The sequence below is a fragment of the Flagellimonas algicola genome, from assembly GCF_005937185.1.
GTDB classification, from domain to species: Bacteria; Bacteroidota; Bacteroidia; order Flavobacteriales; family Flavobacteriaceae; genus Flagellimonas; species Flagellimonas algicola.
The window spans coordinates 1,845,119-1,902,789 of sequence record NZ_VCNI01000001.1 but is presented as its reverse complement, the minus strand read 5'-3'; the positions used below and the strand labels follow the sequence as shown (position 1 = coordinate 1,902,789).

The window sequence follows — 57,671 nt, the reverse complement described above, 5'->3', positions numbered from 1 at the left end:
CTGGAGATGACGCTTGGGTCTTCACTGGAGCCAATCCTGAGTTAACATACTACAATCTTCCCCCGGGGGATTATCAGTTGGTTTTGGATGGGAGCAATTCCGTAGGCAAATGGTCGGAGAGTCCCATAACCCTCGATTTTTCCATAGCCCCACCATTTTGGAGGTCTACATGGGCATATGTATTGTACGTGGTGCTTTTAGCTGGAATTTTGCGCTTCTTTTACCTCATGCGCATTGGAAAAAAAGAACGGGAGTTGGAACAAAAAGCGCAATTGGAACAAGCATTGATGGAAGAACGCGAACAGTTGCGAAAAGATAATGCAGCCGATTTTCATGATGAATTGGGTTCCATGATCACCAAGATTTCCCTCTTTTTGGAAATGGCACAGCGCCAGCTGGAAGAAAACAAAGATCCCTTACCCTTTTTCAACAAGATTAGGAACAATCTTAAAGGTCTTTCCGGAGGGTTCAGGGATTTACTTTGGGTAATTGATCCACAAAAGGACAGTCTTGAGGATACATTTATCCGTCTTAAAGATTTTGGCGAGGAGTTTTTTGATAAAAGCCAAGTAACCTTCACTTCCAGTCCCCTCATTCCAGGATTGGAGGCCAAACAACTCAGTCCCAAAAGCAAGAAACAGGCTATCATGATTTTCAAAGAAGCCATGACCAATAGCCTAAAATATGCCAAAGCCACACAGGCCCAGTTAAATCTCATTTGTCATAACGATTGGTCCACTTTGGAATTTAAGGACAATGGTGTCGGTTTTAATGTAGCCCAAAAGTCCAAGGGAAGGGGATTGAAGAACATGAGAGCCCGTGCTACCAAGATTGAGGCAGAACTGGAGATATTGTCTTCCACCAAGGGAACCATCATCCGATTGGATAGAATACCCCATACGGGGGATACAAATTCCTGACAAGTTGATTAACTTGTAGGAGTATCATGGACCAGACCATACATTTGGCGATTGTTGAGGACGATAATGAGATTCGTCAGGCCCTTTGCATGATTATTGACGGCTCACCGGGATTTACTTGTAAATATGCTTTTCCTGATGGTGAATCGGCCTTGGCTTCCATAGGAAACCTTCCCGTGGATATTGTGCTTATGGATATTGATCTTCCAGGAAAATCGGGTATCGAAGTAACCCGTAAGCTGAAATCGGAAAACCCGGAAATCGATTTTATCATGCTCACCGTACAATCCGACGATGATTCCATTTTCAAGTCTTTGTGCGCGGGTGCTTCGGGGTATCTACTTAAAGAAACCAGTCCATCAAATCTATTGGACCACATTCGGGAAGTGTATATGGGCGGGTCGCCCATGAGCAGTAAGATCGCAAGGAGGATCATCAATTCTTTTCGGGTGATACAAAACCCCCTTAGCAATCGTGAAATGGAAATTTTGGAGATGTTGGGTCAGGGTTTAAACTATAAGGATATTGCCAAAGACATCTTTTTAAGCCCACATACTGTTAAGACGCATATCAAAAACATCTATAGCAAACTTCACGTAAAAAACAGGGCAGAGGCCATCTATAAGGCCATAAAGCAGAACCTGATTTGATTATAAGCCATTTGGAAATACCTCTTTTGGGCGATTGATGCAAGTTGTTCTAAATCAGATATTTGGAATAATAACATAAATATTTTCAACATGGGAACATTAAAATCAATACAAATGGTCATACTGTCGGTACTATTCATGACCTGCTATGGTGTACAAGGGCAGAAACTTCTTAGGAAAGTCAAAAAGCAAGTGGAAGATAAAGCTGCGGAAGTGATGGATGAAGGACTTACTGGTAATAAGCAAAAATCCGAAAAAGAAGATGGGCGCACCGACGAATATATTACGGCTTCAGGCAAAAGCAAAATCAACCCACATTTTATAGATCGGAGCAACTTGCTCTTTTTCGACAATTTTGATAATGAGAAACCAGGGGAATTCCCCAGCAAATGGACTCAGGTGGATGGAACCGTTGAAAACGGACATTTTATTTCGGGAAATAGGAAAGATGGCGTAGTGCAAATGGTATCTACCAGAAGTGAGATCAAGCCAACTTTTGATAAGGACGATTATTTGGGGGAGTCTTTTAAAATAGAATTGGAACACCATTTTTGGCAGCAAGGCAACGAGGCCTATGTTATCCAATTGTTCGGCTCCAGAAGTAGCAGACCTGCCTATACCATTTACCTCAGGGGAACCAATGTGGCACCTGGATCGGAATCTTTGGCCTATATGGCAGGGAAGCAGTCACCTGGATGGTTTACTTCCCAAATCTCCTTTAACAGAGGAAACCTAAAGGTCTTTGTAAACGGGCAGCAATTGGTGAACAATCCGGATATAAACATTAGGGAATTCACCCATTTGAGCTTGTATACACTGTCTCCGGGATCTACAAGGGGTGATGGACATACCAAGGCTCGAATCAATTATTTTATGATTGCAAAGGAAGGACTGCCGCTTTATGATAGGATTGTGACCAACGGTCGTATCGTTGTTCGGGATATCTATTTTGATGTGGACAGATACGACATCAAACCGGAATCATATCCTTCTTTGGACAAGATTGTGAAGATGATGAAGGAGCATCCCAATATGGAGGTTACCATAGAAGGTCACACAGATTCCAATGGCAGCAACGAATCCAACTTAACCCTCTCTGAAAATCGGGCTGGGGCCGTAAAGAATTATATGGTTTCCAAAGGAATCAAAAGGTACCGACTTGCGAGCAAGGGCTTTGGGGAAGAAAAACCTGTAAGCCTCGGGAACGATGAAAGTGCTTGGGCCATGAACAGGAGGGTTGAGTTTGTTTTGCACAATTAAATGTACCTTTAAAGGAGCGTCAACTAATTAAACAAACTTCAAAATCAATAGGTTATGAAAAAAATAATAGCCATCCTGTCTTGTTTTCTGCTTATGGGACTTTCTTGCAAAAAGAAGACCGATTCCGAAGAAAGTAAGTCCGATACGATGGAAGTCGGGGATTCCCATTCGGATAGTTCAGATGCCACTGAGGCGATTAAGGATTGCGATGATTTCTTGGCGTCCTATGAAGAGTGGACGGATGATTATCTTGAATTTTTGGGGAAGTACAAGGACAATCCCGCTGCTGCGCTTTCCGATAAGCAATACAGCGAAATGCTGATGAGAGCCTCCTCCTGGTCCTCAGATTGGGTGGCCATCGCAACTTCCTGCGCGGGTAATCCTAGGTATGAAAGTCGATTCTCCGAGATTTCTGATAATATGGATGAGAAACTGAAGGATATGGGATTCAAATAGAATATATCCAAATCCAAACTAAGAGGCCTTAGCAATTGCTAAGGCTTTTTTATGCTTTTATTCCTTGTTCGTTTTCAGCATTGACCATTTGGTTTTCTTCCTCGTCAGGGGTCAAAAAATCCAAATCATTGTCACCTTCATCGTTGGTACAACTTGAAAGGGCCAGGGAAGAAAAAAGAAGCGTGATAAACAACAGAACAGTTTTCATAATTCACGATTTGGGCTCAAAAAATGCCTGTTCAACTTAAAATATAACGGATTGTCCCGGCCAATCTTATTTTTTCAGGCATTTATTCGATAAATTGTATCCAAATCAACTGAGATGTCTGGCACAACGAGAAACAAAATCGCATGGGTTGTATTTGCCTTTTTGGCCATAGGAGTAGGGTTTTATCCCGTTTTGTATTGGGTAACCCCTGAACCTTTTGGCATTTTACTGAGCAAGGCTTCGGCGCTTTTGGAAAGCCATCTTTGGAACATTGGTTTTTACGGCCATATCACCTTTGGTGGGATAGCGCTTTTGACCGGATGGTCGCAGTTCAGCAAAAAATTAAGATCTAGGAAATTAAGGCTTCATAGGAACTTGGGCAAAATCTATGTGCTTTCTGCGTTGCTCAGTGGGGTTTGTGCAGTTTATATTGGGTTTTACGCCACTGGGGGTTGGATTACCTCTTTGGGTTTTATTGGCTTGGGATTGGTCTGGTTGTATACAACCCTCAAAGCTTACCTGGCGATTAGGGCCAAAGATTTGGGGCTGCATCAGGGCATGATGATTTACAGCTACGCAGCCTGTTTTGCGGCTGTTACCCTGCGTATCTGGTTGCCACTCTTGACTCTGACTTTTGGAGAGTTTTTGATTGCCTATAAAATTGTGGCTTGGCTATGCTGGGTGCCCAACATGATTTTTGCCTATTTCTGGGTTCGGAAAAAGGGAATTTCCCTGGCTTAATGGATCAGTGCTCCAAAACTTTGAGCTTGATATTACGGAAATCTATAGGTTGACCTTCGCTTTGAAGTGCAATAAACCCTTCTTTTAAAGGCTTTCCGTCAATCTTTATACTTTCGTCATATCTATTGGCTACGCTGCCACCTATCTGTGGATGGGTATATTCCAAAACCTTTTCCCCATTAATGATGTGTGTGACCAAGGAATCCCCATGTACAATGAGCTCTGCCTTGACCCATTCATTGGGTTTATAGGTCTTACTGGTAGAGCTGATACAATGTCTTGGATCTATTTTACCTTCAAAAACAACATCTGTGCCAGGAGAACACATATTTCCAGTGGGCCTAGCTTCCCCTTCATTGACTTCCGCCAGAAATTGCATCTCTACCGATATGGGCCAATCCTGTTCCTTGGGCATGGTACGCGGATCTTGGGAATGGAACATGAGACCACTGTTGAGCACGGTATAGCTCGGGGCCGTATCGTACCATGGGCTGGCAAAACGATATTCCATGCTTAGGTGGTAATGGGAATATGGGGTATTGTAATACAAATGGCCGTAGCGTTCATTAAAGTCACCTTCGTAATTATCGTAGCGGACTCTGATCATGCCATTCTCTACCCGAAAAGTATCTCCAAAATTATCGCCCACCTCATAGTGATGGATTTTAACCGTCCAGTTCTCGATATCATTACCGTTGAACAAATGAACCCAGGGGTCTTCAATTTGCGTCTGGGTTTGCTCTTCAGGTTGAGATTTGTCTGCTTCCTTGGGTTTGCAATGCAGTAACAATAAGCAAACTACCAGGATGGATGCAGTAAGGGCATTATGTTTTAATCGGTTAGTCATGGAAATGGTTTTGGTTATTTTGCGAAAAGTTGTGACATATCCTTAAAGGCCTTGAACTCCAAGGCGTTTCCGGCCGGGTCTAAAAAAAACATGGTGGCTTGTTCGCCTACTTCCCCTTTAAATCGGATATAGGGCTCAATAATGAATTCCACTGCTTTTTGTTTCAATGCGCTAGAGAAGCTATCAAAAACTTCCCAGGGTAATACGACGCCATAATGCGGAACGGGTACATTTTTGCCATCTACGGGGTTGGTGTGTAAAGCTGACTCAGACTTTGGTTTGTAATGAATGACCAATTGGTGCCCAAAAAGATTAAAATCTACCCAATGGTCGCTGCTTCGGCCTTCTTCGCAACCTAAAACCTCTCTATAAAAGGTTCGGCATTCCGCCAGATTATGTACGGGAATGGCAACGTGAAATGGTGTGATGATTTGCATATGTACTAAAAGTAAAGTGCATTAGCCAACCGTGCAAATAGAATTGGAGTTTTGAAGCCTGTCAACAGCTAATTCCAAGAATCTATAACATTCATGGTTTATGATGTGTTGGTGGTATAAAAAAATTCGCACATCAGGCAATTGTGTTTACCTTTAGTAGCTGTCACTATAACCAATTGAATTACAAATTAAAATGAAGAAAATTGCCGTTCTGGTATCGTTACTTATCGTAGGCGCCTGTAAAGTGGGAAGTAAAGCTGTTGCTGAAAAAGCAGTTGTTAATGAAACAAGTCCAACAGCCAATGAATGGATCTATCTTTTTGATGGAACCAGCACCGAAGGCTGGCGTGCCTATAACGGGGATGCACTCCCTCCGGGTTGGACCATTAGGGACAGTACGCTGACATTTGACACCGAACTGGGTCTAGAACAAGATTATAAGGGGGGCAAAGACATTATTTATGGCGCTGAGGAGTTTGATAATTTTGAGCTCTATTTGGAATGGAAAATTCCCGAAGGTGGTAATAGTGGAATCTTTTATCACGTTAAGGAAGGTTATGACGGGCCACCGGTAGTTTCACCGGAATATCAGCTCATTGATGATGAGAATTATGCCAAAATACACGATTTAACTGGGTATAATTCCCAGTTTGGAGCGGAACACCCAGAGTTGTTACAGGACTGGCAGAAAACTGGAGCTGACTATGCCATGCATGTTGCGGATGAGTCCCAAAAAGTACTGAATCCAGTTGGCGAATGGAATTCTTCCAAAATTGTGTTCACCCCGGAAAAAGTGGAACATTGGCTCAATGGTAAAAAGCTGTTGGAGTTCCAACCATGGTCCGAGGATTGGAACAATAAGAAAAACTCAGGAAAGTGGGATAACGCCCCCGATTACGGAAAATACAAAAAAGGCTTTATAGCCTTACAGGACCATTCTAGTCCCATTTGGTTCAAGAATATCAAAATCAAAAAGCTATAATGGCTACATTGGGAAGAATAATCTCCTTAGGAATATTGTGCTGTTTTTTTGCACAATTTCCCTGCAATGCCCAAAAGCAAGCAACAAAAGATGAGGGTTTTGTAGAGCTTTTCAATGATAAAAATTTGGACGGATGGATTGGAAACAAGCAGTCCTATCGCGTTGAAAATGGTTATATTGTAGTTGACCCAAGTGGGGGAGGAAGTGGAGGCAACCTACTGACCGAAGACGAGTATGGGGATTTTGTTTTCAGATTCGAATTTCAATTGACTCCCGGAGCAAACAATGGATTGGGTATTCACGCACCTTTGGAAGGCGATGTGGCCTACCTTGGGAAGGAGCTCCAAATATTGGACAACACAGCCGAGAAATATGCCAATTTACAACCTTATCAATACCATGGGTCGGTTTATGGGCTTATCCCCGCCAAACGCGGTTTTCTAAAATCCGTGGGTGAATGGAATGTTCAGGAAGTAACCGTAAATGGGCCAAAAGTCAAGGTAGTCCTCAACGGAACCATTATTGTTGATGGCGATTTACAGGAAGCTACTAAAAATGGAACCATGGATAAAAAAGACCATCCTGGACTCAAAAGAAATGTTGGACATATCGGCTTTTTAGGGCATGGGGATGTTGTTCGTTTTAGAAATATTAAAATCAAAGAATTACCGTCAAAAAAATAATTTATAACAGAATAGTATGAGTAAGAAGACATCAAATCAGGATAGGAGGGATTTTCTGAAGAAAAGTGGTGTGGGGGCCCTCGGTTTATTGGCCGCACCTTCCGTTCTAAGTGCCCATGAAAAATTAAGAGCATTAAAGCCGGATGGCCGTATTAGGACAGCGCATATTGGCGTAAACAATATGGGAGCTGCGGATCTCAATGATATTTCATCGCACCCGCAAGTGGATGTCGTGGCACTTTGTGATGTGGATGCCATTAACTTAGCAATGGCACGAAAGAAACATCCTAAGGCACGCGTATTTTTTGACTACCGTGTGATGTTGGATGAGATGGCCGATGAAATTGACGCAGTAATCGTTTCTACCCCGGACCATACTCATGCCCCTGCCTCGTTGTTGGCCATGCAAAAGGACAAGCACGTGTATTGTCAAAAACCATTGACCCACTATGTTTCTGAATCCAGAGCGATGAAGAAAATGGCTGAGGACAAAGGTTTGGTCACCCAAATGGGCATACAAGTACATTCGTTCTACGATTATAAATTGGCCACCTTATTGATTCAGGATGGCATTATTGGAAAAGTACATACGGTTCATGCTTGGAGCCCAAAATCTTGGGGGTACAACGGTGCTGAGCCAGAAGGGGAAGATCCCGTACCAGCGCAGCTGGACTGGAACCTTTGGTTGGGTACTTCGGCAAAACGGCCTTACAAGGAAGGATACTATCATCCAGGAAACTGGCGAAAGCTAATGGATTATGGATGTGGTACTTTGGGCGATATGGGCGTTCATATTTTTGATACCCCTTATAATGCGCTTAATTTGGATGTGCCCATGACCATTAAAAATGAATGCCGTGAACCAAATGGATTCGGGTATCCTGAAAACAATACAGTTACCTATGAATTTCCAGGAACCGATTACACGGGTAAAACACTAAAGTGGATTTGGTACGATGGCCCTGGAATGCCTCCTGCCCATGAAGATTTGGTGCTTCCAGGAGCGAAGACCGTGGGCAAAAAGAAACAAACTGTAAAAAATAACAATTCCTTGGACGCTGGGGTTGCCGCTGAAGGTCAATTACCAGAGCAAGGTGCTATGTTCGTAGGAACCAAGGGTCGCTTGTTGTTGCCCCATTTCATGCAATTGCCTAGAAAAATTGTAAGGGGCAAATATGTTGATATTTCCAAAGAAATCGCCAAGCAAAATTTGGGAGCACCCGTTAGAAACTACACCAGTGAAGGACCCAAGCATTATCACCAATTTATTGATGCTTGTTTGGGCAAGGACAAATGCACCGCTCCTTTTGAGTATGCCGCCCGTTTGACTGAGACCATTCTATTGGGAGTGATTGCCGGTCGTTTCCCTAATCAAACCTTGCATTGGGACAGTGAAAAGGCAAAATTTGCAGAGGAAGAAGCCAATCAATATTTGGCAGGAGAGTACAGAGAGTTCTAGTTCAACCCTTTTCATGAATAAAATGAAAATCCCAAGTGCTGAAAAGTGTTTGGGATTTTTTTAGGATGAGCTAGGCCACAAGAAAGCTTATGATTTCATCATTGACCTCCTCCTGATGCATGGAATGCCCCAAACCTTCTGTGGTGACTAACTTGCTTCCTTTCCAGGATGCATGGACTTGTTTGGAGGCGTGGTATGGCGCTACCATATCCAGTTTATCATGAAAGAGCAATCCTTGTTTGGTGTTTGTCTTAGCAAACTTAGAGGTAGAAAAATCCTTGATTTGAAATCCGAAACGATTGAAGATATAGTTGTCCAAAAGCCCCATAAAGCGGTCGTTGAATTTCAAAATATCCTGGTACTGTTGCATAATTTCATGAAACTCCGAAGGGGCGCCGATTACCACCATTTTTTTAACCCCGGGGTTTGGGTTTTTATATTCGTTGTACATCAGGGTTAGGCCTCCCATTGAATGTCCAACAAGATATCTCGGGTCATGTTTTTTTACCATATAATGCAGGACTTCTTCATAAAGGGGGGCATAGAGCAATTTCCCGGTGGAATATCCATGGGAGGGGGCATCAAATGCGATGATATTATATTGGGCCTCCTGAAGCTTCTGGATAAGGTTACGCCACCTGAAGGTATTGCTTTCCCATCCATGGACCAAAAGCACGGTTTCCATGGTTCCCGGCCACTGATAGGTTTGTATTGCATGACCCGCCACATTCTCCACAGCCAATTTGGCCTGATCCAAATATGGCTTTTGCTGAGGCAATACCTTCCCTTTTCTTATGGTGCAAAAAACATTAAAAGCTTTATGGGCGGCATATTTGGGTGCAAAAATAGAAGACAGGTTGAAATATTGACCATAGGCTAGGGGAACTATTTTGGCAATCAGTTTTTTCATACCGGTTACTTTTTGTAACTTACTCTATAATAGATACTAAAATTACATATTCCTTTTGGAAGAAAAAAGAAGTCACCTCAACACAACTAAGTATGGAATCAGAAACTGTTGCTGATAATCAGAAGATTAGAACTGCAAAAAAATTACAAAAAATGTTTGGGCACATCGATTACAAGAACCCACCGGAACTCTGCCCTGTAAGGGATGTAATGTCCGTGGCCTCAGATCAGTGGAGTGCTCTCATCATTTTGTGGCTGGGGTATTTTCCTGTTTTGAGGTTCAATAAGCTTAAAAAGTTCGTATACGGCATTTCCAATAAAGTGCTTAGCCAACGACTAAAAGTGCTGGAAGCAGATGGTTATATACAGCGAAAAGCATACGCTGAGGTACCTATCCGAGTAGAATATAGCTTAACGGATTTTGGCCAGTCTTATGTGGAAAAATTACTGGAACTCACCGAATGGATGCAAACCAACAGCCCAAAAGTGTTGGCCAATAGGGAAAAGTATGGTTTGATTTAATCCTTGAGTCGATTCCAGATATCTAGGTACATCTTCCAGGTGCCCCCTTCTCTTTTCCAGACCACCAGATACTTGCCTTTCCACTGCATCACAGGATCATCTCCTTTTTGACTGGTTCCCTGATAATAGCCATAGTCATAGGCATAATTTCCCAAAACCTTGATCTCGGAGGCATCCATACTGTGGGTTAGAATCTTGGTGTCCTTGCCCAACATCCATCTGGATTTAATGGCTTCCCTGCCCTCAACAATGGGTGTTCCCAAGGGCATCAATTTGGCATCAAGAGTGTAGGAATTGGCCATGGTATCAAAATCTTGTGCAATGTACGCTTTAGAAAATCTCTTGGAAGCTTCCTTAATTTGTTGTTGTTCCTCAACAGTACCCCTATTGATTTTTCCATTGGTACAATCAATTTTCCAAGTGGGAAAGACAACAGATTCTGTTTTATCTACCCATTCTCCAATCCATTTGAAGCCTTTGTCATCAATATCGTAAAAGGAAAGCCGGTAAAACCCGTCCATCCCGTTGGGAGCTTTTTGTTCCCTATAAAGGACAATTTTTCCCTCCTGGGTTTTACGTCCTTCCCATACGGGAAGCACAGTGGACGGAGCTCTTGTGGAATAGTAGTGGACATACCATCGGGTACTATCGGGAATAAATTGGCGGATGCTTCCTGAGTAAGTCCCGTCCACTTTCAGGGTTTCGTCCTGAACTCCCATTCCGTTCATGATATATTTAAAACGCCAGACCATATCAACCGGTTCTGACCAAGTTTGGTCCGCATTTCTGGTTTCAGACTTACAATTACATTCCCCGATCATAGGAGCAAAATCCATTAGTTCTTTTGGAGCCTCCGGATTGGGAAGACCAAAAGGGTGATCGGCGGAAGGTTCAAAATCGTATTGGGCACAAACAAAAATGGGTAACAATAGGAGCGAAGCGAGTGCTGATAGTTTCATTGGGTTGGAGTTTCTCCAATCAAAATACCCAAATTGAAACAAGAGAAGGGTTTCATTAAGATTATATTAACAGCTTATTCCCATCCCAGCATCAAATATTTGATTTTGGCGGTATTCGGAATCTGAACAGCCTCGATGTTGGTGGTAGCATACCTTAAATTTTCCGGTAGCTCCTCTTTATCAATGGTAAAGTACAAATTACTGCTCTTTGGAAATACCACAATACTGTTGAGGGTTGTCACAATTTTTTTTATGCCATAGCCCTTTTGGATATCTTGAAAAGTACTGTTCAGTCCTATCCCTTTGTCCGAAACATATCTGGCATCAAAAACGCGCACATTTTCAATTGTGGAGATGCTATCTGCATTGGGTGTGAGCGTTAGCAGATGCTTTCCGCCTTTTTCAAAAATCTTGATTTTTTTTGCTTTGGCCCCCACTTGGAGCTTTGTGGTATCCTGAACTACGGAATCTTGGGCAAACATGGCCCTGATGTGCTCAACAGCCGTATCCTTGGTTAAAGGACCTACGCTGTTTTCTGAAATAAGGAAAGTGTTGTCCTTTGGTGTGCATCCAAAAACTATCAAACCCCAAATTCCAAAAATGAGAATTGTTTTTTTCATCTTTCTAACATCTAACATCTAACATCTAACATCTAACATCTAACATCTAACATCTAACATCTACCTAATTACCTTTTTCAAGACCCCAAGAACTCCTCGTATAAAGGTGGCGCTTGTAAGCACTTTCACCACAGGGTTCATTCGGGTGCTGCTGCGTCTGGAAGAACTTTTTCGGGAGCTTGACGCCTTTCGTTCCCTGGCCTCTTCCTTTTCCGCTTCCTTTTGGGCTTTTTCTATCTTTTCATTAAGGATTTCATAGGCACTTTCCCGATCTATTTCCTCATTATATTTCTTAACTAGTTTAGAATTGCCAATGGCTTCCTTTAGTTCGGCATCCGTCAGCACATCCATCCGACTCATGGGAGCTCTAAGCAGCGTTGCGGCCAAGGGAGTGGGCCTTCCTTTTTCATCAAGGGCCGAAATCAGGGCTTCCCCAATTCCCATAGAGGTCAATACTTCCTTTGTGTCATAAAACTCTGAAATGGGATAGTTCTCCGCCGTTAACTTTATGGCTTTTCTATCCTTTGCGGTAAAGGCGCGTAGTGCATGCTGTACTTTTAAACCTAATTGCCCTAACACATCATCAGGTACATCTGTCGGGTTCTGTGTTACAAAATACAGACCAATACCCTTGGAACGGATAAGTTTCACAATGCTTTCAATTTGATCCAGCAAGGCTTTGGAAGCCTCCTTAAAAATGAGATGGGCCTCATCAATAAAAAGAATCAATTCAGGTCTGTCACTATCACCCTGTTCCGGAAATGTGGCATAGATTTCGGCCAGTAGACTCAGCATAAAGGTCGAAAACAGCTTCGGGCGATCTTGGATATCCGTTAACCGAATAATATTGATATAGCCGCGGCCATTTTCATCAATCCTAACTAAATCCTCAACATCAAAGGACTTTTCCCCAAAAAAGAGATCGGCTCCTTGCTGCTCCAGTTCAATGATTTTCCTAAGAATAGTACCTGTGGAACTGGTTGAGATTCGGCCATATGCCGATTGAAATTCTTTTTTGCCCTCGCCTGTAGCATATTGCAGGACTTTCTTGAAATCTTTTAGATCCAATAGAGGAAGTTTGTTGTCGTCGCAATACTTAAAAACTACGGCAACAATACCTTCTTGGGTAACCGTCAAATCCAAAATTCGACTTAAGAGAACAGGGCCAAATTCAGAAACTGTGGCCCGCAATCGAACGCCATCCTGCTCGGAAAGAGACAAAATCTCTACGGGAAATGCATTGGGTTCAAAAGGAAGTCCAATCTGTTCGTGACGCTCATCAATCTTGGGATGCCCAGGACTGGGTTGGGCAATTCCGCTCAAATCCCCTTTAAGGTCCATAAGCAACACCGGTATTCCCTTGTCAGAAAGGTTTTCGGAAATCACTTGAAGGGTTTTTGTTTTACCTGTACCTGTGGCTCCTGCAATCAAACCATGGCGGTTCAGTGTTTTAAGTGGAATCTTAACGAAAGCGTTCTTGATAGCTTCCCCGTTCAACATTCCAGCCCCCATTGTAATGTAATCCCCTTTGGTGGTGTACCCCTTCTCAATGTGTTCAAAGAATTTTTCCTCGGTGCCCATGGACTTCTATTTCGGATAAAAATAGGGTAATTTTAAGCAATAATAAAAGAGGCTGGGGAAACAAAATTATTCGCTTTGTAAGGCCTCCTAGGCAGTCCGATTTTCACTTTTTCGCACTTTTAAGGTTAAAATATGTGCAGATTGGTGGTAAAACTTGCACCATAGGTTATGTTTTCATAGTTTTTATCCTTAGCCTGATCAGTTAGATGGAATTAAAACAAACCGCACCCAATTTTTAAACAACCGATGTTTTCCAATCATGCAATGCGAAGCTTCTTGTCATTTTGTGCGGTTTTGACCCATTTGATGGTCTGTGCACAAACCAATGACCCGCCAGTGGTCAGTGCAACTGGAGACCTGATCTATTGTCCACTTTCAACCACCCCTATCGTCTCAATCTTTAATGTTACGGATTCGGATGATACTGAAATCGAAGCCTTTTTTGTTCAGATTTCCGTGGGATATGAACGCAACTTGGATATACTGAATCTAACGGGCAATCATCCCAACATAACCACCACATGGGATGCCGTGCAAGGAAAACTTACCATTCGTGGTCCTGGTGGCAGTCCGGTACAATATGCTGACCTGATTCCAGCTGTAATGGATTTAGAATTTACAAGTACATCGCCTAATCCTAACGCATTAAAGCAGTTCTCCTTTACCATAGGATCGCCCAACTATTTGCCTCAAACAGGCCATTATTATGAATATGTACCTAGTTTGGGGATAACATGGCAAGATGCTCGAGCTCAAGCGGCAAATAGGACTTTCTTTGGACTACAGGGCTATCTGGCAACTATAACAAGTATTGAAGAAGCCAGATTGGCTGGCGAGCAAGCTTCGGGAGCGGGATGGCTAGGAGGTAGCGATGCAGATCAAGAAGGCGTCTGGAAATGGATTACAGGTCCAGAAGCCGGTACAGTCTTTTGGAACGGAGGTATAAATGGGAGTACCCCAAATTTCGCTTTTTGGAACGCCAACGAACCCAACAATGTGCTTTTTGATGGTGCGGGAGAAGATTATGTCCACGTGACCAGCCCAAATATAGGAGTGTCCGGATCTTGGAACGATCTACCCAACGTGGGGTCAACGGGAGATTATCTACCCAGAGGATATGTGGTGGAATATGGAGGCCTTCCGGGTGATCCAGTCCTTCAACTATCAGCAAGTACAAGTTTGGTAACACCCCAGATTGTGGATGTTGAATCCGCGTTTATTTGTGGAACGGGTACGGTGACACTTGAGGCCACAGCCTCTGAAGGTGATGTGCTATGGTTTGATGAGGAAATTGGAGGGAATTTGGTGTTTACGGGTCCTTCCTATACCACGCCAGTGCTTACCCAATCCACAGCTTTTTACGTTTTGGCTTCGGAAAGCGGTTGCCAAACCGGGGAAAGGACTGCAGTTGAAGCCACGGTACACCCATTACCTGTCATAGACCCCAATATTGTTTTCAGAAATTGTGACGAAGATGGGATAGCTGATGGGTTTGTGGATTTCAATTTGCATGAAATCTCGCCATTTGTTACCCTTGGTGATACAAGTTTATCGGTTTCCTATCACCCAAGTCAAGTGGATGCAGAGAACAACACGAATCGCATAAACGAAGTTCCTTATAACAATAGTTCCGGGAGCACATTGTATGCCCGTGCTGCCAACGCATTTGGATGTGCATTGGTCTCGGAGGTTACTCTGGAGGTTTCCACAACATCTTTTCCTGCAAACTTTTTAGCCACCTTGGAAATCTGTGATGAGGATGATCAAGATGGTTATTACAGTTTTAACTTGGAAGACGCTGTACCTGAGCTTTTGGCCCAGTTTCCTTCTGGCCAGAACTTGGAAGTGGACTTCTACACTAATTCGGATGACGCCTTGTTGGAACAAAATCGCATTGTGAATGTAACCAACTTTGTTAACGAAACGGCTTTTTCGCAACAATTGTTCGTGCGGGTCGAGAATAGGGACAATGGGGATTGTTTTGGGATAGGACCACATGTACAACTGCAAGTATTGCCTTTGGTGGCATTCGATTTGACCGAATCTGAACTCATACTTTGTGAAGGATCTACCATAATGGCAGGAACCACCAACGCTGAGGGAATTTACCAATACCAATGGACTGATTCGGCTGGGGTAGTGGTAAGCAATGAGGCATTTGCTTCGATATCCCATCCCGGGAGGTATTCCGTGGTGGCTATATCAGAATTGGGTTGTGTTTCACCGCCGAGATATTTGGAAGTCGAGCTTTCCGGGCCTCCCAACTTAACCAGGGATGCAGTTGTGATAGATGATGCCAATGATGTCAATTCCATTACCGTACTTGAGGAAAATGACAACCTGGGCCCAGGAAATTACGAGTATGCCCTAGATAACGCTTATGGGCCTTTTCAGGATTCCCCTGTTTTTGAAAACGTGGACCCTGGTTTGCATACCTTATATGCAAGGGATAAAAATGGCTGTGGATCAGACCAATTGGTCATAGGGGTGGTGGGGATTTCCAAATTTATCACACCCAACAACGATGAAGTCAACGATACCTTGGAAATTTTAGGAATTACGCCGGATGCTTATCGCAGTGCCTCCTTGTTCATTATGGATAGATATGGCAAACTCTTGGCACAAATTAATGCCCTGGACTCGGGATGGAATGGGAATTATAGAGGGAAACAACTACCAGCTTCGGATTATTGGTATGTTTTAAATCTGGTGGATTCCGAAGGAATTGCCCATCGAAGAACCGGCCATTTTAGCTTGAAACGATAGATAAACACACGATTTATAAGGACTTTTTTGAAGAGGGAAACACTATCTTTGCGCCATGATTTCAGAAGAAGTGATGCAATTGGTGGATAAGGGTGAAATGCTTCCCCTAATGGAGGAATTCTATACCATTCAGGGTGAAGGATACCACAAAGGAACTGCAGCGTATTTTATCCGGATTGGGGGATGCGATGTGGGTTGCCACTGGTGCGATGTGAAGGAAAGCTGGAATGCAGGTACCCATCCGCCTACTGATATTGAAAGTATTGCGATTAATGCTGCCAAATATTCGGATACTATTGTGGTTACGGGAGGAGAACCCCTTACTTGGGACATGGGTCCATTGACCAATAGTTTAAAAGCCAAAAATTTACAGACCCATATCGAAACTTCGGGAGCTTATCCCTTATCAGGTGATTGGGATTGGATTTGTCTTAGTCCAAAAAAAAATAAGTTGCCCGTACCTGAAATCTATCCGCAAGCTGATGAGCTTAAGGTTATTGTTTACAATAAGCATGATTTTGTTTTCGCGGAGGAACAAGTGGCTAAGGTAGGGCCAAATTGTATTCTGTATTTGCAGCCAGAATGGAGTGTTAGGGACAAAATGGTTCCTTTGATTGTGGATTTTGTCATGCAAAACCCAAAATGGAAAGTATCGCTACAGACCCATAAGTACTTGAATATCCCGTAGTAGGTAGATACTGCTACTGCAAATTATCTACCCCCGTTATTCTGTAGGTCCAAAATACATTCGGCATCCAAACCGGGTACTGGGGCAGCGCCTTTTGCTGCATTACTTTCCAGAACTTTCATGGTAGGAACACCAAATTCCAAAGCGGCCCGCATAAGACAGCCCGAAACGTTGCAGTGATTGGCAGCTTCTGGATCTTCATGGTCATTAATCGCATCGGTGCCTAAATTTACCAGTCCCATTAAATGGGCAAACTCATGGTTTAAAGTCGAAGTCTCTACATCACTTATTGTAATAAAATTGCTTTGTGAAGCCAATTGCCTAATGGTGGATTCGTAGATTACCATAGATGTATTTCTATAGACAGCACCAAGGGTAAACAAACCTTCACCTTCTTCATCCCCATCAGAAGGGGCATCGGCAAAATAGATGTACATGGCCAAAGTAGTACCATCGTTATATACGGTTCGATTTTCCTCTTCCAAATCGGCCACCTGCTGAGTGGTCAATGTCTCTTCGCCTGAAGAGGGCAAGCTTAGGTAAGTAAACTCAATGTCTGTTTTAAAGGTTCTTTCTTGGATGAAGTTCTCAAAATTGGTTATGGCGGTCGTAGTGGGCCTAAATCCCTCTACATAGGCAATTTCTATGATCAAGGCATCAAAATTGGTGTTGGCCAAAATATCATTGGCAGACGAACCTGTGGCTTGAAGATTGGCGGTTTTATCTACATTATTGTCCGGTGGGGTTGAATCATCCGAGTCTTTGGAGCAGCTAAGGATGATTCCTAAGCAAATTAGGGAGTAAATTGCAATTTTCTTAATCATGGCATAAGTGTATTTAAATAGAACGCCGCAAAGCAACATCTATTATTATTGCAGCAAAAGTTTTGCCAAATAGTCGTAATGATTCCCTTCGCTTACAAGTTCACACTTCAGATTATTGGCAGAGCATGCATTCTGCAAGGTATTGAAATCCAAATAAAGCCATGGAAATGGACTGCTTTTTTCTTTTTTATATTCCATGGTAAAGGTCACTTCGCCATAATAATTTCCGCTATCCGGAATCCAATATCCTCCATCATCGTCTTGATCAAACATGTAAATGATATCACTTGAATCCAATAAGATTTGTCCGTTAGGGCTAAGCAAAGACTTGAGATGTGACAAAAAATTGCTCAAATTGTTCAATTTCCCAGCTAGGCCAATTCCATTCATAAGCAACAAAAGCGTATCAAATTGCTTTCCGGAAAAATCCAACAACTTGGTATGCACTGTTGAACTAAGCCCCCTGGATTTACATGCGTTGATTGCTCCTTCGGATGCATCCAAACCTGTCACCTCAAAACCATTATTTTGAAGGTGCAATGCATGGTTTCCGGCACCACAACCTATGTCCAATACAGTTCCTGTGGCCAACTCCAAAGCCTTTTGTTCCAGTATGGGCATCTTATCAAAATCCCGAAACAAATAGGGCAGAGGGATATAATCTTCCTCATCCAAGGAGGAGTAGGTTTTTATGTCCTCGGAATAGTTTCCAAAGTGATAATCCAACAAAGCTTTTCCAAAAATGTCTGCCATAAAAACAGTAACTGTGGCAAAAGTGGGACTTTATTTGTAAACAAAGGTTTAATGGATTGGGTTTTCTAAGTTTGTGATATGCAAGAAGAATTGGAAGGGCTGCCCAAAAAGGCCCAGGAAAAACATAGTGCCAACAAAAAGTTTTTTTCAAAACTTAAAAAGAGACCTCCCAAAAACTTGGATTACATTATGTTGGAACTCCATGAGGAAGAATTTCAACGAACGGATTGCCTGGACTGTGCCAACTGCTGTAAAACAACGGGCCCCTTGTTCACCAATGCGGATATTGAGCGTATCGCAAAGCATTTCAGGCTTAAACCTTCCCAGTTTATATCAGAATTTCTCCGGGTTGATGAAGAGAACGATTATGTACTGCAGCAGGTGCCCTGTACTTTTTTGGATGCGGATAACTACTGCTCCATTTATGATGTACGCCCCAAAGCGTGCAGGGAGTTTCCACATACGGATCGGAAGAAATTTCACCAAATCAGCAATCTTACCTTGAAAAATGTGGCCATTTGTCCTGCGGCTTTCAATATTGTCGAGGAAATGAAGAAAAAAATAAAGCTCTAGCTATTTTTTATATTTGAAGGTATGGAGCAGATTATCACCTATTTTGAAAACATTCCTGCCCTTCACCGCAGTTTGATTTTGGTTGGGGGCATCACCTTTTTTTGGATTCTGGAGGGAATAGTTCCCTTGTTTAACATCCCGTATAAAAAATGGAGGCACTCCGTCCCCAATTTCTTTTTTACCTTAACTACAATCTTGGTGAATTTTCCCTTGGCCTTCCTTTTTCTAATGACTTCGGATTGGGCGGTGGCCAACGACTTTGGTATCATCAATTGGTTGCCGGAGATGCCATTATGGCTCTATGTAATTCTCGGAGTGCTGTTTTTGGACTTGATCGGGGCCTACGCAGCCCATTGGGTAGAGCACAAGATAAAACCTTTATGGATGGTACATTTGGTACACCACTCCGATCATAATGTGGATACCACCACGGCAAACAGACATCATCCTTTGGAGAGCTTGATTCGTTACTCCTTTACCTTGTTAGGGATTTTTCTTGTAGGAGCGCCCATTGGAGTTATTATGCTTTATCAAAGTATGTCTGTGGTGCTGTCGCAATTCAACCATGCCAATATCCAATTGCCCAAAAAATTGGACAAGGCCATTAGTTGGGTCATCGTCAGCCCAGATATGCACAAGGTGCACCACCATTACAAGTTGCCGTATACGGATTCCAATTATGGCAACATCTTTGCCATTTGGGACAGGCTTTTTGGAACGTATATGTATTTGGATACCGAAAAAATTGTGTACGGCGTAGACACCTTTCCAGATGAAAAGGAAAACAGCAGCATTATCGGTCTGCTAAAACAGCCTTTCCACAAATACCGAAGACCAACTACGGAAAACTAGTTATACATCAAGTATTTCTTCCGAATTTTCTTAAAGCTTTCCAGCTTAGCTGACCAAGTGGCTTTAATTTCAGCCTCTGACAATCCGGCTTCAATTTGCTGTTGAAGTAATGGGGTGCCAGCATGTTTGGTAAAGGAATTGGTCCTAAAGAATTTGGACTTATCCGGACAATTTTTGTAGGCATCTAGAATCCATTCCAGGGAAACAGCATTCATCCTTTCGGATTTTGCCAAATCCTTGCCAAAGCACTTTTTGCCTTCTTCTTTGGGGTGTTTGGACCCAAAATTGGGTTGCGGAATATAATCGAAGTTGTATTGGGTGCTATCCAAAAATGAAGCGCCATAACGCTGAAACTGAAATTCCGTCCCCCTTCCCGCATTGATATGGGTGCCTTCAAAAAGCCCTAGACTGGGATATAGCGTTATAGAGGTGTCATTGGGCAAGTTGGGTGATGGACGTATGGGTAAATGATAATCTGAGGCATGCGTATAGTTTTCCAAGGGAATTACAGTCAAATCCGCCTTGCCATCGCCTTCCAACCACTTTTCTTCATTGATCATCTGTGCATATTCGCCAATGGTTAAACCATAGACCAAGGGTATCTGGGTCATTCCTAGAAAACCGGTATGTTCCTTCAGCATGGTAGGGCCATCAACATAATGTCCATTGGGATTGGGGCGATCTAATACTATAACGGGCACCCCTACTTCGGCACAGGCCTCCATTACCAGCTGCAGCGTAGCAATATAGGTGTAGAACCTAACCCCAACATCCTGGATGTCAAACAGGACAACATCAACATCCGATAACTGTTCTTGGGAGGGCTTTCTATTTTTGCCATAAAGGGAAACAATGGGTAGGGAGGTTTTGGTATCCACCCCATCCTTGACCAGTTCTCCTGCATCTGCCTTACCTCTAAAACCGTGTTCTGGGGCAAAGACTGTCTTAATATTCACTTGTCGGTTCAGCAAAGAATCCACGAGATGGGTATATCCATCCGCTTGGAAAATAACGCTGGTCTGATTGGCCACTACGGCCACTCTTTTATCTTGAAGTAGCGGAAGGTAGTTCTGGATTCTATTGGCGGCAACGGTAATTTCCGGAACCAAGACCTGTTCTTCATTTTCTGATGCGGCAGCTTTTTTGTCTTCCTGCCCTTTACAGGAAGAAAGCAGCAAAACCAACAATAAAACTGTACTTTTGAAAGGAGATAAAATGGGCATTCGTTGAATTTAGAATTGTTTATTGCCAAACGCCTGATAACAGGGAAGGAGCATAAAATTAGCATTTCCGCTCCTATAATAAAAATTGCCATTGCTGCCATTGCCATTGGTATTGTGATGATGCTTATAGCCATTGCCACGGGTGTTGGCCTTAAGCACAAGATTCGGGAAAAGGTATCCGCATTCAACGGGCATATCCAAATTTCCAATTACGATAACAATACCTCAGAAGTTTCCGTGATTCCAGTTTCCCTGGAACAAGATTTTTACCCCATGTTCAAGGATGTGGATGGTGTACGACACGTCCAGGCTGTTGCCACCAAAGGTGGAATTATCCGCACTGAGGAAACCTTTGAGGGGATGTTGGCCAAAGGAGTGGGCACAGATTATGACTGGAATGTCTTTGAGGAATACCTTGTAGAGGGTCGGATTCCTGATTATACAGGAAGGTTGAATGATGAGGTGTTGATTTCAAGGCTTATGGCCAATCGTCTTCAATTGGGAGTCAATGACACTTTTTTCTCCTTTTTCCTTAAGGATGGTGATGCTTCCAGGGTGCCCAACAATAGACGTTTTGAAATCGTGGGCGTTTATGACAGCGGTTTCGAGGAATTTGATGCCAATTACATTTTTGTGGATATCCGTCACATCCAGCGAATAAACAAATGGTCGGAAAATGAAATTGGGAACTTTGAGGTCTTTTTGGACGTTTTTGACCATTTGGAGGAAAAAAGCAATGAAATTTATGGCAAAACCCCATCCAATTTGGATGCCATTAATATCAAATCCAAATACTTCAGAATTTTTGAATGGATCGGCCTGTTCGATTTTAACATAGCTCTCATCATTGGGATTATGATAATTGTTGGTGGGATCAATATGATTACGGCACTTCTGGTATTGATTTTGGAACGTACCCAAATGATTGGGGTGCTAAAAGCTTTAGGCTCCGAAAATTGGAGCATTCGCAAGGTGTTTTTGTACAATGCCGCTTATTTGATTGGTATTGGGTTGTTGTGGGGCAATGGACTTGGTTTGGGATTACTTTATCTTCAGGACAAATACCGGTGGTTTAAATTTCCAAATCCGGAGGAATACTATATTGAATATATTCCTGTGCATATGGATATCCCAACGGTAATTCTCTTAAATTTTGGCGTAATGTTGTTGTGTTTACTCATGTTACTGGTTCCATCATACATCATCACCAAAATAAGTCCGGTCAAGGCCATTAAGTTTGAGTAAGGTTCGGTAGCGACACATCAACGACGGTGAGATTTCCGATCAGCTAATTTTCCACTTTCCATTTTCCGTTTTCAATTCCAACCGTCCAACCATCCAACCATCCAAGATTGTCGGAATCAAAATTTAGTTTCAGTATAGAACTCCGACAACCTTATGGCTATCTTTGCAGCGACTATGAAATATGCAAACAATATACTGGAGACTATTGGGAACACCCCTTTGGTAAAACTCAACAAACTCACAGCAGAACTACCGTGCTTGGTACTGGCAAAATATGAAACTTTTAATCCTGGAAATTCCGTCAAAGATCGCATGGCTCTGCAAATGGTGGAGGATGCGGAGAAACAAGGTCTGCTAAAACCTGGCGGAACCATCATTGAAGGCACGTCGGGTAATACGGGCATGGGGTTGGCCTTGGCCGCAGTGGTCAAGGGGTATCGAATGATTTGTGTGATCAGCGATAAACAATCCAAGGAAAAGGTGGATATTTTAAAGGCAATGGGAAGTGAGGTTTATGTCTGTCCAACGGATGTAGCACCTGATGATCCCCAAAGTTACTACTCAACGGCAAGGCGATTGTCTACTGAAATTCCCAACTCTTGGTATGTGAATCAATATGACAACCCAAGCAATACCAAAGCCCATTATTTGAGCACGGGCCCGGAAATTTGGGAGCAAACCAAAGGAAAAGTCACCCATTTTGTGGTGGGAGTTGGAACTGGGGGAACCGTTTCAGGGGTAGGAGGCTATCTCAAAGAACAAAATCCCAATGTAAAGGTATGGGGAGTTGATACCTATGGCTCTGTTTTCAAAAAATATCACGAGACAGGAATTTTCGATGAGAACGAGATTTACCCATATATCACAGAAGGAATAGGAGAAGATATTCTACCCAAAAATGTCAACTTTGATCTCATAGAAGGTTTTACCAAAGTAACGGACAAGGATGCGGCGGTGTATACACAACGTTTGGCCAAAGAGGAAGGGATGTTCTTGGGGAACTCTGCTGGAGCTGCAATAAAAGGCGTGTTGCAATTGAAGGAGCATTTTACCAAGGATGATGTGGTGGTGGTACTGTTCCATGACCACGGCAGCCGATATGTGGGCAAAATGTTTAATGACGACTGGATGCGGGAAAAAGGATTTATTGATTAAAAATTGATAAATTCACCCAAAGTCACAAACCATGCATTTCAAAATCTTTATTTGCGTTTTAAGCCTGTTTATGGTAGGAACGCTTACTGCCCAAAAACTGTCCCGAACGGAGAAAAAAATTGTCAAAACCATTGCCCAGAACAATGCTGACGCCATCGCTTTTTTGGAGAAAGTGGTAAATATCAATAGCGGTACTCTTAATGCCAAAGGCGTGAAGGAAGTAGGGATGGTCTTCAAAGATGCCTTTGAGAATATCAATTTTGACTCCCGATGGATTGAAATGCCACCAGAAATGGGTAGAGCAGGCCACTTTTTCGCGGAAACCAATGGAAATAAAGGGAGAAAACTTTTACTGATTGGTCATTTGGACACTGTTTTTGAGGAAGACAGTCCGTTTCAAAAATTTAAGATGGTCAACGATAGCATTGCGCACGCACCAGGTGGAAACGACATGAAAGGTGGAGATGTCATTGTATTGTATGCACTTAAGGCTCTACGCGAGAACGGTCTTCTGGATGATGCACAGATCATCGTGGCTTTCACCGGAGATGAAGAGAGTACTGGGAAACCACTTACTATAAGTAGAAAGGATTTGGTGGAGGCAGCAAAGCGTAGTGACATTGCCCTGGGTTTTGAAAATTCAACAGGCTTCAACTATGCAACCGTGGCCCGAAGGGGAGCTTCGGGTTGGGCTGTGGAGGTAGATGGAAAGCGAGCACATTCTTCCGGGGTTTTCAGTGAGCGTACTGGAGCTGGAGCCATTTTTGAGATGTCCAGAATCCTGCATCAATTTTATACGGATGTGAAGGGCGAGGATTTATTGACCTTCAATCCCGGTACGGTCTTGGGCGGAACCTTTGTCAATTTTGATGCCTCAACCAGTAAAGGTGATGTCTTTGGAAAAAGCAATGTGGTGGCCCAAAAAGCTATTGCCAAAGGGGGACTTCGCTTTATTTCCGAAGAGCAGAAAGAAAGGGCAAGAAGCAAAATGCGCGAAATAGTAGGCAATAACCTTCCAATGACTTCCGCCAGTATTTCATTTACGGATAGCTATCCCGCGATGGGACCCACTGAAGGAAACCATGCCCTGCTCGGGATTTTGAACCAGGTGAGTTTGGATTTGGACCAGGGAGAGGTTTTGGCATATGATCCTGGAAAAAGGGGTGCAGCTGATGTATCCTTTGTAGCTGAATATGTAGATTGTCTGGACGGATTGGGGACCATGGGAACCGGGGCGCATACGCCCCAGGAAACCGTGAATTTGAATACCATTGAAGCATTGACCCAGCGAACGGCCATACTGATTTATCGACTAATCAATTCCGAGAAATGATAGCATTACAACAAGGGAATACCTCCGTTACCATTGAAGCGGGAGAACTTGTGTGTTTAAAAAATCAAGGACACGAGTTCATCCACCAAAAAGGAAGTCCCGGATGGCGAAGTTCGGATACGGAAATGTTCCCGATTATTGGCCCGGTAAATGAGGCGGATTTTAGGGTACAGGTCCCCAAAGGGAATGCCATTCAAGATCAGCATGGATTGCTACGCGAATTGGATTATTTCTTGGAATCGAATACCGAGACGACCGCATCCTTTGTCAAGCATTATAAAGCGGATACGCCTGTAAAAAATTCGAAATTTCCCGAAAAGTCTTCCGAAGAATGGTTGGTTTGGCCATACGATTTCCGATTTGAAAAGACCTTTCAGTTAAGTGGCAATCAATTGGAGATTGGTTTTAAGATTTCTGGCGAAGAAAACATGCCCTTTATGCTCGGGTATCATCCCGCATTTAAATTGCATACGGAAAAGCCATTGATTATTGCGGGACAAGGCGAAATCCAATTGGATGATGTCTTGGAAGTGGGCAGCCGTGCCTTTCAGGTGCAAGACACCACTTCAATCCTGCTTCGGGATAAAAGGGATATTACTATTTCAACGGAAGGTTTTGGGCATTTTATGTGCTGGACCGAGGTTCGGAATATGATCTGCATTGAGCCCATTTCATTTTACCCGTATACCGTGGCGCAAGATCAACTTCATCAGGGGTTTCAACAGCTCAAGGGGGAAGTGGCCGTGTTCAAGGTGGTACTTTCGGTCTAATTTTCGATGAATTGCAGCTTTCCTAACAATTTCGGAGCGGCGCGTATTCTTTTTCTTACTAATTTAGACTGATGTCGGAAATGCATTCGCTTGGCTAGATGCTTTTCCGTTAGAAATATTAAGAATTCCACTTGAGGAATTCCGGTATTGGGGCAACTATCAAATTTTATTTTGTTTATGGATATCCTCTTTCCCTATATCGTATTTGTTGCCATTATCTTGGTCGTTTGGATTGCTTTCATGGTAAAAATGTACCGGAGGATAAACAAATAACCATGGATTTAGATTACATAGGATTCCAATCGCGGTAGTAGGGATTCTACGATGCGCTGTGTCTCCAAAGTGTTTTTTTGTGGAATTATAAAGGCCTCAATGTCTTCCATGGAGGTAATCTCCACTTGGTGATCAATGAATCCGTATCCCTTATAAACTCCTTCCGAAAGCAATACCACAGCATTTTCATTGGGTTCTCTTCCCTTTTCTTTTATGATGCGCACCTCATTTTGGGCCTGTTTTACACTGGAAATGGCATACCCCACTTTTTCGTTATAAGTAGATACGCTTTCCTCACCTGAGCAAATACCCTCACAAGTGGTAATCTCATGATGGGAGCAAACGGTGTTGGTTTGTTGCAGATGGCAGTATTTTGGGCAAAGCGAGAAGGTTTTACACAATTGCTCTAGAAAAGCCCGGCAATCGGTTTGGTTGTAAAAAACCTTAATGGGGTTAGGCGCACCTTTAAGGGTGTTACAGGCCAAATGGAGAATACCTTTGCGGTCTTCGTAGGCAAACAGCGCATATTGTTTGCCAATACGCTTTTGGGCGCTGTTATAGGGAGGAAAAAGGCGCTTGATTTCAGCAGATTCCATAAGCAAGGCCACAAGTTCACTACCGGATAGCTTGAAATCTATGGAAGCCGTTTCATTGCACATTCGGGTTTCCTTGGTGCTTTTATCATAGAAATGCCCCAAGACCCGTTTTTTAAGGTTGATGGCCTTGCCCACATAAATGATTTCTCCCTTTTGGTTTTTGAAATAATAAATCCCCGGTTTTTGTGGGATTCCATCAAAAATGGATTTGGGCAAATGCGGAGGAAGGGTGGCCTCCTGGCTTCGGGCATTCAAAAACTTTTGGATGATTCCTTCAGCGGCCGGAAGATTCACCAATTTATGGAACAACAGGGTAGTGGCGTGCGCGTCCCCCCGGGCACGGTGACGGTCGGTCAACGGAATCTGAACCGCCGAGCACAGTTTTCCCAAGCTATAGGACTGCAGCCCGGGAATTAATTTTCGTGATAGTCTCACCGTACAGAGTTTTTTACGAACAAAATCAACCCCCAATAGCCTAAATTCTTCCTTGATTACCCCATAGTCAAAATTAACGGCATGGGCCACAAAAATGCAATCCTTCGTCATTTGTTGCACGCGCTCCGCTATCTCGGAAAAAACTGGAGCGTCCTGTACCATTTGATCATCAATTCCTGTAAGTCCCGTTATAAAGCTTGGGATTGGACTTTGCGGATTTACCAAGGTGGAATACTCCTCAACAATTTCAACGCCATCAAATTTAAAAATGGCAATTTCGGTAATCTTGTTGCCTTTGATGCCGTTTCCGGTGGTCTCTATGTCTATTATGGTATACAAAGCCTGTAAACAAATGGGCATTGAAGTTAGGAATTATGGAAAAAGATGGCAAATATAAAGGGTAAGTAAGAAGTTGCAATTAGTCATTGGAGGAAGATTCCCTAACCACCAACCTGTGCCTAAGGCTAATGGAATTGGCAGGAAGCAAATCAATATTTCCGTTTAGATGACCGATTACTCCTTGGGCCGCCAAAACTCCCATTTGGTATCCGGGATAATCAATGGTGCTTAAGGTAGGTGTCATTAACTCGCAAATGGAATCGTTATTGAAACCAATCACCTTGATATCCTCTGGGATTTTATAGTGTAGTTTTTGAAGTTCCTTAATGCAGCTCGCGGCAAATCGATCGTTGGATACAAAAATACCGTCAATAGCCCCATTGATTTGTTGCAAGTGATTGATGAGTTCGCCCACGCTATTGGGGTCCAGGTCGCTCTCCAGCAGATTGGCATCCGTGAATTCCATGTGATGCTTCGCCATGGCATTTTTAAATCCCTGAAGTCGCTCGGCATAAATGCTCCGATTGAGATGCCCAGAAACATGCAATAGATTTTTGCACCCCTGTTGTATAAGGTGTTCCGTTGCGTCATGACCAGCTTGTTGGTTGTCAATTACAATGGTGGAGCAATTTTCCATGGGATACACCCGATCTACAAACAGCACTGGAATGCCAACTTTAGTAAAATTACTAAAGTGGTCATAGGTTGAGGTATCGTAGGCTAGAGAAACGATGAGGGCATCCACCCCGCTTTGAAACAGGGCATGGGCATTCATCTTTTCCTTTTCCATGGATTCCAAAGATTGACTGATGATAAGATTGTATCCTGCCTCATTCGCAATTTTTTCCACCCCGGCAAGGATGGTGGACATGAAAGCGGAATTGAGTTTTGGAACGATTACCCCAATGGTATTGGACTTTTGTTTGCTGAGATTTGCTGCGAATTTATTCACCTTATATCCAGCTTCCTGCGCCGCCCTGACCACTTTGGTTTTGGTTTCCGTGCTAATGGACGGATGATTGTTCAAGGACCGGCTAACCGTTGCCGGAGAAACATGAAGCTGTTCCGCTAGATCGTAAATCGTTATTTTTTTACCCATGGTAAATAGTGCAGCACTAACCGCTGACAATAGTACTTAAATAAATTAAAGAGTCGCTCCTGTAACCTTTGTTTTAGCGGGAGCTTTTGGCTGTTTTTGACCCAACGTGGTTTCGCTCAATGGGAGAGTCGTCACATTCCAAACTTCCCGTGATATACTGTAACCCATTTAAATAAAACTGAAGCAAGGCGGGATTTTCCAAACTCTGGGCATTGTGCGAAGGGGAGGAGTAAAACACCTTACCCTTGCCATATTTCTTGATCCAAGAAACATATTTGATGGTGTCTGGAACTTCGTTCTTAAGCCCATCAAGCTTGTCGGCTTCCAGATACAATAGCGGTCTAAAATTGTAATCGAAATAGGCGTTTTTGAAAAAATACGGTTCATCTATATGTGCAAACCCGGAGGGGTCAAAACACTTGACCATGGGGTGCTCGGCATCCACCAGATTAATTTGTATGGCTTGTTGTTTGGGATGATAGTCAAAACTGCCTCCCACCATTTCACTGAAAGCGTTTGAGTTGTTCTGCATGACAATACCGCCGTGGACAACCATAAGACCATGCCCTTTTTTTACATAATTGAGCAAGTTGGTTTCCAGCTGTTTCGCTTTTTTGTTCCTCGCTTTTTCGCTTAAAGAGTTATCTTTTTCCAACGCATCCCAGAAAAGATCCCGTTTGGGTCCAATAGAGCAATTGTTGTTCAAGATAACCGCGTCATACTTTTTTAGGTTACTTTTCTCGAATACCGAAATGTCCTTGCTGGTAGTTACCTTAAACCCTCCTGACTTTTCAGCTATTATTTGGACAACGGCTTCGATATGCGGAATGGTCCAATGTTCAAAACCGGTATGCAAGGAAAATATGAGCAAATTTTTAACCTCTGAGTCATTGGTGCCGGAAGGGTCAGGAGCCAGAGATTGGATTTTGGAAAGCCAATCTTCTGTTATTACAAAGGGCTCTGCTTCTTGAGCCTTGATTTGGGCGACCAAAAGGAGGGCAAATAGAATAAGCGTCTTCTTCATCGGTGGTTTTGTGGTTTGAAAATCAATTTTGCGCAATTTACGCAACAAATTGATTGATTCAACATTTTATGTATAATTTTTCTTCCAAAAAATTACAATTTCAAACAATTTTATCGCAATTAAGAGAATTGAATTCTATTTTTTCATCAAAAATTTAATGCAATCGGTTGCGTAATAAATTGCAATTACATAGATTTGTCCCGTAACCCCAAATCGGGTCAAGACCCACCTAACATTATAACTTACTTATTTTATGAGAGATCAACGAATGTTCTATTTTAATTATAGGACCTTCCTAGCATCACTTTTATTGATGCTGTGCGTTGCTTCCTCCTTCGCTCAGGACGGTCTTATTATTACTGGAAATGTTAGCGATGAGCAAGGAAATCCCTTGCCTGGAGCTTCCATTGTGGAAAAGGGTACTACAAACGGTACCCAAACGGATTTTGATGGCAATTTTACCTTGGCGGTAGCAGATGGAAACTCCAGTTTACTTGTTTCCTACATTGGTTTTTTGGCCAAGGAAATTGTTGTAGCCGGTCAAACTAATTTTAGTATTACACTTGTAGAAACAGCAGCAGGACTGGATGAGGTTGTTGTTATTGGTTACGGAACCAAACAACGAAGGGATTTGACTGGCGCAATTTCAAGTATTGACACTGAAGAGTTGCAGCAAAGGCCTGTTGTCAATATCGCTCAAGCGGTTCGGGGACGTGTCCCTGGTCTTATTGCACCTATAGGCAATAGCCCTGATGGCGCTGCCAGCCTTCAAGTAAGAGGTCAAAATTCTTTTGGTACAGCAGGGGCTTCCAATGCGCCATTGATTGTTTTGGATGGACAAATTTTCTATGGTAGTCTGTCAGACATTAACCCTGTGGATGTTCAGAGTATTGATGTGTTAAAAGATGCAAGCTCTGCTGCCATATTTGGCGCCCGTTCCTCGGCTGGGGTAATTATGGTGACCACCAAGAAGGGGTTAAAAGGAAAGACTACAATTAGTATAAATTCCAGCGTGGGCATGGTTAAATTGGCAAGCCATCCAAATTTTAGAAATCCTGACCAATATTTGGAGTATCGGGTAGATGCGTTTGAAGGGTTAAGTCCTAATGAAAATGCGGAGTTTTATCGGAATCCAACACGTCTTCAGAATGTAGATTTGACAACATGGAGAAACTATAGTCCGGATCCCGCTGGGTTCACGGATAACGAGTTGTGGTTTCAACGCCTTAATTTAAATTCGGTTGAGCTCGAAAATTATGAGGAGGGGAATACCATCAACTGGTTTGATGAGACAACTCAAATTGGCTACCGAACGGAGAATTCAATTAGCGTTTCAGGATCAAGTGAAAAAAGCTCACACTATTTTTCAATAGGTCATACTAACAATGAGGGTTTTATTGTTGGAGAAAATTTTGAAGCCATAAGAACCCGATTCAATTTGGAAAGTCAAGTCCAGAGTTTTCTTAAAATGGGGGCTAACATTCAATTTTCACAGGATAACAATGCTCCTTTGGATAATGGTCCTGACTATTTGACCGCAGCTTTTAACAGCGCAAGGTTGGTAAGTCCATACGGGAACAAGTATAATGAGGATGGCACCATCAAACGGGAACCGCATAACGATGCCCTCGCTCTCAATCCATTCTTATTTAAGAATAGAATTAAGAATAGCAAGGACTCAAACTTGGTGGGGAACATTTTCGCTGAGTTAACATTGCCATGGGGTTTTAAGTATCGGGTCAACTGGATCAACAGTATGCGTTGGTACCATAATCTGGACTTTGCCTTTACAACCCCAGATGCCCAAGGTGCAGGCGGGGAAAGGAGAAATTCTACCTCTTATACCTGGAATGTGGATAACATTTTGACCTGGAACAGAACAATTGCAGAGGATCATGCTGTGGATCTTACCTTTTTGCTCAATGCAGAATCCCAAGAGAATTATAGACAAACAGTAAGTAGTTCCAATTTTGTGCCTAGCGAAATACTGGGATACCATCAGTTGAATTTTGGTGCGAACCCGGTCATCATAAATGATGACTCCCAATACACAGCAGATGCCCAAATGGCACGACTAAATTATGTTTATAAGGGGAAGTATTTACTAACAGGTTCCATCCGTCGTGATGGATATTCTGCTTTTGGGGCGAACAACCGCCGGGCCACTTTTAAGGCCGGCGCTTTGGCCTGGAATGCTTCTGAAGAAAACTTCCTTGAAAGTGCGGATTGGCTTGATTTATTGAAGCTTCGGGTTTCTTGGGGAGAGAATGGCAACCGGTCTATTCCCTTGTACCAATCCTTGGCTGGCCTGGGTACTGTGGAGTACATTTTTTCTGATGATGGCTCACTCACAGGAGTGACGGGCCTGTCAGGTCAAAGATTATCCAACCCTAATTTAAGATGGGAAAGCACGGAATCCTTAAATGTAGGTTTCGATTTTTCAGCTTTCGCGGGAAAATTATCTGGATCCGTAGAATACTACAATTCCACCACTACAGATTTACTAGTTGAAAGAGCCCTACCCGATGTCACTGGATTTGACAGCATTTTATCAAACTTAGGGGAACTGGGAAATCAAGGGATTGAACTTTCCATCAATGCCCAGATTATGGATAATACCAACTTCTCATGGAACAGCAACCTAGTTTATTTTACCAATAAAAATGAGATAAAAGCCCTTTACGGAGATGTGGAAGATGTACTCGATGATCAGGGTAATGTCATTGGAACCAAGTTGGCAGATGATTTGGCCAACAGAAGGTTTTTAGGGCAATCCATAGATGCCATTTATGATTTTGAACTTGGCCCGGTATACCAAACAAATGAGGAAGCGCAAGCTGCCGAATTTGGACTGGTACCCGGCGATTTTAGGGTGATTGATCAAGATGGGGATGGTAGCATCAGTTCGGTGGATGACCAGATTTTTCTGGGGCAAACTTCCCCAAAGCACAATATAACATTTATCAATGATTTTTCCTTGTTCCAAAATTTCCAGCTTTCCGTGGGGATCAACGGGCAATTTGGACATAAGGATGTTTGGAATGGACGCTTTGGAGGCGGACTGGGGTCAAGTGAAAGCTGGCAACCCCAGCGAATGAATGGATACAACTATCCTTATTGGACTCCGGATAATCCCTTGAGCGATTGGGCCAGGATTGGATCAAGCAATATTTATGCTGCCAGTTCTTATGACAGTAAATCGTTTGTACGAATACAGAATATAACCTTTGGATATGACTTTCCTGCCAAGGTAGTCGGCTTAATTGGCGCGCAGGCCCTAAAGTTATCCGCGGACTTAAGTAACGTAGCCATTTTTACCAATTGGGAATATTTTGATCCTGAGCTTTACAATGTCTACAGTAATCCTGACAATTTTGGGAGTAGGTTTCATACCCCTCCAGCCAGCATGGTTCCCTTTCTAGCTACCGCTCGCTTATCCATAATACTTTAAAAAAAAGACGATGAAAATATATAGATTTCCAACTTTGCTTTGCTGCTTTCTACTTATGTTGCTTTCAGCATGCAGTGAAGAGTTTCTAGATAAAACGGCCAATCCAATCTCAGAGTTTTCACCAGAAAATGCATTCGGAACCCCGGAAGGACTTGATGCGGCTTTGATACCGGCCAGACGACGGCTAAGAGATGGAGACTGGGGTTTCAGTCCACCCATTCGTTCTGAATATTTTTGGACAGATATCTCCTATTCCAGTTTACAAAATCCGGGTACTTCGAGAGACGCGCCGTTTTCCCTAACCCCGTTCGCTAATGCGAAACAATCCCGAATATTTGATTATTGGTCAGGTTCCTATCAGCTGTTCAAGGATGTAAATATTGTCATTAATCGGATTGACTTGCCTGAGTATGAAAGTGAAGAACAGCGTAATGCCATATTGGCCGAAGCCTATTTTCATAGGGCCTACTGGTATTATAGGTTGGTTCACCGATTTGGAGACGTGCCCTGGATTGGACAAGAGTTATCAGAGCCTAAATTGGATTTTGTATCCCACACGCAAGATGCCATTTTGAGGAAAATCAAAATCGACATGGAATATGCAGTAAAATGGCTTCCGGAAACTGTTTTGGGCGGCAAAGTCAACAAGGCGGCGGGCCATCACTTATTGACCAAAATATACCTATCGCTTTCCGAGTTTGACAATGCAATTGCGTCAGCTAGCACCATCATTGATGATGGAAAATATGCTTTGATGACTGATCGTTTTGGATCAGGTCCTTTCGCGGGAGACCCTGAATACGATGTACTCTGGGATTTGCACCAAAGGGAAAACATGGACATTGCGGAAAACACCGAAACTATTTTGCTTGCCATTGATGGTGTTGATTTCCCAGGGGCTTCAAGCGCTTCCAGCGGTTCAGGTACCGATAGGTTTTGGCAACCGCTCTGGTGGTTGATTCCAGATTGCGAATACAATTTGGCCAATGGCGAGGACGAATTTGAGGAAAAACTGGGTAGAGCGGTCAGCTGGGCTCGACCAAACAACCATTTTAATTATACCTTGAAGGCGGAAGATCCCAATGACAGACGCTATAGTGACACCAATTGGTGGGGACTGGAAGATTTCTTTTATAACAAGCCAGGAACCGAGCGTTTTGGGGAACAAATCCAAATTGAGGATGTGGGCATTGATTCCATTAGCAGAATGTTTGAGTTTCCACGCTACAAAACACATACCCCGCGATCCCTGCCAGGAAATAACAATGGGGGCTATAGACCTTTTTATGTATTTAGATTGGCTGAGACCTATTTACTCCGAGCAGAAGCCTATGTGTGGAAAGGACAACTGTCAGAGGCGGCCGAAGATGTAAATGTTGTACGTGCAAGGGCAGGGGCTACCGGTAAGACCGCAGCTGATATGACCATAGATTATATTATGGATGAACGGGCTAGGGAGCTGTATACGGAAGAACCTAGAAGTACGGAGCTGGCTCGGGTTTCATATATCATGGCCACTCAAAATATGGGCGGATATTCCCTTTCTACCATTAGCGAAAGCAGTTATATGTACGATAAGATGACAAGGACCGCACCGGAACTTTTCAGCGAAATATTATACACCGACCAAGTGTACAGATTCGCCCCCCATAATATTTACTGGCCCATTCCACAAAGTGCAATTGATGCCAATTCATTAGGAACTATAAATCAGAACAAGGGTTATTCTGGATTCGAAAATAATGTGGAACCCAAAGCGGAAATCGCTGAAGAAGATTAAGTTATATTCAAATTGAGTTAGTTTTTAGTTAATTTAAAGCCATTCAACCTTGACCTCATGAAAGCTGTAATTCCCTTTTTTGTTCTTACAATGTTAAGCTCCTGTATTACAAAGGATGTAAACAGTTTTGAAGTTAAGGTGGATGGCTCTTTGCAACAAGAATTGCCCATTTCGGTGAACTTGGACCAATTTAATTTGGATCTCACAGGTTCAAAGCAAGAAATGGTCTTGCTAAAAGAAAGTGAAGGAGATATTAGCCAAGTTCCCTTTCAATGGAATCAGATGGAGGACGGAAAACTCTGGTTTGTTCATAATTCCAAGGAAGCTTCAAAGTATCGCATCGAATTTCAAAATGAATTGTCCAATGCAGTAACTTCTGTTGGATATCAAAAAAAACAGGGAAACTTACAACTGCTGCTAGGTGAAAATCCCGTTGTCAGCTATCAATTCAAAACCAAATACCCACCCACTGGAGTCGATTCTATTTATGGTAAATCAGGTTACGTCCATCCCTTGGTGACGCCAAAAGGTGACACCCTCACAAGAATTCAGCCGCCAGACCACTATCACCATTATGGTGTTTGGGGCCCTTGGACGAGGACACGGATTGGGGATAGATCGGTGGATTTTTGGAATTTGGGGGAAGGGCAAGGCACTGTTCGGTTTAAGGGATTTGGACCGAAGGTTGCAGGAGATGTTTTTGCATCCTTGGTAGCTCATCAGGAACATGTGGATTTTGGTGCTGAAGCGGAAAACAGCATCGCCCTGAATGAAAAATTGGAACTACGATTATGGGGTTTAGAACCCGAAAACCGATATGTATTGGATTATACATCCACTTTCAGCTCCCCATTGGAATCCGGATTACTGTTTGAGGCCTATAGATACGGCGGGGGAATAGGTATGCGGTTTACGGAACGATGGCACAAGGATAATTGTAAAGTACTTACCTCGGAAGGGAACGACCGACTTACGGCCGACGGCTCAAATGCTCGTTGGTGCATCGTCAGTGGAGAGTCTGCGGACGGCAGCGGAACCAGCGGCATCTTGTTTTTAAGCCACCCTGAAAATCGCATGCACCCAGAACCTATGAGGGTGTGGCCCATAGACGGCAATGGAGGTAGGGGCGACATGTTTTTTGAGTTTTGCCCGATACGCCATGAACCCTGGCAAATTGAATCAAAGAAAGAGTATCAACTGAAATATAGAATGATTGTTTTTGATGGCGAACTCGGCCCAGAAGAAGCTGAGTCCTATTGGCAACTGTTTGCCAATCAACCTTGGACAATTATTGTAAACGACTAAAATTTAACTGAACCATGCAAAGAAGAACATTTATTAACAAATCGGCTTTGGGAACCGCTGCAATGGTGGGCTTTCCAAGTATAGTTCCCTCCCATGTGCTGGGTAAGGATGCGCCGAGCAACAAAATCAATATTGGGCAGATTGGCTGCGGAAGAATTGCACGGAGCCATGATATCCATGACACCATCCGGTTTGACCAGACCCGATTTATTGGGGTTTGCGATGTGGATTCAAAACGAATGAATGAGGCAAAGACCCTTGTGGATTCCTATTACAAAGAAAAGACGGGGAAAGCGAAGTATGTGAATGTCAAAACCTATGAGGACTATCGGGAAATGCTTTTGAACAAGGACATAGATGCCGTTGTTATCAGTACCCCAGATCATTGGCATGCCCAACCTGCCATGGAAGCGGCCTTGGCCGGGAAGGATATCTATCTGCAAAAACCTACATCCCTTACCGTCAAGGAAGGGCAACAACTGCGGGATGCGGTTCAAAAGAAAAAGGTAATTCTACAAGTGGGTACCCAGCAACGCGCTATGGAGCAGTTCCGGATTGCGGCAGAGCTGGTTCGAAATGGCCGGATTGGGAATTTGCACACGGTTAAAATAGGACTTCCTGGAGATCCTGCAGGGCCCGAAGCTCCAGAAATGCCCATTCCAAAAAACCTAAACTTTGATATGTGGTTGGGTTCCACACCCATGGTGCCCTATACCGAAATAGGGGTTCATCCGCAACAAGATTACAGCCGACCTGGCTGGTTGCGCATACGCAATTATGGAGCTGGAATGATCACGGGATGGGGCCAACACCATTACGATTCTGCAGCATGGGGGATGAATACGGAACTATCAGGGCCATCTTCTGTGGAAGCATTGGCCGAGTTTCCCAAATCAGGAATCTGGAATGTGCATGGCGATTTCCTGGTGAAGCAAGAATACGACAACGGAATCACCGTATTCACCAGCGGAGGGTATACCAATGGTATCCGATACGAGGGTACAGACGGTTGGATCTTTGTTTCTAGAGGAAATTATAGCGCATCCGCCTCCGACCCAGTGTCCAAAAAACAAAGTAATAAGGCGTTGGCCGCTTCCGATCCAAAAATCCTTACTTCTAAAATCGGGGAAAGCGAGACCCATCTCTACAAAATTGATGATCAGCATGGGAACTGGTTGGAATGTATCAAAAGCAGAAAGGCGCCCATCTCCCCCATTGAAATTGGACATAAGGCATGCGTGGTCTGTTTGATCAGTGATATTGCCATGCAGCTGCCACGCAAATTGGAATGGGATGATGAGAAAGAGGAATTTATAAATGACGATGAAGCCAATGCTATGTTGAGAAGGTCACAGCGCAATCCTTTTGGAACAGATAATGTAAAAGCTTGATAGCACTGAAATGAATTCACTTTTTTCAATAAAAGACAAGCACTATTTACTTTCTGGGGCCACTGGCGCTTTGGGAGGATCCATTGCAACTTATTTGGTAGGGCACGGAGCCCACGTAATTCTTTTGGGAAGGTCAGGAGACAAGTTGGCGAGTAAGCAGAAAGAACTGGATGAAATCCAAATTGGCCATACCCATAGCTTTGTTGTGGATTTACTGAATCAAAAGGAACTAGAATCCTTGAAAGATAAGATAAGCACGGAGTTTGAAAAATTAGATGGTATTGTAAATCTTGCAGGGGGAAATATTCCCGGAGCTACTTTACAGGAAGGACAGACCATTTTTGATATTAATCTAAGTGATACTCAAGAAGTGGTGGATTTAAACTTGTTTGGCACCGTTACCCCTACTTTGGTTTTAAGCGAGTTGATGGCTAAGCAAGGATTTGGATCTATCATAAATATTTCTTCGATGGCTGCCCGGCAAAGTATATCCAGGGTTTTGGGATATTCCATGGCCAAGGCCGGAGTGGACGCCTTTACCAAATGGATGGCCCAAGAACTGGCGACCAAATTCAGTGATAAGATACGGGTGAATGCCATTGCCCCTGGCTTTTTTGTTGGGAATCAGAACAAGGCCATTTTGATCAATGAAGATGGAACGTATACCGAAAGAGGCAAGAAAATCTTGGCCAATACTCCCATGGGCCGTTTTGGGGATACTTCGGAACTTAATGGTATGGTTCACTATTTGTTGAGCGATGCTTCAGGTTTTGTCACGGGTTCCATCTTTGAAGTTGATGGTGGTTTTAGTTCTTATTCAGGAGTGTAGCCAATGGATTATCTCAAAAAAACGTTTCGTTGGTTTGGCCCCTCCTTTGGAGTTTCGCTCCCAGAAATAAAACAACTTGGAGTTGAAGGTATCGTCACAGCTTGTGGACACATACCAATAGGTGAAGTTTGGCCCATGGAAGATATTGCATCACTAAAAAATGAAATAATTGGACATGGGATGGAATGGTCTGTTGTGGAGAGCGTGAATATCCATAATGCCATTAAGTATGGTCTTCCGGAACGGGACAAATTCATTGAAAATTACATTCATACCCTAAAGCATCTTGCAGCCCACGGAATTTTTACCGTCTGCTATAATTTTATGGCCTTGTTTGATTGGACGCGAACCCATTTGCAATTCCAACTTCCAACCGGGGCCATCAGCATGCTGTATGATCCGAATGCTATAGCTGCCTTTGATTTGTACATCTTGAAAAGGGAAAAGGCACTTATCTTATATACTGATGAACAAAAGGAGAAAGCAACCGCATATTTTGAGAATTTGAATGCCGATGGGCAGCAAAAATTGGCACAAGCTATTCTGATTGGAATGCCCGGCACCAAAGAACACCTTACCTTGGAACATTTTGAAAGAAATCTCCAGGCTCTGGAGGATTTGGATAAAACAACCTTGCAGAATAATTTGGCATATTTCTTAAATGCAGTCATCCCTGAAGTTGAAAAACTTGGAGTCAAAATGGCCATACATCCGGATGACCCTCCCTTTCCAGTTTTTGGAATTCCACGTGTGGTTTCTACCTATGAAGATTTGCAATCTGTTTTTGATTGCTGCCCTTCCCCGAGCAATGGACTCACCTTTTGTTCGGGTTCCTTCGGTGCGTCTGAAAACAACAATCTCATCAAGATAATCCAGGATTTTGGGGATAAGATCCATTTCATCCATCTTCGAAATGTGGAACGGGAGGGTGGAGGTCGTTTTTACGAAAGTTCGCATTTGGAAGGCTCTGTTCCCATGGCGGAAGTAATGCGGGAGCTTGTTCAAGAACAACGAAGACGATTGGTGAATGGAAACCTAGAGGTCGCTATTCCAATGAGACCGGACCATGGACATGTAGTACTTGATGACCGGCTCAGGGAAGAGAAGTTTTATCCGGGCTATTCCCTAATAGGAAGAGCTATGGGAATGGCTGAACTCAAGGGTCTGGAGGTCGGGGTTAGAAATAGTCTTCTTCTATCATAATGATAGGGCTTAAAACGAATAAAAAAACTTAACAACATCATGAAAAGCAACCTGAATCTATTTTTTTTAGCAATTGCCCTATTAGTGGCTTCCTGCAAACAGGATCAAAAAGAATCGGATAAAAAAGAGATGGTGGCTCAACAATTTACGGGTAGCCAAGGAGAAGTAAAACTAATTACTTTGGATCCAGGACATTTCCATGCAGGATTGATTTTAAAAACCATGTACGATCAAATGAATCCAGAGGTACATGTCTATGCCCCTGACGGAGCCGATTTGAATCAATATCTACAACGAATAGAAGGATTTAACAACAGCGAGCAAGATCCAACCTCATGGAATTTAAAAGTGTATCGGGGAGACGACTTTTTTGAGCGGATGCTTTCCGATAAAGCAGGTAACGTGATGAATGTATCTGGAAACAATGCCAAGAAAACAGAATACATTCTCAAATCTGTTGAAGCTGGGATAAATGTGTTTGCGGACAAACCAATGGTCATTAATGCGGATGATTACCCATCTTTGGAAATGGCATTCAAGCTTGCTGAGGAAAAGGGACTTTTGATCTACGACATTATGACGGAACGCTATGAGATAACGACCATGCTTCAGCGGGAATTATCGCAAGTGCCCGAGGTGTTTGGGGAACTTTTACCAGGAACCCCTGATAAACCTGCAATTACCAAGGAAAGTGTACATCATTTTTCCAAGCTGGTCGCTGGCCAACCATTGATCAGACCTGCCTGGTTCTTTGATACCGAACAGCAAGGGGAGGGCCTGGTTGATGTTAACACCCATCTTGTAGATTTGATTCAATGGGAAACTTTTCCAGAACAAATATTGTCTAAGGAGGATGTTGAATTAATCTCGGCCAGACGCTGGACAACGGATCTGACCCCAGAGATGTTTCAAAGCGTGACACAATTGGAGGAATACCCGGAATATCTCATAAAAAACGTTAAGGGAGATACGCTTAAAGTGCACAGTAATGGGGAGTTGGTTTACAAGCTTAAAGGAATTCATGCCAAAGCTTCGGTCATTTGGAACTTTAAGGCCCCTGAAAGTGCCAAAGACACCCATTATTCCATTATGCGTGGTTCAAAAAGTAATTTGATTATCGAGCAAGGTGAAAAAGAAGCTTATAAACCCACTTTGTATATTAAAACCAAAAATCAACAACCGACTGCTGAAATTTTGCAGCATGCAGTTGCGGAACTCTCTAAAGCGTATCCTGGTCTTGACTTAGAAAAGGTTGGAGATGAATTGTGGAAAGTGGGAATCCCTGAAAAATATAAAGTGGGACATGAGGCCCATTTTGGACAGGTAACGGAAAAATATTTGCAGTTTTTGAAGGATGGTCAGCTCCCAGAATGGGAAATTCCCAACATGCTCGTCAAATATTATACCACCACGGAAGCCTTAAAATTGGCCAAGCAACAGCCTTGATATTTCCTTTTTTGTAATAATTGGCTCCAATTAAAAAGGGAAGACATAGATTTGCAGCGTATCACCAATCGATATTGAAAACTGTTGAATCCGTTACAGCGTTTTATTCATAAAATCTTTAGTCTAACCGGTTTTGGGCGATTGCTTTTGGCCAATTATCTTCTTCAGAAGAAATTTCTGTTTCCAATGGGTTGGAGTAAAAGTGTGAGAACCGGAAAACCTGTTCTTAAAAACGGGAATGAACTTCCTTGGTTCACTTATTCCTTCATAGCTTTTTTGGAAAAACGAATCCATGGCGAAATGTCCATTTTTGAGTATGGTAGTGGAAATTCCACCCTATGGTTTGCCAAAAAAGGGTGCACCTTGGTATCGGTGGAACACGATGAAAATTGGTATAGGCAAATGCAGCTGCGTTTAGACTCAACCCCTAAAATAGAATATCTCTGGCGAGACTTGGAATCCAAGGCTTATTCCCAGGAAATTTTGAATTATTCCAGGGCATTTGACATTATTGTATTGGATGGTAGGGATAGGGTAAATTGTTGTTTAAATGCATTGAACTCCCTGAAGGAAGACGGAGTAATTATCTGGGATAATTCGGATAGAGAGGAGTATTTGGAAGGTTATCAGTTTTTGGAATCGAATAGTTTTAAGCGATTGGATTTTCATGGCTTGGGTCCCATTAATTCTGGAAAGTGGTGCACTTCTGTCTTTTATAGAAAGGATAACTGCTTAAACATTTAGCTGTTAAGCCAAAAATTCCTTGATGAGGGAAACTTTAGCGGGAGGTACACAAAAACAATCCCGAACACCGTTATCTTCATTTCTTTTTAAAGTTTCTACTTTTTGAAGTCCTTCTTGGGTATGGTTAAAAAATTCGTAGCCCAACGCCCCCAAAACAGCTTCTATTTCTGCTTCATTTTTGTTGAATAGGGTTTCGCAGATAATAATGGGCTGATATTTCTTTATGGTATCCAACCCTCCTTTTAGGATTTCCACTTCTGCACCCTCGGTATCAATTTTCATCAGATCAATGCTTTCAATGTTGGAAGCATAGTCGTCCATCCGCAGGGTTTTGACCCTTACTTTTTTAGAAGGTAGATTTTTCTTGGTTCCGATGTTGTGTTCTCCGGAAAGGTTGGCAATATTGGGGAATTTTGGATTTACAATTTGATGGAACTCTATTTCACCCTTAAAATTGGACAAAGCCAAGGGCTCAACCACAACTTGGCTGTTTATTTGATTATGTTCAACATTGGACTGTAAATAGGTTTTGGCCCCATCGGAAGGTTCAAAAGCCCTTACCCTTAAGTCAGGATTGGCTTTACATCCCAAAACGCTATAGTACCCGATGTTTGCACCAATATCCCAAAAAGTCTCAACCTTCTTCACCAAATCTTTAAAAATAGGTGTGTACTCGAAAGCCATAGGACCTTTCCAAAAGAGTTGGCGGGTAATATAGCTGGTCTGGTTGGTCCTTAGTTTGAATTGTATGTTGGAAACCTTAATGGTTACCGTCCCTGAGGGATGAAGTTTTGCGCCTTCAGGAATCAAAGGACTTATCAACCGACAACTGTTTCTCAAAAACCTGTTTATTGTAGGTTCATAAATAAGATGATGGAACCAGCTCATTGGTCAATTTTAATTTTAAAAGACCAAAAATACCCAATTAACAAAAGCAAGTTAAAAACTTGAAGAACATTTAAATGAACTCATCGTTAAAACTTCACGCTTCGGTTAAAAAAGTGGCCGCGGAACACTATAACAACACCTCCCTGTTCAATACGGCCATAATAAAGAAAACGGTAATGGCAATGATCAAACAACTAATGCCTGCTGTTAGGTTTTCTGGGATAGAAAATTCCTTTTTTAAGTTGTGTAGAATAGCTTTCATAGGTTAAATCTTTGAAGTAAAGTTTTGAATACCTGCGAAGTGTCCCCAAACTAATGGTTAAATGAGATAAAGACCGGACGAATGGGATGAAAACAATGGTTAATCGAATAAAAGTGACTTTGGCCTAGTTTTTTGGTCGATGGAAACCAACCGGAAAACGGTGTTTGGGTAGTCCTTTTAGGATGGAAAAAGGGAGCCCTTCATTTTCAGTCGTTCTCGTTTCCCCCAAAATTTGAATGACCTACCCATGAAGGGCAACAAATTAGGTTGGGGAAATTAGAAGGGTGTAAAGTCAAAAAAAATACCCATTTATAGGGATTTTGCGGGAAAACCCCAGTTTTTTTAAGGGAAACCTGCAACGGTATTAGAAGGCAAATGTCTAATTTTCAGAGCCCTCACAATCGATTCCAGCAACTTTTCACTTTGTTTTTGATAAAAATCCCTAGGAATGGGTATACATGGAAAATCCGGTAATCACTAACCTTGGGTAACTAAAACTTGAAGACATGAAAAATAGCAATTTAATGACCTCGGTGGATTTAACACTGACAGACAAGAAAATGGATAACCCTTACCATTTCATTTACGGTTCCAACCTTTACGGAACTTTATTTGGAGTATTTGGTCAATTTGAAATCGAAACCACAGGGGATGGAAACGTTTGCTTGGTAAAAAAAATTCATATGGATTTGGTGAACTACAAGGGACTTATCAATATTGGATTTTCAAAACACACACCTTTTATTAAGGGTAGGAAAAACATATATTTTGGAGTAAAAGGAGGAAGAAGGGAATATCAAAAAACAATAAAATTCAAGGATCCTTTGGTAATAAAGAAACATGAGCGACTGCCATTGGTTTTTAATAGGATGTTATATCCCATAAAAGGATTTGAGTTCGATATTAAAAAGCGGAATAAAAGAGATAATAATAAAGAACTAAAAAAACCAATTCCAAAAACCAGGGTGTTCGATACAGAATTTCAGTATCGCAGTGGCTCAGGATATTATGACAGTGAACTTCGACCAGGAATGCTCGGGTATAATGGTCTTAGTCTTGAGAGTATTAGGAATACCATGCCATTCCCGTCACCAAGATGCCATCACAGCAAGGTGAGTTTATTCTTTGCATGAAGATTTATGCTTTTATATTCTTTTTCATTTTAACCATCCAATCTTTTTCTAATTCCAACAAAGATTTGGAAAGGTACTTTTTTTATCTAAAGAGTTTAGAATTTGATAACGGCAATAAGACCGCAAACAAAATTCAAGATGTAAACTTGCAAATAGCCCTGATTCAGTTGGCGGAGGTAATGTATTATTCGGGAAATCGACAAATAAAACCAAATGTGCTTCAGAACCAGCTTAAAGATGAGGAGCTTGACAAAATTACCAAGGTAGTTAGGTTTTTGACAAGTGGATATACCTATTTGTTTTACGATAAAGTAAAAGGGAATGCCTACCGTAGTTTTTATGATGCCTACAATCTTTCCATTGAAATTGGAGAAGAGTTTTTAATAAAAGCAAGTCTTTTGGCATTATTGAAGTACTACAATTTCGAAATAGCAAAGAATAGTGACGCTTACCTCCCATACCTAAATCTATTTAAGGACCTTGCAAAGGATACGATTGATGAATTTTGGGTATTGCTATATGAAGTAATCTTTCTGTCAAAATCGTTAGAAGAAAATATTGACAACGCGTACTTCCAACATGTTGGAGAGCTCGAACGCTATGAAGAGACCCTAAAGGGGAATAGTCCCCTGTTGGCGCTTCTTTATTACGAAAAAGCTCTCATGAATGACATTGAAAATAACGACATAAAAGCTATAGAATATTATGGGAAAGCAACAGAAAGGGCTGGAGAAATTCCATTTCTAAAATCGGTGAGTTTCTTTTCAAGTATCAAATTGGCAATTTTGGAGATGAATCAGAACAATTTCAGCACTGCCAACGAGTATATTGAAAAAGCAAGGGTTTATTCTAATCTGGCAGATTCACTAAGGTCAAGCTACTACTTGAGTCTTTATGGGTCTATGCTTTATAATGCTCAAAAACAACATGATACTGCCTATCAATTGCTAATTGATGCTTACGAAAAGGAATTTCAAATGGATTTTCGCAGAAATACATTGGAAATTAATAGACTGGAGGTGGAATTGGACACTCAAAGGAAGGAAAAACAGATCTTGGAAGAACAGCAAAAGGTTCGTGCCAACAGAAATTGGCTTATAGCTGCTGGGATAACACTCATTTTGGGCTTTGGAATAGCCATCCTCCTGCAAAAAAACACCACCAAAAAACGTTTGTTGGCCGAACAAGAATCACAATTAAAGCAACAACGGGTAGAGAACCTTCTCAAAGAACAAGAATTGGTGAGCATTGATGCTATGATCGAGGGCCAGGAAAAAGAACGCCAAAAAGTGGCCAATGAGCTTCACGATGATTTGGGCAGTCTTATGGCTACCATCAAGCTCCATTTTGATAATTCCAAGGTGAACGATAAAGATCCTGCCATGCAAAATGCCCAAAAATTACTGGAAGAGGCCTATCAAAAGATTCGGGGAATGGCCCACAGCAAAAATTCTGGGGTGATGAGCAATCAAGGATTGTTGCCTGCAATTAAAAAAATGGCTAGCACTATCTCAGAAACCAATGCACTAAAGGTAACCGTAGAAGATTTTGGACTAGGGGAACGGCTAGAGAACTCCTTAGAACTGACTATTTTTAGGATGGTACAAGAGCTTGTGGCGAATGCCATTAAACATGCGAAGGCCACCAAAGTGGGCATTCACCTAACCCAGCATGAGCATCAGCTTAACATTATAGTTGAAGACAACGGATCGGGCTTTGATAGCTCCAAAGTAAACAAAACCCATAATGGAATGGGTCTGACCACGATCGAAAAAAGAGTGGAACATTTGGAAGGCAACTTTACCATAGATAGCGTACTTGGCAAAGGAACCTCCATATTAATCGATATACCCGTATGATTACCGTTGCCATAGCCGAAGATCACCAAGCCCTTATCGATGGCATACAATCTTATGTTCGATATGAGGAAGACATTAAAATAATAGGTCATGCCAATAATGGGGAAGAATTGCTAAAAATTGTCCGGTTAAAACAGCCCAAGGTGGTGCTTTGTGATATTCGAATGCCTAAATTAGATGGTATAGAAGCCACCAAAATTATCCTTAAGGAACTGCCCTATACTAAAATTGTGGCTTTTACCATGTTTGATCAGGATGAAGCGGTAAAGCAGATGCTTGGGGCAGGAGCCCATGGCTATATTCTTAAAAATAGTAGCCTGGATGTGGTTTTGGAGGCCATTAGGGTAGTGGCGACCGGGAAAACGTTTTATGACAGGAAACTTCATCTCCCCAACACTCAAAAAAATAGTTCCAAAAGCGTATTGTCTTCCCGGGAGCGGGAGATATTGCAACTGATTGCCAAAGGCCGCACTTCCCACCAAATTTCAGAAGAACTTTTTATTGGTAAAAGTACTGTGGATACTCATCGCAAAAATATGATACGCAAGCTAGGACTGAGTGGAGCCGGGGAACTGTTACGCTATGCTGTGGAGAAAAAATACGAGTTTTAATCAACTTGTTTTTAGTTAGTTAGGTTGAAAATCCCCTTTTATGGGGATTTTTTTGTTTAGACTTCAAAACTATATTTGGAATAATAGGTAATCTTAAGAATGATCTAATTTCAGATTATTTGGAAAATAGAGTTCAAAAAATACAATAACCTGGTTGAGTTTTAGGGAAAAACCCTAGTTTTTTTAAGGGTTTTGTACAATGATTTTATATCAGTTTTTTTTATCTTGATAACTGCTTGTTCCCCTGTAATATATTGATTTTTAATTGGATACTCAACATGCTTATCTCGAAAGGGCAGAGATGGTATCCATCGTTCCCCTCTTAATTAAAACTAGCTTCCATTCAGTTTTTGGAAGTTGACAAAAAGATAGCATTATGGATAAATTGACATTAATTGTTGTTCTCATTTTAACCAGCGGTATTGTAGGTGGTGTTGGGAACTTTTTTCGATTCGAGAGCAATTTGGAAGCCAAAGGTTACAATCTGGTCAAGAGCATTTTTTTGGGCACCATTGCCGCTTTTACCATCCCGCTGTTCCTCAACATGGTGTCCAGTGATTTACTGGAATTTCAGAATGCCCCAACGGACTATTTTGTGTTTGTGGGCTTCTGTCTCATTGCTGCCTTCTTCTCTAACAGGTTTATGCACTCCATAGGTGATCGGGTGATTCAGGATTTGGAAAAGATCAAACGAAAAACCGATGTTATTGAGGAAGAGACCAAAGACAATTCCGAAAAAGTGGAAGCCCTGGTGGAAGAACAGACTGATGGAGGAACCGTCGCCACCAAACCCCAGAAGCTGGAAGAAATCAAAAATGAGGTACCTGCAGAGGTGGCCGACAAAATTTTTGAGTCCTTCCAAAACGAAAAATACAAATTCCGGACGGTGGAGGGCATTGCCAAAGACAGTGGTCTGGATAGTAGTGAGACCAAGGCTCTAATTGAGAAATTGGAGCAAAAGAACATCATAAAACGCTACCGCGGACGTGGCGGCAAACGTATTTATTCATTAACGGATTGACAAAGACTTGATATGATCAGTTTTAATTTAGTATCCAAAATACCGGTGGAAGCCCCATACTTTAGGAAACTAAGGGTGTTGGCTTTTGACCCTAGTCTGGCCATTAACCTGGAAACGGCCGAGATGAATCAACTCACACTTGACATCCCTTGGGAGGATCTCGCCTTGGGACCTATTGGCGAATATATTGAGGTAATTGATTATGATCCGGCAAGTGGAGTTTTCTATGAACCGGTCAACCTCGAGGATTCGCACCTTATTGCGCGAGATGGCTTAACACCGTCGGAATCCAATCCCCAATTCCACCAGCAAATGGTATATGCTGTAGTCATGACTACCATAAAACAGTTTGAAAGAGCTCTGGGTAGGGTGGCATTTTGGTCTGATCGGGTAGAAAGACTTCCTGATGGAAGATACATTGATCAGTTCGTGAGAAGACTACGGGTATACCCTCATGCGCTTCGAGATAAAAATGCCTATTACAGTCCGGCCAAAAAGGCATTGTTGTTTGGATATTTTCCCATAACCTCTAGAGATCCCTCCAATTCTCCGGGAACCTTGGTGTTTACGTGCCTATCCCATGACATTATAGCCCATGAGGTGACCCATGCACTCTTGGATGGGGTGCATCCCAGATTCAACGATGCTACCAATATTGATGTACATGCATTCCACGAAGCTTTTGCTGATATTGTGGCGCTTTTCCAGCACTTTTCATATCCCCAGGTCTTGGAAAACCAAATCAAAAAGACCCGCGGGAATCTCCAGAGTGAAAACTTGCTTGGTCAACTGGCCCAGGAATTTGGAAGGGCCACAGGCAGAGGTGCAGCCTTGCGGGATGCCTTGGGAGGAATCAACAAAGAGACGGGAGAATGGGAGCTGCGATCTCCAGACCCCTTTGCCCTGAACAATGTTATTGAGCCTCATGCACGGGGCGCTATTTTGGTGGCCGCTGTTTTTAGGGCATTTTTATTGATTTATTCCGAAAACAGTGCAGACTTATTCCGAATTGCCACCCAAGGAACTGGGAATCTTCCTGAAGGTGATATCCATCCAGATTTAACCAACCGTTTATCTCAGGAAGCGGCCGAAGCTGCGGACCGAGTGCTTCAAATGTGCATAAGGGCCATTGACTACTGCCCTCCTTTGGGTATTACTTTTGGCGATTTTTTGCGCGGAGTCATCACTGCGGATTTGGATTTTTCACCACAAAATGAAGAATATAGAATCGTCTTTATCCAAAGTTTCAGGGAATGGGGAATCCTTCCAAAAAGAGTTACCAGTACTGGAATTGACGGTTTGAAATGGCCCAGCGCAGACGAAATGATGCGGAATACGCCCTCAACCCAATATCAGGACACTGACGAGGCTTTTCAACATAGACAAGAAGAGCAGAGCCAAAAGAGGGTTTCCATGAAAGAATACATGCGAGGGAATTTTCTCAGCAAAATAGAAAACTGGAATTTGGAGAGCGACCGTTTCAAGGTATGGAACATTTTAAGACGACTTCGAATTCAAGTACACAATTGGCTGAAACAGGGAGACGCCATAGGTAGGGATTATGGAGAGTTGTTTGGGCTGGTTATTTATAAAGAGTCGGATATGCCCCAAACCATTTATTGCGATCAGCATGGTGACCCTACTTTGGAAGTGCACTCGGTCCGACCCACTGTCCGCCAAACCATTGCTGGCAGTTTTACCACGGACATTGTAGTTGAGGTGACCCAGCGCCGCAGAGGGTATTTTGATCCCCTGGTTCAGGAAGAGAAGGATAAAAATGGGGTGACTCCCGGGGAAGATGGTGATTTCACCTATAGGGCAGGCTGTACCATCATTATAAATCCAACCAGTCAGGAAATACGGAGAATTATTAGAACACCAGATACGATTCGATCCAATCAAGAATTGAACAGGTTACGGGACTTTATCATGGGGGATGATGGAGTGGTCGGGAATTCTTTTAACGCAGGATTTGTTGCCCAAAATGAATCCCACCGTGATGAACCTTTTTACATGTTACACAAACAAACTGAAGAATAGTCATGGCAACAATGAAAACACCAGAAAACGGAATTCGGGTACGAATGTATCGCATTGGTCATGGCGATTGTTTCTTGATCGCAATGCCAAGAAAGGACAGTGATGTACCCTATTACATTTTAATCGATTGCGGGTACAAACCGGGATCTCAGAATTTCTTGCCGCATAAGGATGTAAAAAAGGTCATCAACCATATCGCTACGGCAACCAATAAAACCATTGATTTGGTAGTGGTTACTCACGAACATCAAGATCATGTGAATGCTTTTTGGAAAAAGAGGAGTCCTTTTTTCAAGGATTTTGATATCAAAGAAGCTTGGTTTGCATGGACAGAATCACCTACGGATAGACTTGCCAAGAAAATTCGTAAAAAACACAAAGACCAATTGTTGGGTCTAGTGGAAGGAAGGAGGCTTTTGGGTCTTTCATTGGAAGCTGACAACCCTACCCTCAAGACCATTGATAATCTATTGAGTATGGAGTTTGGAGGGGATAAAGAAGAAGCTTTCAATCATAAGGCCTTGAGTGCAGCGGCAAAAGACCCCTCCAAATCCAGGAATAAGCAGTCTATGAAACTGGTCAAGGATAAGGCCCAGAAAAACAAAGGTATTAGGTATCTCAACCCTGGCGATTTTGTAGAATTGAAAGAAACGGATGGTTTTGGGGCCTATGTACTTGGTCCACCGCGCAGGGAAAAGTTATTGCTGGACGAAGACCCTATCGGAGATGAGGCATTTCCCTCCCAAAATGGCCACCATCTTTCCTTCAATGCCGCGGTTTTAAGTGGCGATAATAAAATTTGCCCTTTCCGAAGGGAATATAGAGTGGAAAAAAATAGTGCATTTGGACATGGATTTTTTAAAAAATGGTATGGCATAGATAAGCACGAAGATGAGGATGGCGACAAAGTGGAGGTTCCTTCAAATGCGTCGTGGCGCAGAATTGATGATGAATGGCTGTATTCTACAGAGAATTTGGCCTTAAAAATCAATAGGGGCGTAAATAACACCAGTTTGGTGCTGGGATTTGAATTACCGAAATCCAAAAAAGTGTTACTCTTTGCTGCCGATGCACAAAGGGGAAATTGGATTTCTTGGGATGACAATGAATGGAAGCGAGGGGATGATACCATCACGGCCAAAGACATTCTGGGACGTACCGTACTATACAAGGTCGGTCACCATGCAAGTCATAATGCCACACTTAAGGGCAATCTAAATGATAGTTACCCCAATTTGGGATGGATGGCCCAAGGCAAGTACGCCCAAGAATTTACGGCAATGATCACGGCAGTGAACGAATGGGCCATGACCAAAAACAGTCCACCTTGGAGACATCCTTTGCCCAGTATTAAAAGCGCGCTGCTGGAGAAGGCTCAGGGAAGGGTTTTTCAAACGGATGAGGATGAGGTGAAAAAAACGGACAACGCCAATATTTCGGATGCCGAATGGCAAAAGTTCTTGGACCGGACCGATTTTAATGACCTCTACTTTGATTTGGATATCATAGACGAATAACTAAACAATAAATTGAACGATAATGGCGGGATTGGCAAAAACATATTCAAAAGAGATTATAAAAGAATTGGACATGATACCGGTTTATTTACCGGGCACTAAAATAGAACCCGGGGATATTATTACCTTTTCACATACCAATGTGCTTGGGAGGCCCCAACCTATAGGGAGTTTTAGGAAGGAAACCAATTTGATTCATACCTTGGGATTGGATTTACCCGTAGCTACAGATGATGGGTTAGGAGCTGTTCGGTTTTCGAGTAGAAACGGAGTAAGCATGGAGTTCAAGGCCGCGGCAGATGCCGGCAATGTGGGAAAAGGAGAGCTGAACGTATCCTTTACCAAGGAGGGCTCCACTTATTTGGCCGCAACGGGGCTAAGTGAATCCAGAATTGACGATATGGACAAGCTCAGAACCAGTTTGAACAAAATAAGAAACAAGTATACGGGGGATTGGAATAAATCCTTTATTGTAGTCTCCGTCCGAACAGCAAAAAAAGCGCTGGTGATGCAGTCCAATTCAAGTCAGGGATCCTTGACCATATCTGGTGAAACCCAAACCTTGCAGGTAGGTGCAGCAGGAGATATTAAAGGGGATTTGAAATTCGCGGTGTCCAGTTTTAAGGATGCCGCATTTATCAAAGACTGGAACGACGATGTGGAACTTTTTGTTGGCTTGGCGAGATATCGAAAACGATTTTTAGGAAGTTGGAAACTGGGCCATGGCTTTACCGAAACAAGAAATGTGGATTGGGAGATGGCTACGGTCTATCCGGATGAGTTGGATTTTGGTAACTCGGATTCATAAAACAATTGGAATTGTATGCTTTAACCTATGAATACGCTGACCAAAACTGATTTTATTCATTATCTGCGTTGCCCAGAGTCACTTTGGTTAAGCAAAAACAAACCCGAAAAAGCAAAACAGGACGAATATTCCCTTTTTCTACGGAAAATAATAGAAGAGGGATACGAGGTTGAATCCTACGCTGAACAACTTTTTCCTGAGGCCATTAAACTGCCTGATGATGGCAGCTTTGAAGACACCAGAGAAGCACTGGAAAAACCAAATTCACAATTTATTCAAGCCACCTTCAGCACGGAGAAAGGAGCACTTGCTAGGGTGGATATTTTAGAACGTTTACCGAACAACGCCTGGCATTTGTATGAAGTGAAATCCTCTACCGGCGTAAGTACCAAAAAAAGTCACAACCATATTTTTGACACCGCTTTCCAGAAGTATATTTTGGAAGAAAATGGTCTCCAAGTGGACAAGGTTTCCGTTATTCACTTGAACAAGGAGTACCTGAGACAGGGAGAAGTCCAAGCTTCACAGCTATTGGAAATATCGGAGGTCACCTCCCAAGTTAATACGGTCTATGAAACTATAGTTGAGCAAATTCAGGAAGCATTGGATTTCATAAACCTGTCTGAAATTGAGGAAGATAAATGTTCCTGTTTACGAAAAACGAGAAGCAACCACTGCGATAATTTTGATTATTTCAACGCCTGGTTGCCAAAGCATCCTATTCATGAAATAAAACGGTTAACCGAAAAGAAACTCAATGCTTTTTTGAATGCTAACCAGTTTGGGATATCAGAAATCCAGGAAGATGCTAACCTCAATGAGTCTCAAAAAGCCCAAGTGACTTCTTTGCAACAAGGAAAACCCGTAGTGGATTGGAATACTATTAAAACTCAATTGGATGCCCTTGTGTTTCCCCTCCATTTTTTTGATTATGAAACCTATGCCAGTGCTGTTCCCCAAATGGACGGACTACGCCCCCACGAACATATGCCCTTTCAAGTTAGCATTCACAGTATGGATGAGAATGGGAATCTAAAGCATTTTGAACATTTGGCAGATGACTTGGAAATGCCAGAGAAGATGCTGGAAGGTATGCAGGAATTCACAGGAACTGAAGGAACATTTATCAGTTGGCACGCCTCTTTTGAAAAGGGTAGGAACAATGCCATGAAACTTTGGCTTCCACAGTTCAGTGATTATTTGGACTATATAAACGACCATATGTTTGATTTGGAAACAATTTTTGCCAAAGACTATATAGACTATCAGTTTAAGGGTTCTTCCTCCATTAAAAAAGTACTTCCGGTTTTGGTCCCGGACTTGGATTATGGTGACTTGGAAATCCAAGATGGAACCATGGCCATGGATACCTGGGGCAATCTGGTTTCCTCCGGAAACCAATCATCAGATTTGGAGGAAATCCGAAATAGTCTTTTGGCTTATTGCAAGTTGGACACCCTTGCTATGGTTGAGATATATGAATTTCTGAAAAAGCACCTTGAAAACTAAACCCGTTATGCCAAAAAAACAGCTCATTAACTGCCATGCCCATGTGTTCACAGGAAACTTTGTTCCACCATTTTTGGCCAAGACCATAGTACCCTGGCCGTTATACTACCTAATTTATACCCCCATGGTAGTTGGTTTGGTCAAGCTATTTTTTAAAATCAAGCATGGAATTAGGTATTCAGATAAGATCCACAAGTTATGGATAGTACGTTTTTGGAAATTTCTAAAAAAAGTATTCCTAAGGATAAAATTTTGGGTTTTGGGTCATTATTTGGTTCGTATCCCCTTTCGGTTGGTTGTTTTTTGGATCAGCGCCATAGCAGTTATCTATTTGGTTGAATTTGTGGCCTTGATTCTTAAAGTGGATGAATTTGCAAACAAGTATTTCACGCTGATCCAGGATTGGCTGCAAGAGCACTATTTATATTTTGATTTGGAGGATTTCTATAGAATAATCTGGATTGTGGCAGTGCTATTGATTATAAAATCGAGCAGAAAACCCATACTTTTTGTTTTAAAGGGAGTTTTCCCTGCCATTAAAAAAGTGTTCAGTTCTTCCTTTCTTGATCTTATGCAGCGTTACTACCTATTGGGAAGGTTTGCCACCACCTATAAAACCCAAAAGGGCATAGCTGAAAGGGCTGTGCATCAGCTTCCCAAAGATTCGGGCATGGTTATTCTTCCTATGGACATGGAATTTATGAAGGCCGGTAAAACCTCTGCCTCTATGAGACAAAGGGAGATCGCCAAAAAGTATCAGGGTCAACCTATCGGGCAAGATCTCAACGATAGCTATAAATATCAAATGTTGGAACTATGGGATTTTGTAAAGGATGAAAATGGTGATGGCCCAAAAGACAGATATCATCCCTTTTTGTTCCTAGATCCCAGAAGAATCAAAGAAGAAGGAAAGAAATTTTTTGATTGGGAATGGGACACTCTTGAAGATGAAAATGGACAAAAAATACGGCGAATCAAGCCAAAGGAAGGATGTTTTGTGCACACCTATATGGAAGATTGTCGATTTAGTGGATTCAAAATTTATCCCGCTCTTGGTTATCATTGTTTTGATGAATATCTGCTACCTATTTGGCGGTATGCAGCGGAAAATCAGATTCCTATTATGGCACATTGCATTATGGGGACCATTTATTACCGGGGAACCATCAAAAATGATTGGCATTACCATCCCGCATTTTTGGATTACGATGGGGAAAATCCAAAGGTGTTGCCCGAAACCAAAAATGTTGACTTTCAATGGAATTTTACGCATCCGCTCAATTATCTATGTTTACTGGAACCCGATTTGTTCAAACGTACTTTGGAGGCCGTTAAAGAAAATGATAAAAGTAGGGCCCAAGATGCATTTTTGGTGGCCCCGGATTCTAAACAAAAGGAATTTGACTATTCATTGCTCCAGAACTTAAAGATTTGTTTGGCCCATTACGGGGGCGAGGAAGAATGGATAAGATATATGGAGCAGGACCGGACAGCATACAGCCAAAGATTGATGCGAGACCCATTGGAGGGCATAAAGTTTATGGAGAATGCAAATGGAGATTTTTCTTGGTATAAGCTTAATGAAGTATGGAATGATGCGGATTGGTACTCCATCATCAGTAGCTTGATGATCAGATATCCCAACGTTTATGCTGATTTAAGCTATATTTTAAGTAAGGAATCAGTATATCCGTTGATTAAATATACCTTGGAAAAGAATGAAGAACTGTCTCAGGTTTGTGAAAAATACCTTCTGGAGAGGGATATCCATGAAAGAGGCACTCCGTTAATTGGCAAAAATAAACTGCGTAGCAGAGTGCTTTTTGGAACCGACTTTTATGTAGTGCGTAACCACAAATCTGATAAAAACCTCTTTGTGGATTTGAAGACTCTTTTGGGGGATGAGGATTTTGATTTAATTGCCAAAGAAAACCCAGAGCATTATTTGGCTAGATCTTTCAAGTGATGAACTGCCCATGAACCTTGTTGAAATATTGGGCCTCCAATGTTTTACCGTTAGAAATAAATTGGATATTCTGATTTTGGTTTACCTCAGTTCTTAAAACATGAGTGCTATGTTCATCAAGTTGATTTATTACTTTCTCGGATGGATGGCCATATCTCCAAATATGGCTGCTTACAATGGCGCACTCTGTTTTTGCTGCAAGTTCCTGAGCAATAAAATCACCTTTGGTGTTTAAAAAACCATTTTTCGCTCCGTGGTGGGGTACTTTAAGTATATGGACCTTTTCAAGCTGGTTGATTTTGGTTTTAACCCTGTCATCCCTCCAAACACTTTGTTCCGCATCTCCGCCTAAAAGAAAATTGAAGTGTCCATGCTTGATGAGGATTATCAAGGAGTTGTTATTTTCCTTTCCGCTTATCTCGCCATCGAAGGGCCAAATTACCTCACATTCCACGCTTCCTTCGGAACTTTCAAATAAAACAGGACTAGTGCCAGCTGCCAGTGGAAGATCATGTTCAATTTTCCTAAACCACTTATGGGTTGTAAAACCATTCTTCATGGCTTGTACAAAGGGGGCTTGGGCACCCCATTTATTGTTTTTAAAGTAGAACAGCCGTCTTGCCCCATAATTTCGGATAATGTCCTTGAGGCCACCCATGTGGTCCGCGTGGGAGTGGGATATAAAAATATAATCAAATATATAGGAGCCTTTTCTTTCCAGAATTTTTTGACCTGTTTTTGCCTGTAGCCCGTCATCCTTCAATTCAAAATATCGTTTTAAAAAGGTCTGTGTAGGTTTAAACCTGCCACGATCATTGCAGTCAACAAGACCAAAATGAAGTTCACCCACATCATCGGTATATTCCAAAAAAATGGAATCCCCATTTCCCGCAGATAGAAATATAATCTTTAAATCGCCCATCGATTGTTTCTTAAATAGTTTTTGTAGGATGCTGATTCTTCTTCCATGTGATGTAGACAAAGAGGTTCGTAATCATCCCATCCATAAACCTCATCCGGATATAGGAGATTGGAAAGTTGAAAGCGTTTAGGTTTCAATCTATATATGCTTCCCCTAATAGTGTCCTCATTGGGCGCCACATCGAATTTGATTTTCTCGTATGGACATGTAACGTATTGGGTATCTATCATCAAATAGAGATAATCCATCGCTTCATTATATTGATCAATAATTTGAAATAGATTCTCAAATTTCTCGGCATTCGTGAAGTGATAATTCTTGTTTTGATCCTTTAAGCCAGCTATTATCAACTGGTCATAACTAAAAACTAACTTAAGGTGTTTCAAGGGTGAACTGGAATGTGTATTCCCACAATCACAGAGTAAATCAAAATCCAATTCCTTGATTTTCAAAACCCAGTAAATGAACCTTACATATTCAGGGTTTTCATGAAGATTATCGGTATCTAAAAATAGAGGTATTTCCATAATTGTATCATTTAACAACAAACATCCCCATCTATTACTTCATGACTTTCCACATCTGGATTAGACAGACGGTTTTCTGTGATTTTCTCAAAAGCCACCAAATCATCCATACCGCCATCCAAGACCATCTCTTTAAAAGTCTTCCAGGGAAAATCCACTCCTGGATCTGATCTTCGGGAAGGATCTAGCTTGGCATGTGATACCACATCCTCTATATTGGGATATTTGGACCAGCAGTACTTTACAATGTCTGCCGCCATCTTCACCTGCCAGTCTGAAAAGGGGTCATTTATCTGGGAGTTCACCAATTCAATACCTAAAGACCAATGATTGGTCTTGTTTTTTCCTTGGTTTACATCAGGGTGCTTAACAGAATTTCGAACATGCCAAGCTGCCAAGGTTTCTGGAACAGTGGCCCAAATAATTTGCCCGTGTTCCGGTTCATCCTCATCTGGGATCAACCAATGAAAACTTCCCTTTCTATCGCGCATCACGGAAACCGCACCAGCAGAGCTATGTCCTGCAGTGGCATGGATTACTATCCCTTTAATTCCCAAAATGGGATTGAAAATGCGTCTAGTGGTGCAGCGTTCCCAGTATTTTTTTACTCCGGGATACCAAACCTCTGGTATTTTGATAGTCTTGTCAAACTCTTTTTTTGGCAGCTTAAAATGGTATTCTTGAGGGTTCATTTATGTTGATTTAGGGTTGTAAACTATACGATTGGCCCATTTACTTTGTCCAAACCGCAGTCTTCGATGAATTTATTGTTGAAAATCTCCATAACTGGCGGTGCAAGGAGCTGATTTCGCGCATCAATCCAGGATTGTACTTGAATAGGGCCATACATATTTTTGACCCGGTTTTCGTTGAGGTTAAAATTGATTTTACCCCAGTGAAGGGTGTATGGGAGACCTTCTTGCTCAAACTTGTTCCACACCGCTTCATAGAACTGCCTGGCCTTGTTGCCATCCACCCCATCCATTTCTAAAACACAGGTATTTGGGAATTTGGTAAAACCTAAAGTAGCTTGGGTTCCCTTTACATAACGCAGGGACAATCCCCCGGGGAAAGGTTTTTGCTTGTTGACTTCTACAATGAGTTCTACCGCCTTTGGAGAATCTTCTATGGCGATTCCCATTGCGGCACTGGCCACTTTACCCCGGAACTTGGTGTAATTGAAAATTTCCTTTACCGTCCCTTGTATTGGAGGTTTAGCTTCAAAAGCCAATCCAAACATAGCATTCACCATAGCGGGAATCAAAAGACCAGAACCG

At 42.3% G+C, this 57,671-nt stretch carries 53 protein-coding genes (2 of these 53 running past the window's edge); 34 read left to right on the top strand and 19 right to left on the bottom strand.

Translation table 11 applies throughout. The features are described 5' to 3' along the window. The 4 genes from FGG15_RS08290 to FGG15_RS08275 all read left to right on the top strand — a co-directional run. On the top strand, positions 1-920 hold the 3' end of the coding sequence (locus FGG15_RS08290; RefSeq protein WP_138835110.1) for a sensor histidine kinase. 2,245 nt of this gene lie to the left of the window's left edge; 920 of the gene's 3,165 nt are visible here — the last part of the coding sequence; its start codon lies beyond the left edge, outside the window; its stop codon occupies positions 918-920. A gap of 26 nt (positions 921-946) precedes the next feature. Further along, the gene (locus tag FGG15_RS08285) at positions 947-1,570 is read left to right on the top strand and encodes a response regulator transcription factor (RefSeq protein ID WP_202619531.1); all 624 of its coding nucleotides are present in this window, start codon (positions 947-949) and stop codon (positions 1,568-1,570) included. A 90-nt stretch (positions 1,571-1,660) separates the two neighbouring features. After that, positions 1,661-2,830 (top strand): OmpA family protein, encoded by a 1,170-nt coding sequence (locus FGG15_RS08280; protein WP_138835108.1) that lies wholly within the window; start codon positions 1,661-1,663, stop codon positions 2,828-2,830. 54 nt (positions 2,831-2,884) lie between these two features. After that, positions 2,885-3,286, top strand: a complete 402-nt coding sequence (locus tag FGG15_RS08275; RefSeq protein WP_138835107.1) for a hypothetical protein — start codon at positions 2,885-2,887, stop codon at positions 3,284-3,286. A 49-nt stretch (positions 3,287-3,335) separates the two neighbouring features. Here FGG15_RS08275 and FGG15_RS20085 read toward each other — a convergent pair whose 3' ends face one another. Next, positions 3,336-3,494: a hypothetical protein gene (locus tag FGG15_RS20085; protein ID WP_161991941.1), complete on the bottom strand. Its 159-nt coding sequence runs from the start codon at positions 3,492-3,494 to the stop codon at positions 3,336-3,338. A 114-nt stretch (positions 3,495-3,608) separates the two neighbouring features. On the opposite strand from FGG15_RS20085, the gene FGG15_RS08270 reads away from it, so the two are divergent. Beyond that, on the top strand, positions 3,609-4,235 hold the full coding sequence (locus tag FGG15_RS08270; RefSeq protein WP_138835106.1) for a DUF2306 domain-containing protein: 627 nt from the start codon (positions 3,609-3,611) through the stop codon (positions 4,233-4,235). 4 nt (positions 4,236-4,239) lie between these two features. On the opposite strand, the gene FGG15_RS08265 is transcribed toward FGG15_RS08270, so the two are convergent. Both FGG15_RS08265 and FGG15_RS08260 read right to left on the bottom strand, forming a co-directional pair. Further along, entirely contained in the window at positions 4,240-5,082 is an 843-nt protein-coding gene (locus FGG15_RS08265; protein ID WP_138835104.1) for a 3-keto-disaccharide hydrolase, read from the bottom strand. Between the two features lie 14 nt (positions 5,083-5,096). Then, the gene (locus FGG15_RS08260; RefSeq protein ID WP_138835102.1) at positions 5,097-5,519 is read right to left on the bottom strand and encodes a VOC family protein; all 423 of its coding nucleotides are present in this window, start codon (positions 5,517-5,519) and stop codon (positions 5,097-5,099) included. Positions 5,520-5,712: 193 nt separating this feature from the next. Here FGG15_RS08260 and FGG15_RS08255 point away from each other — a divergent pair, with 193 nt between their 5' ends. The 3 genes from FGG15_RS08255 to FGG15_RS08245 are packed head-to-tail and all read left to right on the top strand — an operon-like array spanning position 5,713 to position 8,643. Next, positions 5,713-6,501: a 3-keto-disaccharide hydrolase gene (locus FGG15_RS08255; RefSeq protein ID WP_138835100.1), complete on the top strand. Its 789-nt coding sequence runs from the start codon at positions 5,713-5,715 to the stop codon at positions 6,499-6,501. After that, on the top strand, positions 6,501-7,184 hold the full coding sequence (locus tag FGG15_RS08250; protein WP_138835098.1) for a 3-keto-disaccharide hydrolase: 684 nt from the start codon (positions 6,501-6,503) through the stop codon (positions 7,182-7,184). Before FGG15_RS08255 ends, FGG15_RS08250 begins: the two co-directional genes overlap by 1 nt. A 16-nt stretch (positions 7,185-7,200) precedes the next feature. After that, entirely contained in the window at positions 7,201-8,643 is a 1,443-nt protein-coding gene (locus FGG15_RS08245) for a Gfo/Idh/MocA family protein (protein ID WP_138835096.1), read from the top strand. Positions 8,644-8,713: 70 nt separating this feature from the next. Here the strand turns inward: FGG15_RS08245 and FGG15_RS08240 are convergent, their stop codons facing one another. Then, complete coding sequence (locus FGG15_RS08240) at positions 8,714-9,553, bottom strand: alpha/beta hydrolase (RefSeq protein WP_138835094.1); 840 nt, start codon at positions 9,551-9,553, stop codon at positions 8,714-8,716. A gap of 92 nt (positions 9,554-9,645) precedes the next feature. Here FGG15_RS08240 and FGG15_RS08235 point away from each other — a divergent pair, with 92 nt between their 5' ends. After that, positions 9,646-10,074 carry a winged helix-turn-helix transcriptional regulator gene (locus FGG15_RS08235; protein WP_138835092.1) on the top strand — a complete coding sequence of 143 codons (429 nt, stop codon included), beginning with the start codon at positions 9,646-9,648 and terminating at the stop codon, positions 10,072-10,074. On the opposite strand, the gene FGG15_RS20080 is transcribed toward FGG15_RS08235, so the two are convergent. The 3 genes from FGG15_RS20080 to FGG15_RS08220 form a co-directional block, all read right to left on the bottom strand. Then, positions 10,071-11,033, bottom strand: coding sequence for a YybH family protein (locus FGG15_RS20080; RefSeq protein WP_161991940.1), 963 nt, complete (start codon positions 11,031-11,033; stop codon positions 10,071-10,073). The genes FGG15_RS08235 and FGG15_RS20080 overlap by 4 nt on opposite strands. A 74-nt stretch (positions 11,034-11,107) precedes the next feature. Further along, the gene (locus FGG15_RS08225; protein ID WP_138835090.1) at positions 11,108-11,653 is read right to left on the bottom strand and encodes a hypothetical protein; all 546 of its coding nucleotides are present in this window, start codon (positions 11,651-11,653) and stop codon (positions 11,108-11,110) included. 60 nt (positions 11,654-11,713) lie between these two features. Beyond that, positions 11,714-13,234: a helicase HerA-like domain-containing protein gene (locus FGG15_RS08220; RefSeq protein ID WP_138835088.1), complete on the bottom strand. Its 1,521-nt coding sequence runs from the start codon at positions 13,232-13,234 to the stop codon at positions 11,714-11,716. Between the two features lie 264 nt (positions 13,235-13,498). Here FGG15_RS08220 and FGG15_RS08215 point away from each other — a divergent pair, with 264 nt between their 5' ends. Together FGG15_RS08215 and FGG15_RS08210 are read left to right on the top strand one after the other, a co-directional pair. Beyond that, positions 13,499-16,000 carry a T9SS type B sorting domain-containing protein gene (locus tag FGG15_RS08215; protein WP_161991939.1) on the top strand — a complete coding sequence of 834 codons (2,502 nt, stop codon included), beginning with the start codon at positions 13,499-13,501 and terminating at the stop codon, positions 15,998-16,000. 55 nt (positions 16,001-16,055) lie between these two features. Next, positions 16,056-16,688 carry a 7-carboxy-7-deazaguanine synthase QueE gene (locus tag FGG15_RS08210; protein WP_138835083.1) on the top strand — a complete coding sequence of 211 codons (633 nt, stop codon included), beginning with the start codon at positions 16,056-16,058 and terminating at the stop codon, positions 16,686-16,688. A gap of 23 nt (positions 16,689-16,711) precedes the next feature. Here the strand turns inward: FGG15_RS08210 and FGG15_RS08205 are convergent, their stop codons facing one another. After that, positions 16,712-17,512 carry a hypothetical protein gene (locus FGG15_RS08205; RefSeq protein WP_237561777.1) on the bottom strand — a complete coding sequence of 267 codons (801 nt, stop codon included), beginning with the start codon at positions 17,510-17,512 and terminating at the stop codon, positions 16,712-16,714. Between the two features lie 45 nt (positions 17,513-17,557). After that, entirely contained in the window at positions 17,558-18,265 is a 708-nt protein-coding gene (locus FGG15_RS08200; protein WP_138835081.1) for a class I SAM-dependent methyltransferase, read from the bottom strand. A gap of 78 nt (positions 18,266-18,343) precedes the next feature. On the opposite strand from FGG15_RS08200, the gene FGG15_RS08195 reads away from it, so the two are divergent. After that, entirely contained in the window at positions 18,344-18,838 is a 495-nt protein-coding gene (locus tag FGG15_RS08195; RefSeq protein WP_138835079.1) for a YkgJ family cysteine cluster protein, read from the top strand. 21 nt (positions 18,839-18,859) lie between these two features. Next, positions 18,860-19,690, top strand: coding sequence for a sterol desaturase family protein (locus FGG15_RS08190; protein ID WP_138835077.1), 831 nt, complete (start codon positions 18,860-18,862; stop codon positions 19,688-19,690). Here FGG15_RS08190 and FGG15_RS08185 read toward each other — a convergent pair. Further along, positions 19,687-20,913: an exo-beta-N-acetylmuramidase NamZ family protein gene (locus tag FGG15_RS08185; RefSeq protein WP_138835074.1), complete on the bottom strand. Its 1,227-nt coding sequence runs from the start codon at positions 20,911-20,913 to the stop codon at positions 19,687-19,689. The two genes, FGG15_RS08190 and FGG15_RS08185, sit on opposite strands and share 4 nt — an antisense overlap. 3 nt (positions 20,914-20,916) lie before the next feature. Here FGG15_RS08185 and FGG15_RS08180 point away from each other — a divergent pair, with 3 nt between their 5' ends. The 4 genes from FGG15_RS08180 (at position 20,917) to FGG15_RS08165 (ending at position 25,416) form a co-directional block, all read left to right on the top strand. Next, on the top strand, positions 20,917-22,158 hold the full coding sequence (locus FGG15_RS08180; RefSeq protein WP_138835072.1) for an ABC transporter permease: 1,242 nt from the start codon (positions 20,917-20,919) through the stop codon (positions 22,156-22,158). Between the two features lie 174 nt (positions 22,159-22,332). After that, entirely contained in the window at positions 22,333-23,313 is a 981-nt protein-coding gene (locus FGG15_RS08175; RefSeq protein ID WP_138835070.1) for a PLP-dependent cysteine synthase family protein, read from the top strand. Between the two features lie 31 nt (positions 23,314-23,344). Next, entirely contained in the window at positions 23,345-24,646 is a 1,302-nt protein-coding gene (locus tag FGG15_RS08170; RefSeq protein ID WP_138835068.1) for a M20/M25/M40 family metallo-hydrolase, read from the top strand. Next, on the top strand, positions 24,643-25,416 hold the full coding sequence (locus FGG15_RS08165) for an aldose epimerase family protein (protein WP_138835066.1): 774 nt from the start codon (positions 24,643-24,645) through the stop codon (positions 25,414-25,416). The genes FGG15_RS08170 and FGG15_RS08165 overlap by 4 nt, the downstream gene beginning before the upstream one ends. A gap of 281 nt (positions 25,417-25,697) precedes the next feature. Here FGG15_RS08165 and FGG15_RS08160 read toward each other — a convergent pair whose 3' ends face one another. The 3 genes from FGG15_RS08160 to FGG15_RS08150 form a co-directional block, all read right to left on the bottom strand. After that, on the bottom strand, positions 25,698-27,080 hold the full coding sequence (locus FGG15_RS08160; protein ID WP_237561776.1) for an exonuclease domain-containing protein: 1,383 nt from the start codon (positions 27,078-27,080) through the stop codon (positions 25,698-25,700). A 58-nt stretch (positions 27,081-27,138) separates the two neighbouring features. Then, positions 27,139-28,158, bottom strand: a complete 1,020-nt coding sequence (locus tag FGG15_RS08155; protein WP_138835064.1) for a LacI family DNA-binding transcriptional regulator — start codon at positions 28,156-28,158, stop codon at positions 27,139-27,141. Between the two features lie 73 nt (positions 28,159-28,231). Next, the gene (locus tag FGG15_RS08150) at positions 28,232-29,182 is read right to left on the bottom strand and encodes a ThuA domain-containing protein (RefSeq protein WP_138835062.1); all 951 of its coding nucleotides are present in this window, start codon (positions 29,180-29,182) and stop codon (positions 28,232-28,234) included. Positions 29,183-29,435: 253 nt separating this feature from the next. Here FGG15_RS08150 and FGG15_RS08145 point away from each other — a divergent pair, with 253 nt between their 5' ends. The 8 genes from FGG15_RS08145 (at position 29,436) to FGG15_RS08110 (ending at position 41,331) form a co-directional block, all read left to right on the top strand. Next, a complete protein-coding gene (locus FGG15_RS08145) occupies positions 29,436-32,633 on the top strand; it encodes a SusC/RagA family TonB-linked outer membrane protein (RefSeq protein ID WP_138835060.1) in 3,198 nt (1,065 codons plus the stop codon). Between the two features lie 10 nt (positions 32,634-32,643). Next, on the top strand, positions 32,644-34,413 hold the full coding sequence (locus FGG15_RS08140; RefSeq protein WP_138835058.1) for a RagB/SusD family nutrient uptake outer membrane protein: 1,770 nt from the start codon (positions 32,644-32,646) through the stop codon (positions 34,411-34,413). A 57-nt stretch (positions 34,414-34,470) separates the two neighbouring features. Continuing rightward, positions 34,471-35,718 carry a DUF6807 domain-containing protein gene (locus FGG15_RS08135; RefSeq protein ID WP_237561775.1) on the top strand — a complete coding sequence of 416 codons (1,248 nt, stop codon included), beginning with the start codon at positions 34,471-34,473 and terminating at the stop codon, positions 35,716-35,718. 14 nt (positions 35,719-35,732) lie between these two features. Then, positions 35,733-37,109: a Gfo/Idh/MocA family protein gene (locus FGG15_RS08130; protein ID WP_138835056.1), complete on the top strand. Its 1,377-nt coding sequence runs from the start codon at positions 35,733-35,735 to the stop codon at positions 37,107-37,109. A gap of 10 nt (positions 37,110-37,119) precedes the next feature. Beyond that, positions 37,120-37,938 carry an SDR family oxidoreductase gene (locus tag FGG15_RS08125; protein WP_138835053.1) on the top strand — a complete coding sequence of 273 codons (819 nt, stop codon included), beginning with the start codon at positions 37,120-37,122 and terminating at the stop codon, positions 37,936-37,938. A gap of 3 nt (positions 37,939-37,941) precedes the next feature. Next, a complete protein-coding gene (gene uxuA, locus FGG15_RS08120; protein WP_138835051.1) occupies positions 37,942-39,141 on the top strand; it encodes a mannonate dehydratase in 1,200 nt (399 codons plus the stop codon). A gap of 39 nt (positions 39,142-39,180) precedes the next feature. Further along, positions 39,181-40,587, top strand: coding sequence for a putative oxidoreductase C-terminal domain-containing protein (locus tag FGG15_RS08115; RefSeq protein ID WP_138835049.1), 1,407 nt, complete (start codon positions 39,181-39,183; stop codon positions 40,585-40,587). Positions 40,588-40,791: 204 nt separating this feature from the next. Then, complete coding sequence (locus FGG15_RS08110) at positions 40,792-41,331, top strand: O-methyltransferase (protein WP_138835047.1); 540 nt, start codon at positions 40,792-40,794, stop codon at positions 41,329-41,331. 3 nt (positions 41,332-41,334) lie between these two features. Here FGG15_RS08110 and FGG15_RS08105 read toward each other — a convergent pair whose 3' ends face one another. Together FGG15_RS08105 and FGG15_RS20365 are read right to left on the bottom strand one after the other, a co-directional pair. Further along, a complete protein-coding gene (locus FGG15_RS08105; RefSeq protein WP_237561774.1) occupies positions 41,335-42,153 on the bottom strand; it encodes an FkbM family methyltransferase in 819 nt (272 codons plus the stop codon). A gap of 193 nt (positions 42,154-42,346) precedes the next feature. Continuing rightward, positions 42,347-42,481: a hypothetical protein gene (locus FGG15_RS20365; RefSeq protein WP_262710823.1), complete on the bottom strand. Its 135-nt coding sequence runs from the start codon at positions 42,479-42,481 to the stop codon at positions 42,347-42,349. Between the two features lie 506 nt (positions 42,482-42,987). Between FGG15_RS20365 and FGG15_RS08100 the strand changes: the two genes are divergently transcribed. The 9 genes from FGG15_RS08100 (at position 42,988) to FGG15_RS08060 (ending at position 54,945) form a co-directional block, all read left to right on the top strand. After that, the gene (locus FGG15_RS08100) at positions 42,988-43,614 is read left to right on the top strand and encodes a hypothetical protein (RefSeq protein WP_138835043.1); all 627 of its coding nucleotides are present in this window, start codon (positions 42,988-42,990) and stop codon (positions 43,612-43,614) included. A gap of 65 nt (positions 43,615-43,679) precedes the next feature. Further along, positions 43,680-45,473 carry a sensor histidine kinase gene (locus FGG15_RS08095; RefSeq protein ID WP_161991937.1) on the top strand — a complete coding sequence of 598 codons (1,794 nt, stop codon included), beginning with the start codon at positions 43,680-43,682 and terminating at the stop codon, positions 45,471-45,473. Further along, entirely contained in the window at positions 45,470-46,084 is a 615-nt protein-coding gene (locus FGG15_RS08090; RefSeq protein WP_138835040.1) for a response regulator, read from the top strand. Before FGG15_RS08095 ends, FGG15_RS08090 begins: the two co-directional genes overlap by 4 nt. 376 nt (positions 46,085-46,460) lie before the next feature. Then, on the top strand, positions 46,461-47,105 hold the full coding sequence (locus FGG15_RS08085; protein ID WP_138835038.1) for a YEATS-associated helix-containing protein: 645 nt from the start codon (positions 46,461-46,463) through the stop codon (positions 47,103-47,105). A gap of 12 nt (positions 47,106-47,117) precedes the next feature. Continuing rightward, a complete protein-coding gene (locus FGG15_RS08080) occupies positions 47,118-49,145 on the top strand; it encodes a gluzincin family metallopeptidase (RefSeq protein WP_138835035.1) in 2,028 nt (675 codons plus the stop codon). 2 nt (positions 49,146-49,147) lie between these two features. Continuing rightward, positions 49,148-50,662, top strand: coding sequence for a ComEC/Rec2 family competence protein (locus FGG15_RS08075; protein ID WP_138835033.1), 1,515 nt, complete (start codon positions 49,148-49,150; stop codon positions 50,660-50,662). A gap of 22 nt (positions 50,663-50,684) precedes the next feature. Then, positions 50,685-51,470: a hypothetical protein gene (locus tag FGG15_RS08070; protein ID WP_138835031.1), complete on the top strand. Its 786-nt coding sequence runs from the start codon at positions 50,685-50,687 to the stop codon at positions 51,468-51,470. 27 nt (positions 51,471-51,497) lie between these two features. Next, positions 51,498-52,979: a DUF2779 domain-containing protein gene (locus FGG15_RS08065; protein WP_138835029.1), complete on the top strand. Its 1,482-nt coding sequence runs from the start codon at positions 51,498-51,500 to the stop codon at positions 52,977-52,979. A 7-nt stretch (positions 52,980-52,986) separates the two neighbouring features. Next, entirely contained in the window at positions 52,987-54,945 is a 1,959-nt protein-coding gene (locus FGG15_RS08060) for an amidohydrolase family protein (protein ID WP_138835027.1), read from the top strand. Here FGG15_RS08060 and FGG15_RS08055 read toward each other — a convergent pair. The 4 genes in view from FGG15_RS08055 to FGG15_RS08040 are tightly spaced (at most 23 nt apart) and all read right to left on the bottom strand, a layout consistent with a single transcriptional unit that may run on beyond the window. Further along, positions 54,938-55,867, bottom strand: a complete 930-nt coding sequence (locus FGG15_RS08055) for a ComEC/Rec2 family competence protein (protein WP_138835025.1) — start codon at positions 55,865-55,867, stop codon at positions 54,938-54,940. The genes FGG15_RS08060 and FGG15_RS08055 overlap by 8 nt on opposite strands. Continuing rightward, the gene (locus FGG15_RS08050; RefSeq protein WP_138835023.1) at positions 55,855-56,394 is read right to left on the bottom strand and encodes a hypothetical protein; all 540 of its coding nucleotides are present in this window, start codon (positions 56,392-56,394) and stop codon (positions 55,855-55,857) included. Before FGG15_RS08050 ends, FGG15_RS08055 begins: the two co-directional genes overlap by 13 nt. 11 nt (positions 56,395-56,405) lie before the next feature. Beyond that, positions 56,406-57,086 carry an N-acetylmuramoyl-L-alanine amidase gene (locus tag FGG15_RS08045; RefSeq protein ID WP_138835021.1) on the bottom strand — a complete coding sequence of 227 codons (681 nt, stop codon included), beginning with the start codon at positions 57,084-57,086 and terminating at the stop codon, positions 56,406-56,408. A gap of 23 nt (positions 57,087-57,109) precedes the next feature. Further along, on the bottom strand, positions 57,110-57,671 hold the end of the coding sequence (locus tag FGG15_RS08040; RefSeq protein WP_138835019.1) for an FAD-binding protein. 1,010 nt of this gene lie beyond the right edge of the window; the window shows 562 of its 1,572 coding nt (coding positions 1,011-1,572); its start codon lies beyond the right edge, outside the window; the stop codon is at positions 57,110-57,112.

Bases quoted from the DNA above. Each gene is read 5' to 3' on its own strand.
- FGG15_RS08285 (WP_202619531.1), top strand. From the start codon at position 947: ATGGACCAGACCATACATTTGGCGATTGTTGAGGACGATAATGAGATT.
- FGG15_RS08280 (WP_138835108.1), top strand. From the start codon at position 1,661: ATGGGAACATTAAAATCAATACAAATGGTCATACTGTCGGTACTATTC.
- FGG15_RS08275 (WP_138835107.1), top strand. From the start codon at position 2,885: ATGAAAAAAATAATAGCCATCCTGTCTTGTTTTCTGCTTATGGGACTT.
- FGG15_RS20085 (WP_161991941.1), bottom strand. From the start codon at position 3,494: ATGAAAACTGTTCTGTTGTTTATCACGCTTCTTTTTTCTTCCCTGGCC.
- FGG15_RS08270 (WP_138835106.1), top strand. From the start codon at position 3,609: ATGTCTGGCACAACGAGAAACAAAATCGCATGGGTTGTATTTGCCTTT.
- FGG15_RS08265 (WP_138835104.1), bottom strand. From the start codon at position 5,082: ATGACTAACCGATTAAAACATAATGCCCTTACTGCATCCATCCTGGTA.
- FGG15_RS08260 (WP_138835102.1), bottom strand. From the start codon at position 5,519: ATGCAAATCATCACACCATTTCACGTTGCCATTCCCGTACATAATCTG.
- FGG15_RS08255 (WP_138835100.1), top strand. From the start codon at position 5,713: ATGAAGAAAATTGCCGTTCTGGTATCGTTACTTATCGTAGGCGCCTGT.
- FGG15_RS08250 (WP_138835098.1), top strand. From the start codon at position 6,501: ATGGCTACATTGGGAAGAATAATCTCCTTAGGAATATTGTGCTGTTTT.
- FGG15_RS08245 (WP_138835096.1), top strand. From the start codon at position 7,201: ATGAGTAAGAAGACATCAAATCAGGATAGGAGGGATTTTCTGAAGAAA.
- FGG15_RS08240 (WP_138835094.1), bottom strand. From the start codon at position 9,553: ATGAAAAAACTGATTGCCAAAATAGTTCCCCTAGCCTATGGTCAATAT.
- FGG15_RS08235 (WP_138835092.1), top strand. From the start codon at position 9,646: ATGGAATCAGAAACTGTTGCTGATAATCAGAAGATTAGAACTGCAAAA.
- FGG15_RS20080 (WP_161991940.1), bottom strand. From the start codon at position 11,033: ATGAAACTATCAGCACTCGCTTCGCTCCTATTGTTACCCATTTTTGTT.
- FGG15_RS08225 (WP_138835090.1), bottom strand. From the start codon at position 11,653: ATGAAAAAAACAATTCTCATTTTTGGAATTTGGGGTTTGATAGTTTTT.
- FGG15_RS08220 (WP_138835088.1), bottom strand. From the start codon at position 13,234: ATGGGCACCGAGGAAAAATTCTTTGAACACATTGAGAAGGGGTACACC.
- FGG15_RS08215 (WP_161991939.1), top strand. From the start codon at position 13,499: ATGCGAAGCTTCTTGTCATTTTGTGCGGTTTTGACCCATTTGATGGTC.
- FGG15_RS08210 (WP_138835083.1), top strand. From the start codon at position 16,056: ATGATTTCAGAAGAAGTGATGCAATTGGTGGATAAGGGTGAAATGCTT.
- FGG15_RS08205 (WP_237561777.1), bottom strand. From the start codon at position 17,512: ATGATTAAGAAAATTGCAATTTACTCCCTAATTTGCTTAGGAATCATC.
- FGG15_RS08200 (WP_138835081.1), bottom strand. From the start codon at position 18,265: ATGGCAGACATTTTTGGAAAAGCTTTGTTGGATTATCACTTTGGAAAC.
- FGG15_RS08195 (WP_138835079.1), top strand. From the start codon at position 18,344: ATGCAAGAAGAATTGGAAGGGCTGCCCAAAAAGGCCCAGGAAAAACAT.
- FGG15_RS08190 (WP_138835077.1), top strand. From the start codon at position 18,860: ATGGAGCAGATTATCACCTATTTTGAAAACATTCCTGCCCTTCACCGC.
- FGG15_RS08185 (WP_138835074.1), bottom strand. From the start codon at position 20,913: ATGCCCATTTTATCTCCTTTCAAAAGTACAGTTTTATTGTTGGTTTTG.
- FGG15_RS08175 (WP_138835070.1), top strand. From the start codon at position 22,333: ATGAAATATGCAAACAATATACTGGAGACTATTGGGAACACCCCTTTG.
- FGG15_RS08170 (WP_138835068.1), top strand. From the start codon at position 23,345: ATGCATTTCAAAATCTTTATTTGCGTTTTAAGCCTGTTTATGGTAGGA.
- FGG15_RS08165 (WP_138835066.1), top strand. From the start codon at position 24,643: ATGATAGCATTACAACAAGGGAATACCTCCGTTACCATTGAAGCGGGA.
- FGG15_RS08160 (WP_237561776.1), bottom strand. From the start codon at position 27,080: ATGCCCATTTGTTTACAGGCTTTGTATACCATAATAGACATAGAGACC.
- FGG15_RS08155 (WP_138835064.1), bottom strand. From the start codon at position 28,158: ATGGGTAAAAAAATAACGATTTACGATCTAGCGGAACAGCTTCATGTT.
- FGG15_RS08150 (WP_138835062.1), bottom strand. From the start codon at position 29,182: ATGAAGAAGACGCTTATTCTATTTGCCCTCCTTTTGGTCGCCCAAATC.
- FGG15_RS08145 (WP_138835060.1), top strand. From the start codon at position 29,436: ATGAGAGATCAACGAATGTTCTATTTTAATTATAGGACCTTCCTAGCA.
- FGG15_RS08140 (WP_138835058.1), top strand. From the start codon at position 32,644: ATGAAAATATATAGATTTCCAACTTTGCTTTGCTGCTTTCTACTTATG.
- FGG15_RS08135 (WP_237561775.1), top strand. From the start codon at position 34,471: ATGAAAGCTGTAATTCCCTTTTTTGTTCTTACAATGTTAAGCTCCTGT.
- FGG15_RS08130 (WP_138835056.1), top strand. From the start codon at position 35,733: ATGCAAAGAAGAACATTTATTAACAAATCGGCTTTGGGAACCGCTGCA.
- FGG15_RS08125 (WP_138835053.1), top strand. From the start codon at position 37,120: ATGAATTCACTTTTTTCAATAAAAGACAAGCACTATTTACTTTCTGGG.
- uxuA (WP_138835051.1), top strand. From the start codon at position 37,942: ATGGATTATCTCAAAAAAACGTTTCGTTGGTTTGGCCCCTCCTTTGGA.
- FGG15_RS08115 (WP_138835049.1), top strand. From the start codon at position 39,181: ATGAAAAGCAACCTGAATCTATTTTTTTTAGCAATTGCCCTATTAGTG.
- FGG15_RS20365 (WP_262710823.1), bottom strand. From the start codon at position 42,481: ATGAAAGCTATTCTACACAACTTAAAAAAGGAATTTTCTATCCCAGAA.
- FGG15_RS08100 (WP_138835043.1), top strand. From the start codon at position 42,988: ATGAAAAATAGCAATTTAATGACCTCGGTGGATTTAACACTGACAGAC.
- FGG15_RS08090 (WP_138835040.1), top strand. From the start codon at position 45,470: ATGATTACCGTTGCCATAGCCGAAGATCACCAAGCCCTTATCGATGGC.
- FGG15_RS08085 (WP_138835038.1), top strand. From the start codon at position 46,461: ATGGATAAATTGACATTAATTGTTGTTCTCATTTTAACCAGCGGTATT.
- FGG15_RS08080 (WP_138835035.1), top strand. From the start codon at position 47,118: ATGATCAGTTTTAATTTAGTATCCAAAATACCGGTGGAAGCCCCATAC.
- FGG15_RS08075 (WP_138835033.1), top strand. From the start codon at position 49,148: ATGGCAACAATGAAAACACCAGAAAACGGAATTCGGGTACGAATGTAT.
- FGG15_RS08070 (WP_138835031.1), top strand. From the start codon at position 50,685: ATGGCGGGATTGGCAAAAACATATTCAAAAGAGATTATAAAAGAATTG.
- FGG15_RS08065 (WP_138835029.1), top strand. From the start codon at position 51,498: ATGAATACGCTGACCAAAACTGATTTTATTCATTATCTGCGTTGCCCA.
- FGG15_RS08060 (WP_138835027.1), top strand. From the start codon at position 52,987: ATGCCAAAAAAACAGCTCATTAACTGCCATGCCCATGTGTTCACAGGA.
- FGG15_RS08055 (WP_138835025.1), bottom strand. From the start codon at position 55,867: ATGGGCGATTTAAAGATTATATTTCTATCTGCGGGAAATGGGGATTCC.
- FGG15_RS08050 (WP_138835023.1), bottom strand. From the start codon at position 56,394: ATGGAAATACCTCTATTTTTAGATACCGATAATCTTCATGAAAACCCT.
- FGG15_RS08045 (WP_138835021.1), bottom strand. From the start codon at position 57,086: ATGAACCCTCAAGAATACCATTTTAAGCTGCCAAAAAAAGAGTTTGAC.